Here is a 41,051-nt window from a genome sequence, read left to right as displayed (position 1 = left end):
CCTCCGCACGTCGCGTCGCAAAGGCTTCCTCGCTCTCGCCAGCCTGGCCATCCTTGTAGAAATGCGGCGAGCCCGCGTGCAGGATATTCGGCAATGGAAGATCGAAGGAACGGTGATTGTTCGGCAGACCCGTGAGGCTTGCGGAGGCGATCGTGACGCCGTGATAGGCGCGCATGCGGCTGATCACCTTCTTGCGCTGCGGCTGACCGAGCGCATTCGAGCGATAAGCGATCAGCTTCAGCACCGTATCGTTCGCTTCCGAGCCGGAGTTGGTGAAGAACACCTTGCTCATCGGCACCGGCGCGAGGGCGACGAGTTTCTCGGCGAGATCGATCGAGGGCCCGTGCGATTTCGCGGAGAACGTATGATAGAACGGCAGGGCCTGCATCTGCCGGTACGCAGCCTCGACCAGCCGCTTCTCGTTGAAGCCGAGCCCGACGCTCCACAGGCCGGCCATCGCCTCGAAATAGCGCCTGCCCGCGGCGTCGAAGACATAGGGCCCCTCGCCTCGCTCGATCACCAGCGGGCCATTCTGCTGATGGGTACGCGCGTTGGTATAGGGATGGAGCTGGAACGCGACATCCCGGGCTTCTTGCGAATTGGGCAGCATGGTCATCACATCATTCCTTCAGCCTTCGGCTCGCGCCGAAACGGAGCTCGTCTGTCGATGGCATCGTCACTTGGCTATTGCGGCACGGCACAACTTGCAACGTCAATTCGTCGGCAGCACAGCAGCGTTGCAGGAAAACAGGTAATGCGTCGGTTCAGGCAGCCCCGTCATCATCGCCACCATCCGAGTCGGCCTCGGCCGCCTCGCGCGCCTCGACGAGTGCCATCGAGAGCAGATAGACGGTCGTTGACAGCCCAAGTCGGCGCGCGGCTTCGAGGGCGCGCGACAGATCGCCGACCAAACCTTCCAGCTCTTGCCCCCGGGATAATGTCGTCAATCACCCTCGTCGCGGGCCGCGCCCGTCTATACCGCGATGGCGCCGGTCCTGTTGAGTTCGGCGCTGGCGCGAACAGTAGCAAAATTGCCGATCACATTCATCACCGACTGCTTATAGGTCGCCGCGTCGCCACGGCCCGGATGGCGACAGGCGACAGCGTCGCTGACAACCTGATAGCGATGGCTTCTGTGAAACCCGTCGACCACCGTCGCCAAGATCGTCTCGTCGAGGGAGAAACCGAGTAGCACGCAGCGGATGTTCCGAATGTTCGCGCTGTAGTCCGCGAACCGCGCGGAACTGTAGGCCGACGGCAGCGGATGCTCAAACGTCATCTCCCCTGGGCGCGGCTTCAGCTCACCAATCCAATCGGTCAGTTTGGATGCCGGATTGAACCAGGCGGCCTGCGCGATGCGCTTGAGGTGCATCACCGGCCAGAGATTGTCGCGCCACAGCGTCAACAACTCCAGGCAGCGCGAGGTCGTGGCGTCGCCATCGAGAATGACATGGCGACGCCCGGGAGTCAGATATTCGACCTGCAGATCGGCGCAAACCAGGATCGGCGGATCGTCGTCAATGAAGTCCGGCATTGGCTTGTTCGTAGCTGCACCAATTTCAGCGTTGAGCCATCGAGACGTTACGCAGCGGCGATGTCACCGCTCGTCCCGCCGAGGCGTCAAGCACCCCCGGCCGATCCCAATCGCCCTCGGGACGGATGATCACGTAAGGATCGCTGTCCAGCGTGATCGCGTCCGGCCCCGGCTCGATCTCGAGCACCATCTCGGTATAGGAAAAATCCGAGAAGGTGATCTTGCGATTGTGGCCGAGCGGCTTGGCACCGAAATGGGCCCAGAAGTCGACGAGCCGGTCCTGCGCCTGCCCATAGATTTTGCGGAAGCCTTTGCGCTTCACGTACTCGACGCTTGCCTGCACGAGCTTGAACGACACGCGCGAGCGCCGGTACTGATGCCGCACCGCGAGTCGCTCGACCTTGGCGAACTCGCCGAAGAAGCGAACCCGCAGGCAGCCGGCGGGCTCGTTGCCGATGAAGCCAATGAAATGCGCGGCGACCAAATCATTGCCATCGAACTCTTCCTCGAAAGGACAGTCCTGCTCTGCGAGATAGACCGCCGAGCGGATGGCAGTGACCAGCATGAGGTCGCTGGGATCGCGCGCGATGCGGACCGTGATGGCGCGCGAGTCAGGTTTGGCAAAAGGAATTCTAGTGCCGTGCATTTGCAAAACTCCCTACTTCGATCATTGCGCCCCGCCCGCGCATGGGCAGTCGATTCCATGGCCTCTCGTAACACCAGAGGTCGGGCTGGAAGCTCGCGATAGGCTCAAAACCCGTCGCTTTCATGATGTCGCGTCCGGCAGCCGTCGACGGCTGCGCGAAACAATCGGCGCTTCGTAACCGCGGCTGCCGCAGATGCGCGGCCGCTTTGCCGAGTCCGGCGATGCCGCGGCCGGTGGTCGCGATGGCCCAGATGTAGATGGCCGAGACCTCCTCGTCGCCACATGCAAGATGCCGGATGTCGGGTTCGGTCAGACAGATCTCGTCGAGCAGCAGTGCGTCATGGCCGCGCTCGTTGAGAAACAGGAACGCCATTCCACCCACCAGTACGCCGTTCCGGGTGAAGGTCAGAAGGCATTGGGAATCGAAGGTGAAATAGCGCGCGAGCTCCTGCTCGCCGATGCGCACGCCGGGGACTAACCGGTGCGCCATGCCGGCAAGCGCGGCAATTTCGGAAAATTGCGCACAGTGGACATCGATGTCTGGACTGAGCGGCAGCGCGTCAAATTCATGCCTCGCGGCAAACGAGCCTCTTTCCATACCCATCCCACCCCTCTAAGTTTCGCCCTGTCCCGTTAGGATGAGGAGCTTATCGGGTAAGGAACAGGTGTATGCAGCAACTATTGCACCGGGGTGCTGCGATGACGCAGCACCGCAGCGATGAGTCCCTGGATGCATCCTGGGACGATTTGAAGCTGTTTTTAGCTTGCGCGAAATATAAAAGTTTCCGCAACGCTGCCGAAGAGCTCGGCCTCACCTCGACGACGCTGATGCGTCGGATCGACCGGCTCGAAGAGAGCATCGGCTGCAAGCTGTTTCTGCGCGACCAGAGCGGATTGACGCTGAGCGACGAAGGCACGGCGATGATCTCCGATGTCACCTTGATGGAGCGTCACGCCTTCAATGTATTTCGCCGCGCCTCGCGTGGTTCGAGCGACGCGACAGGCACCGTGCGCGTCGCAGTGACGGAAGGGCCCGGCAATTTCTGGATCCTGCCGCGACTGATCGACTTCCAGAAGACCTATCGCAAGATCACCGTCGACCTGCGCTGCGCAATGGAGCAGGCCGATGTTGCGCGCCTGGAGTCCGACATCGCGATCCAGCTCGAGCCGCCGACCAATCCGGATCTGATCGTGGCCAAGCTTGGCCGGCTGCACATCTATCCCTTCGTCTCGAAGGGTTACGAGAGCCTGCACGGCGTGCCCGGCACACTTGCCGAGTTGCCGAACCACCGGATCATCAAGCAGAGCGCACCGCAGGTCGACGATACCGCCTATGCGCGCATCCTGGGGCTCAAGTCGCTCGAGGGCATCGTCGGGATCAAGACCAACTCATCGGTGGGCGTGCTCTACGCGGTGGAACGTGGCGCCGGCATCGGCTTCTTGCCGACGGTGTCGATCGCAATCGGCGCGCCGGTCGTCGCCGTCGATCTCGGCGTCAGCCACCACGCCGATCTCTGGCTCACCTATCACAAGGAATTCCGCGCCTCGGAGCGACACAAGATCGTGGTCGAGTGGCTGAAGAAGATCTTCGATCCGCGCACCTATCCCTGCTTCCGCGACGAATTCATCCACCCGAACGAGCTGGTGCCGATGATGGCAACGGCCCGGGAGAGCTTTGGCCTGACGGGCTATGTCGCGGCGGCGCCGACCTGATCGGCAGCGGCTACCATCTGTACTCGAAGCCGACCGTGCCCTGGTGCGACCGCAACTCGTTGCGGAACTTGCCGTCATAATTGAGGTAGAGGCGCGCGGTGTTGGTCAGGCTGAGCGAGGCCGACGCGCCGGTGTCGAGGCCGTAGCGGCTCTCGCCGATGCCGGGCACTACGAGGCTCTGCCTGCCCAGGCTGACCTGGATCGATCCCAGGTCCTGATAGAAATTGTCGACGAACTTGCCGTAGGCTGACAGGTCCAGAATCTTCTGGTCGAAGATAAAGTAGCGCCCCACCTCGGCGCCGAGCATGAGGCGCGCGCGCGCAAGCGCGGACGAGCCGACGGTCAGGGGAAAGAGGCTGCCCGTCTCCTGGAACGAAGCGCTGGTGGCGCGGACATATTCCAGCGCAGCTTTGGGGACGAAGCGGATCTGGTCCTGGGTCCAGTAGTAGCTGATCTCGGTCAGCGCGCCGTCGATGGCGGCGCTATAGCGCGCAGTCGCAAAGCCAAAGCCGCTGTCCCGGCTGGAATGGACGTTGCCGAAGCCATGGACGAGCGCAAAGGCCCAGGTCCAGGGCCCCTTGTCGACGGAGCCGTTGACGCCGAGTTGGGTCAGATCCAGCGTTGCCGATTGGAGCGCCAAGGGCACGTCGATGTCGGTGTGGCTCTGGTCGACGGAGAAGCCGAGATTGACTCCCGGCGCAAGCCGCGCGCCGAAGCCCGCGACCCCGCCAACGGTCGTGCGCTTGTCGCCGACGAAGTCGCCCTGCGCGTCGGTTCGCATCGAAATGCCGTAACCCTCGAACCAGGTCCGGTAGCGCGGCCCTTCCGCCGCCTCGGCAGCGCCGCCACCGCCGGGATTGGTTCGGGAGGTCCTGTCGAAGCCGTTCGAGGCCTGGTTGCCCAGTCGCTCCAGGAAACTAGAGCCGAGATTGAGCGTGGTGTTGCCCGCCGACTGGCCGTAGTTGATCGCGGTAGGTGTCGGTGATGGCGTCGGTGACGGCGTGGGCGTCGGGGTTGGCGTCGGCGTCGCTGTGGGCGTCGGCGTCGGTGTGGGCGACTGTGCATGTGCCGGCGCAGCCATGATCATCAGCGGGAGCGCAAAGGCGACCGCAATAGCGCTCGCGGCACGCCGGACAAAGTCCAACCGGCTCGTCCGTCTTGTCCCTGAGGGCTGCGAGAGGCAGCGCATGTCGACACAATTCCCGAAGCAAAATGGCAACGCGCAAAAATGCAACACGCATTGCAGTACCTGCGACGATTTGCGCTGAACCGGCATGAAGGGTCAATCGCCTGGGCAACACTGAATGGGATGATTGCCCCGCCCTGTGGTACCGCTGCCACAGGTCGCAAATTGTGCCATCGAACGTCGGTCGGGACTTTGAACTTTGCGCGCTGCTTGCGAGCAAGCGGTTTTCATGTTGCAATATCAGGCACAATCGGATTTGGCCGCTCGACTGTGCGTTTCGCGACATTGAGACTCAAGACTCGAACAGACTTCCGGAAGCCCGTTTGTGGCGTGGCACGCGCAAAGACGTCGCCGCGTCTTTTTTATGTCTAAAGGAGGAGACTGGCGATGCAAAAGGGCACCGTCAAATGGTTCAACCCGACAAAGGGCTATGGCTTCATCAAGCCGAACGGCGGCGACAAGGACGTGTTCGTCCACATTTCCGCGGTCGAGCGCGCTGGGCTGACCACCCTTAATGAAAATCAGGTGGTTGAATACGATCTCGTGGAGAATCGCGGCAAGACTTCCGCAGAGAACCTCAAGGTTCACTGACTTTCTGCTCACGATCGACACAGGCAAGCGTGAATTCCCCCGGCCCCGCCCGGGGGAATTCGTTTGTGGCTCAAGCCTGCATGGCGCTTCAGCTCACCACCGGCGAGATCAGGAAATTCTCCGAGCCACCGCTTCCCACCGTTTTGCAGACGTCGCCGTCGATCCGGACCTTGCCGGTTGCAAGCAGTCGCAGCGCTTCTGGATAGATGCGGTGCTCGACTTCGAGGATGCGCTCGGACAGCGTGTCCGGCGTGTCGTTGTCGCTGACGGGAACGGCGCCCTGCATCACGATCGGGCCGGCATCGGTCGCAGGGATCACGAAGTGCACCGTCGCGCCAGACAGTTTCACGCCGGCGCGCAAGGCCTGGCCGTGCGGGTCGAGGCCGGGGAATGACGGCAGCAGCGAGGGATGGATGTTGAGCATCCGCCCGTGCCAGCTTTGCGTGAACTCGGCCGTGAACAACCGCATGAAGCCGCCCAGACAAATCAGCTCGATGCCGTGCTGGTCGAGGGCGGCCTGCAGCGCCGCCTCAAACCCTGCGCGATTCTTGCCGAACGGCTTGCTCTCGATCACCAGCGTTTTCACGCCGCTCGCCCTCGCCTTTTCCAGGCCCAGCGCGTCGGCCTTGTTCGAGATGACGAGCGAGATCTCGGCCGGAAAATCCGGCATGGCGGCGGCCTTGATCAGCGCCGCCATGTTGGAGCCTCGGCCGGAGATCAGGATGGCGACGCGGCGCTTCATGGGTCTTACAGCGACAGATCGAGTTGGCCGTTATAGACGACGCGATGCTCGCCCTCGGCCGGGATCACGGTGCCGAGTTGCGCCACCGTCTCGCCGGCATCGGTGAATACCTGCATCACCTTGTCGACGGCATCCGGCTCGACGATCGCGATCATGCCGATGCCGCAGTTGAATGTGCGCAGCATTTCGAGCTCGGCCATGCCGCCTTGCGCCGCCAGCCATTTGAACACCGGCAGCACCGGCAAGCGGGCGAGATCGATGCCGACACCGAGATGTTTTGGCAGCACGCGCGGGATGTTGTCGGTGAAACCGCCACCGGTGATGTGGGCAAGGCCCTTCACCGCGCCGGTCTCGCGGATCGCACGCAGGCAGGATTTGACATAGAGCCGGGTCGGCGCGAGCAGCGCGCCCCCGAGCGTCATGACGGGCGCAAACGGCGCCTGGGCCTCGAAGCCGAGGCCGGACTGCTCGACGATCTTGCGCACCAGCGAGAAGCCGTTGGAATGCACCCCCGAGGAAACCAGCCCGATCACGGCATCGCCCGCGGCGATATCCTTGCGCGGCAGCAGCGTTCCGCGCTCGGCGGCACCGACTGCGAACCCGGCGAGATCATAGTCGCCGTCCTTGTAGAGGCCGGGCATCTCGGCGGTCTCGCCGCCGATCAATGCGCAGCCAGACTCGCGGCAGCCTTCGGCAACGCCCGCGACAATCGACGCAGCAGCCTCGGGGTCGAGCTTGCCGCAGGCGAAATAGTCGAGGAAGAACAGCGGCTCGGCCCCCTGCACCACCAGGTCGTTGACGCTCATCGCGACGAGGTCGATGCCGATCCCGCCATGCAGGCCGGTCTCGATGGCGATCTTGACCTTGGTGCCGACGCCGTCGGTGGCGGCGACCAGGACGGGGTCCTTGAACCCGGCTGCCTTGAGGTCGAACAGGCCGCCGAACCCCCCGATCTCGGCATCGGCGCCGGCACGTGCGGTCGCGCGCACCATCGGCTTGATCAGGTCGACCAAGCGATTGCCCGCATCGATGTCGACGCCTGAATCGGCGTAGGTAAGGCCGTTTTTGCGGTCGGTCATGCCCGATTTCCAGTGGATTTGCGGCTGGTTACGTCGAATTCGAGGGCCGCGCAATGGCTCGCAAGGGGCCTGAGGCTATACTATGTAGATATCAACCGGTTCAGCCTCCAAAGGGCCGGATTCGAGGTCACACCGGGTGCCGGGAAGCGCCGCGTGAGTATTCCGAACATCATCACTTTGGGCCGCATCATGCTGGTCCCAATCATCGTCTGGGCCATCGTGTCGAGCCAAATGGAGGTGGCGTTCGGTGTGTTCCTGATCGCTGGGATCAGCGACGCCGTCGACGGCTTCCTGGCCAAGCGCTTCAACATGACGAGTGAGCTCGGCGCCCTGCTCGACCCGCTCGCCGACAAGGCGCTTTTGGTCTCAATCTACATGGCGCTGGGGATCTGGGGTGCCATCCCGCGCTGGATCGTCATCCTGGTGGTCTCCCGCGACATCATGATCGTCGCCGCCGTGATCGTGTCCTGGCTGTTCGACAAGCCGGTGGCCATGAAACCCCTGATGGTGTCGAAGCTGAATACCGCAGCCCAGGTGGCATTCGCAGCCTTGGTCTTGGCCGCACTCGCCTTCGGCTTCAAGCCGGAGCCCTATGATATTATCCTGATGGGCCTCGTCACGGTCTTCACGCTCACCTCGGTGTCGCTCTATCTCGTCGAGTGGCTGCGGCACATGAGCACGATCGAAGCGAAATGAGCGCAGACCGGCCCCGCAAAAGGCCAACTCGCAACCGATAGGCTTTTGCGCCAAACCCCTTTGGCACAAGTTTTGGCCGGCCCGTCCGGCATGGAGCAAAGCAAGCGTGGCAGGCCGCGTTCATCCCCGACAACTGGCGTTTTCGCTTCCGCACGCGGAAAGCCTGAGCCGGGATAATTTTCTCGAAGGCCCGGCCAACGCCGCCGGGCTCGCGCTGATCGACGGCTGGCCCGAATGGCCAAACCGGATCATGTGGCTGGCCGGGCCCGAGGGCTCAGGCAAGAGCCATCTCGCCGCCATCTGGGCCGAAGAAGCCGGCGCCCGCTCCACCACTGCCAATGCATTGATCGCGGCCGCCGTGCCTGGAGCGCTCGCCACGGGAGCACTGGTCGTTGAGGACCTGAAAGCGCAGGACTTTGATGAGCGCGCGCTCTTCCATCTGTTGAACCTCGCGCGCGAGGAAGGAGCCTACGTCCTGCTCACCGGCCGCGAGTTACCGGCGGCGCTGGATATCGAGCTGCGCGACCTGCGCTCGCGCGTGCGCGCCGTGCCGGTGGTGTCGCTCCTGCCCCCGGACGACCAGCTTTTCCGCGGCCTGATCGTCAAGTTCTGCGCCGACCGCCAATTGAGCGTCGATGAGAGCGTGGTGAGTTATCTTGCGACCCGCCTGGAGCGCTCCTCCGCAGCCGCTCGGCGGGCCGTGGAGCTGCTCGACAGCGAAGCCCTGCGGCTCGGCCGGCCCGTGACCCGTGCACTAGCCGCCGAGCTGCTCCGCGACGCCTGACCTTTTCAGACCCTTTGCAAGCCCCGCCCGCTTGACGCGGCCGAGAAGCAGAACATCAATGTCATCGAAACGTCATCGCATTAACACATGCTCCCGCCGGTTTTGCGCGTAAGTCGCAAAGTAAGGCGAGACAAGATGGACCGACTTCTCATGGACTCCGCGCAAGCTGTTGAAATTAAAGAAAAAGAATCGGAATCGGCTGGCCTGCCGGCGATCGCCACGAGCCCCGAGCGATTCATCAATCGCGAGCTTTCCTGGCTGCACTTCAACCGCAGGGTCCTGGAGGAATCGGTCAACTCGCACCACCCGGTGCTGGAGCGGGTGCGATTCCTGTCGATTTCCGCGAATAACCTTGATGAGTTCTTCATGGTCCGCGTCGCCGGCATCAAGGCTCAGGTCCGCGAGGGCATCCCCGAGCGCAGCCCCGACGGCCTGACCCCGTCCGAGCAGCTGGCGCTGATCAACCGAACCGTCTCCCAGCTTGCGAGCGACCAGCAGGCGATCTGGCGCGACCTGCGCAGCACGCTTGCCGAGGTCGGCATTGTGCTCGTGGACGGCAAGGAAGTCACCAAGCCCGAACGAACCTGGCTGGAAGACTATTTTCTCCACAACGTCTTCCCGCTGCTCACGCCGCTGGCGATCGATCCCGCCCATCCCTTCCCGTTCATCCCAAGCCTCGGCTTCACCATCGCGCTCCAGCTCACGCGCGATGCCGACGGCAAGCAGATGAACGCGCTGATCCGCATGCCCGGCAAGATCGACCGCTTCATCAAATTGCCCGCTGAGGGCGTGACGCGGCTCATCCCTCTCGAGCAGGCCACCGCGCTCTTCATCAACCGTCTGTTCCCCGGCTACACCGTGCACGGCCAGGGCGCCTTCCGCATCATCCGCGACTCCGAAATGGAGATCGAGGAAGAGGCCGAAGACCTCGTGCGCGTGTTCGAGACGGCGCTGAAGCGCCGTCGCCGCGGATCGGTGATCCGGCTCGAGGTCGACGCCAAGACGCCGGAGCAGCTGCGCAGCTTCGTGCAGCACGCGCTCTCTGCGGCCGAAGACGAAGTATTCCTGGTCGACGGCGTGCTCGCCATGAACGAGCTGTCGCAACTCACCCGCCTCGATCGCCCCGACCTCGAATTCACCCCTTACGTGCCCCGTCATCCCGAACGCGTGCGCGAGCATGGCGGCGACATCTTCGCGGCGATCCGGCAGAAGGACCTCATCGTCCATCATCCCTACGAATCCTTCGATGTCGTCGTGCAGTTCCTCCAGCAAGCCACGCGCGACCCAGACGTCGTCGCGATCAAGCAGACGCTCTACCGCACCTCCAACAATTCGCCGATCGTGCGTGCATTGGCCGAGGCCGCCGAGGCGGGCAAGTCCGTCACCGCGCTGATCGAGCTCAAGGCGCGCTTCGACGAGGAAGCCAATATCCGCTGGGCACGCGACCTCGAGCGCGCCGGCGTGCAGGTCGTCTACGGCTTCCTCGAGTTGAAGACGCACGCGAAACTCTCGATGGTCGTGCGCCGCGAGGGCGGCAGCCTCACCACCTATGTTCACACCGGCACCGGCAACTACCATCCGGTGACCGCGCGCATCTACACCGATCTCTCCTACTTCACCTCGGACCCGACCATCGGCCGCGACGCTGCGCGCGTGTTCAACTTCATCACCGGCTACGCGGCGCCGAGCGATCTCGACAAGATGGCGGTATCGCCGCTGACGCTGCGCAAGCGCATCATCGAGCACATCCAGGGCGAGATCGAGTATGCACGGCACGGCAAGCCCGGCGCGGTGTGGATGAAGATGAACGCCCTGGTCGATCCCGATATCATCGACGCGCTCTATGAGGCATCTCAAGCCGGCGTCCAGGTGGAGCTCGTGGTGCGCGGCATCTGCTGCCTGCGGCCGGGTATCCCCGGCCTGTCGGAGAACATTCGCGTCAAGTCGATCATCGGGCGCTTCCTCGAGCACGGCCGCATCTACTGCTTCGGCATGGGCCAGGGCCTGCCGAGCGCGAAAGCGGCTGTGTATATCTCGTCAGCCGACATGATGCCGCGCAATCTCGACCGCCGTGTCGAGGTGCTGTGCCCGCTGCAAAATCCGACGGTACATCAGCAGGTTCTCGAACAGATCATGGTCGCGAATCTGAAGGACAATGAGCAGAGCTGGCAATTGTTGCCCGATGGATCGTCAACGCGTATGAAGGCCGCGAAGGGCGAGGAGCCTTTCAACGTGCACAACTACTTCATGACAAATCCGAGTCTGTCTGGCCGTGGAAAGTCGCTCAAGGAATCCTCGCCGCGGCGTCTCACGCGCCGGAACGAACGTCATCAGTCCTGACCGGGGATTGTTGCCGTGACGCGGCCGCGCAAACGTGGCGCAAGCGTCGCGGTGATCGATATCGGCTCCAACTCGGTTCGTCTCGTCGTCTACGAGGCACTGGCGCGGAGCCTCATTCCGATCTTCAACGAGAAGACGCTCTGCGGCCTCGGCCGCGAGGTGCAGAGCACGGGCCTGCTCGCGCCCGACGCGGTCGACAAGGCGCTGACCTCGCTGAAGCGATTTCGGGCGCTGTGTCGGGTGATGCAGGTCGGGCGCGTCTTTGCAATCGCGACCGCCGCGTGCCGTGATGCATCCAACGGCCCCGACTTCATCGCCAAGGCCGAGCGCATCTGCGCGGTGAAGATCGAGATCCTGTCGGGCCCGCGCGAGGCACGACTCTCGGCGCTCGGCGTCGTCTCCGGCATTCATCACCCCGACGGCATCGTCGGCGATCTCGGCGGCGGCTCGCTGGAGCTCGTCGAGGTCCACCGCAACAGCGTGCGCAGCGGCGTGACGCTGCCGCTCGGCGGGCTCGCCTTGCAGGATCTCGCGCATAAATCGTTGAAGCGCGCCGACCGCATCGTGCGCGAGGAACTCGACGCCGTGGCGCAGCTCAAGGCCGGGCGCGGCCGCACCTTCTATGCGGTTGGCGGCACATGGCGCGCACTCGCCCGCATCCACATCATCCAGAGCGGCTATCCGCTGCAGGTGATGCACGGCTATTCGATACCGGCCGCGGATGCGCTGGATTTCGCGCGGCGCCTGCGCCGCCTGGCTGCGTCCAACCTGCTCGCCGACATCGAACTGGTCGCCGACGCACGGCGGCCCCTCCTCGCCTATGCCGCGCTCGTGCTCGAGCACGTCATCCGCGTCGCACGGCCGAAGACGATCGTGTTCTCGACCTTCGGCGTGCGCGAAGGCCTGCTGCACGAGAAGCTGTCGGAAGCCGAACGCGCCAAGGACGGATTGATCTGCGCTGCAGAAGAGCTGAACCAGCTGATGTCGCGTTCGGCGCGCCATGCCCGCGAGCTCATCGAATGGACCGACCGCTTCGCGCGCGTGGTGAGGCTGCGCGAGACCGAGGAGGACCGCAGGCTGCGCCACACCGCGTGTCTGCTCTCGGACATCGGCTGGCGCGTCCATCCTGACCACCGCGGCGAGCAGACCCTGAGCCTCGTGGTCAACGGCAATTTCGGCGCAGTCAGCCACGAGGGCCGCGCCTTCGTCGGCCTGTCGGTGTTCTATCGCTACGCGGGCTTGAGCGAAGAGAACCAGCCGCCCCTGACCATGCAAGAGCTGCTCACGCCTGCGCATCTCGAGCGCACGCGGCTCCTGGGCGCCGCGTTCCGCGTTGCGCATCTGATCTCGGCGGCCCGGCCCGGCGTGCTGCCGGCTACCCATTTCCGCACCGAGGGCCGCAAGCTGATGCTGGTGTTCGAGCACCGTCTCGGTGATCTCGTCGCCGATCGCGTCGGCGGCCGATTCAAGCAGCTCGCCCGTCTGGTCGGCCGCTCGGGGTCGATCGTAAGGCGCTAGATTATTCCGCCGACACTTTGGCGTGGCGCTCGGAGGCCTCGAGCGCGGCAACATGCATGCTGCGCCGGCGCCAGATATAGCCGACGACCAGCACGACGATGACGCCGAGCACGCAGCTGAGATACTCGGCGCCCGCCCCGCCATGGGCAAATTGCGGCGGGATGCGCAAGCCTGCGAGCAGCGAATCCAGCGATGCGCCGAACGGACCGTCGGACAGCGCATGCAGCTTCGGCTCGACGCCCGGATCGGTCGCGATCACCTCGCCGGCGATCCAGCCGAGCAACGCCGCGCCGGCCCAGACCAGGATCGGCAGTTTTGACAGCAGCGCCATGATCAGCGCAGCGCCGGCGACGATCAGCGGCACGCTGACGGCAAGACCGAGCACCAGAAGCGGCACGCTGCCGTTTGCGGCAGCCGCGACCGCGATGACGTTGTCGAGACTCATGATGATGTCGGCGACAACGACGATCTGCACCGCCTGCCACAGATGCGAGGCCGAGGCGACGTCGTCCTCGTCCTCGCTTTCCGGCACCAAAAGCTTGGCGGCGATCACGATCAAAGCGAGACCGCCGACCAGCTTGAGGTATGGCAGCGCCATCAGGCTCGCGACGATGCCGGTGAACACGATGCGCAGCAGCACCGCCGCCCCCGCACCGAGCACCATGCCCCATAGCCGATGCCGCGGCTTCAGCCCACGGCATGCAAGCGCGATCACCAGCGCGTTGTCGCCGGAGAGCAGGATGTTGATCCAGATGATCTTGCCGACCGCGACCCAGAAGGCCGGTTCGGCCATTTCATTGCGGAACTGGGTGAAGAACGACCCGAGCGTGCCGGGGTCGAAGATCTGCCAGAGCCAGTTCACAATGCGTCCTTCCGATCAGCCGACGATCTCGTTGCCCGAGAAGAACTGGGCGATCTCGATCACGGCCGTTTCGGGGGCGTCGGAGCCATGCACCGAGTTCTCGCCGATCGACTTGGCGTAGAGCTTGCGGATAGTGCCGTCAGCCGCCTTCGACGGGTCGGTCGCGCCCATCGCCTCGCGGTACTTGGCGATCGCGCCCTCGCCTTCCAGCACCTGGACGACCACGGGGCCGGAGGTCATGAACTCGACGAGCTCGCCGAAGAACGGGCGGGCCTTGTGCACGGCATAGAAGGTCTCGGCCTGGCCCTTGGTCATGCGGATGCGCTTCTGGGCGACGATGCGCAGGCCGGCCTTCTCGATCACGGCGTTGACCGCACCGGTCAGGTTACGCTCGGTCGCGTCGGGCTTGATGATCGAGAAGGTGCGTTCAATCGCCATGGTTCTATCCTTGAGAAAGGGGGGTGATTTGGAGTTGCCGGGCTTATATCGGCGCTCTCGGCGAACGGCAAGCGACCGGCTAAAGGGCTTCACGGGCTGATCGCCGCGGGAGACCGAGCTGTGGAATTACAATTATTTCACCGAGATGAACCCAATCTGCAACCTCCGTTCAGGCCCCGGTTCAGGATCGCGGGCCTAAGGTCGGGGCCATCGAGACGCGTTCTGCCTTTCAAGAGGCGTTTCGGCGGCCATTCCATCGACGCGCAGGCCCGCGCCGGCAGTTTTGAGGAGATCACATGTTGAGGAAACTTTCGCTTGCTGCAGTCGCCGCGGTCGCGCTGGGTGCCGCGCTGGCTCCGACCTCTGCCTCCGCCCACTGGCATGGCGGCTGGGGTGGCTGGCATGGCGGCTGGCACGGTTACGGCTGGGGCGCACCGCGCTTCTATGTCGGCGGCCCCGTCTCCTACGGCTATGGCGGGTGCTATGTGCGCCAGCTGGTCCCGACCCCCTGGGGACCCCGCTGGCGGCTGGTGAACCGCTGCTACTGAGCCCGTCAGCACCTTCCAAGAGAACGAACCAAGAGAACGACCAGAAGAAGCCCCGGCGTCCCCCGCCGCCGGGGCTTTTGCCTTGGGTAGCACATCGCCGCTTTCATACAGTCTTTACTAGAATGGAAGGCGGCCCCCATGGGGGCCCGAAACTATTTCGCGGTCAGTGACTTGGTAAGGTGTCCTTGCTTCTTACGATGGAACCCGTGATGCCTCGGCAATCCGCCAATGACAGCGAACAGATGGACCGGCGGACCAGCCGATCGATCTGCGACGCCATCGGCGAACGGCTCCAGCAGAGCCTTCGGCCCGAGCCGCGGCTTCCGACATATCTCGAGCACCTCGTGAACGAGCTGCGCAAGCGGGATCGCGACGGCGATCCCAACAACTAGATCCCGAGAACTAGATCCCAGAATTAGGGGCAACAACGGGGTTGCGTTTGCCGCGCGCTGCGGTGACAAGGCCGCATGCTCACCATCACCGACCTTTCGATCCGCCTCGCCGGACGCCTCCTGATCGACCAGAGCTCCGTGCAGATCACGCCCGGTTCGCGCGTCGGTCTTGTCGGGCGCAATGGCACCGGCAAGTCGACACTGTTCAAGGTCATCCGCGGCGAGCTCGCCGCCGAGCATGGCGCGGTCGCGCTGCCGCCGCGCTGGCACATCGGCAGCCTCGCGCAGGAAGCGCCCGACGGCCCGGAAAGCCTGATCGAGGTCGTGCTCAAGGCCGATCTCGAGCGCGACGCGCTGCTGCGCGAGGCCGAAACCGCGCACGACCCGCATCGCATCGCGGAGATCCAGACCCGCCTCGTCGACATCGATGCGCATTCGGCCCCTGCCCGCGCGGCTGCGATCCTCTCGGGCCTCGGCTTCTCCGCCGCGAACCAGTTGCGCGCCTGCTCGGAGTTCTCCGGCGGTTGGCGGATGCGCGTGGCCCTCGCCGCGACGCTGTTTGCAGCGCCCGACCTGCTGCTGCTCGACGAGCCCACCAACTATCTCGACCTCGAAGGCACGCTGTGGCTGGAGGATCACCTCGCCCACTATCCGCGCACCGTGATCGTGATCAGCCACGACCGCGACCTGCTGGAAAGCTCGGTCGACCAGATCCTGCATCTGGACCGCGGCAAGCTCACTCTCTATCGCGGCACCTATTCGTCGTTCGAGGAGCAGCGCGCCGCCCGCGAACTGCTCGACGCAAAACAGGTCAAGCGCCAGGAGGCCGAGCGCGAGCGCCTGCAAGCCTTCGTCGACCGCTTCAAGGCCAAAGCCTCAAAGGCCCGCCAGGCCCAGTCGCGCGTCAAAATGCTGGAGCGGCTGAAGCCGATCACGGCCCTGGTGACACAGGACGTGCACGAGATCAGCTTCCCGCCGCCGGAGAAGACGCTGTCGCCGCCGATCATCGCCGTCGACAACGTCTCGGTCGGCTATGATCCGACGACACCCGTGCTGAGCCGCGTCACCTTGCGCATCGACAATGACGACCGCATCGCGCTGCTCGGCGCCAACGGCAACGGCAAGTCGACGCTGGTGAAACTGCTCGCAGGCAAGCTCGCGCCGTTCTCCGGCAGGGTCACGCGCGCCGACAAACTGTCGATCGCCTATTTCGCGCAGCACCAGCTCGACGAGCTGAACGAGGATGCGTCCGCCTACGACCATGTCCGCAAGCTGATGGGCGATGCGCCAGAGGCCAAGGTGCGGGCGCGCGCCGGCGCGATCGGCTTTTCCGGCAAGGCGGCCGACACCAAGGCCGGCAAGCTGTCGGGCGGCGAGAAGGCGCGGCTGCTGCTGGGCTTAGCGACCTTCTTCGGTCCCAACATGATCATCCTGGACGAGCCGACCAACCATCTCGACATCGACAGCCGCGCTGCGCTTGCGGAAGCGATCAACGACTTTCCCGGCGCCGTCATCATGGTCTCGCACGACCGCTATCTGATCGAGGCCTGCGCCGAGCGGCTCTGGCTGGTCGCCGACCGCACGGTGACCAACTACGACGGCGACCTCGACGACTACCGGCGTGTGGTGCTGTCGGCGGCAAGCGCGGACAATGACCCGCGCGAGCGCAGCGCGCCAGCCGAGAAACCGCAGCGCGCACGATCGGACAATCGCGGCCCTCTCAAGAAGCGCATCGCAGAGGCCGAGGCCGAGATTGCCCGCGTCAGCGAGATCATCGCCAAGATCGACACCGCACTCGCCCTGCCCGACATCTTCACCCGCGATCCCAAGCAGGCCGCACAGCTCTCCAAAGCACGCGCCAACGCCGCCGACGCGCTCGCGCGCGCCGAAGAGCAATGGCTCGAGGCAAGTGCGCAGTATGATGAGGCGGCGGGTTAGAGGCTGCCTGCGGGGGCTGCCGCGGCAGGCTCACATCAAAAACTGAAAAACAACCCCATGCAAAGTAGAGGTGCTATCATACCTTAAGGCGAACGCACTGAGCTTTGGCTACGCCGAAGGGCGGCAATCGCCGCTTCGGCGAAGCCGAGATGGGATTGTCCCAGTGCCCGTGCGCTAGTTTGCATCTTGCGCGGCGCGGTATGCAGCCTCCAGTTTCTGCACATCGTCCGGCGAGAGCTTCGGCTCATCGAGCGCGATGGTCAGCTTGTCGATCTTGCCGGTGAACGCAAACGGGACCTTGTAATCGTAATCATCCACCGGCGTGCCGGTGTCTGCCCCGATGTCAAACGTCTCGTCCCATTGCAGGATCAATGGCACTGTACGATCCATGGCCTGCGTCGCCACCACTTTGCCGTCGACTTTCAGTGCGCCCGTGCCGCCGCGGCCAAGGCCACTCATGTCGTTGAACGCGAGCGTCGCAAAACCCAGACCATCATACTTGAAATCGAACTCGATGGTGTGCTTGCCGGGCGACAGAGCGTCCGGGCTTTCCCAGCGGACCCGTTTGAGGTCAAGCAGATTCCAGACGAATACGGGCTTGCCCTTCAACAGGTACAGACCATACCCGCCGAAACGCCCACCGTTGGTTTGGATCATGCCCTCAGCCCCACCCTGCGGGACGTCGATATCGGCAGTGATGGTATAGGACGTGTTGAGCAGGCTCGGCGCGTCCCCATGGGGAATGCCGGTCACGGTCTCGCCCGAGTAGGTGAAGAGACGCCGGCCGGCCGCCGCGTTGGGTCGCGGAGCAACCAGGCGCGTTGCTACTGAGGCATCAAGCGGCAGCACCTGATACTTGGCAAACTCGGCAAACATCAGGTCGGTCATCTCGCGCACCTTGCCAGGATTGGCGGCGGCGACATCGGTCGATTGCGTCCAATCGTGCCGGACGTCATACAGCTCGAACTTGTAGGCGCTCGCGGGATCCAGGATTGCCTTTCCTACCAGTTCCCACGGTGCGCGAAGCGGAACGGCGCTGAGCATCCAGCCGTCATTGTACAGCCCCTGCACGCCGAACATCTCGAAATACTGGGTGTGATGCCGCGACGGCGCGTCTGCGTTGGCCTTGTCGAACGTGTAAGCCATACTCACGCCCTCGATCGGCTTCTGCGCGATGCCATCGACCATGACCGGCGCGGGAATGCCGGTCGCTTCCAGCAGCGTCGGCACGATGTCGATCACGTGACCGAACTGATTGCGGATGCCGCCCTTGTCAGTGATATGCCCCGGCCAGGAGATCGCCACGCCGTTGCGCGTGCCTCCAAAGAAGGATGGGATCTGTTTCGTCCACTTGAACGGGGTATCAAACGCCCAAGTCCAACCAACGGCCATGTGTGCATAGGTCTGGTCGGACCCCCAGACGTCGTACCATTTCATCTGATCGGCTACGGGCACTTGGACACCGTTGAACGACATGACCTCGCTCGGTGTGCCGAGGGGCGTTCCTTCGGCAGAAGCGCCGTTGTCGCCGCTGATGAAGATGATGAGCGTGTTGTCGAGCTTGCCCATGTCCTCCACGGCCTGGATGACGCGGCCGATTTCATGGTCGGTGTAAGCGAGATAGGCCCCATAGACGTCCGCTTGCCGGATGAAAAGCTTCTTCTCATCATCACCCAGCGCGTCCCACTTCTTGAGCAAATTGTCGGGCCACGGTGTCAGCTTGGCATCCTGCGGGATGACGCCGAGCCTCTTCTGGTTGGCAAAAATCTCGTCACGCAGCGCATTCCAGCCTTTATCGAAAAGGTGCATATCGCTGATTTTCTTGATCCACTCCGGCGTGGGCTGGTGTGGCGCGTGCGTGCCTCCTGGGCAGTAATAGACGAAGAATGGCAGGGACGGGTTGATATCATTCAACTGGGCTAGCCAGTGAATGGCATCATCCGCCATCGCGGTGGTCAGGTTCCAGCCTGGATGACCGACATTAGGGGAAATCGCGGTGGTGTTGCGGAACAGGTTTGGCTGCCACTGGCTGGTATCGCCACCGACGAAGCCATAGAAATACTCAAAACCCATGCCGCTCGGCCATTGGTCAAATGGACCCGCTTGGCTCGCGGTCCAGTCGGGCGTGTTGTGGTTCTTGCCGAACCACGACGTGCGATAACCGTTTTCCTGGAGTATCCGGCCGATCGTCGAAGTATCCTTCTTGATGATGCTGTCGTAGCCGGGGAAACCGGTGGACTGCTCCGTGACCACGCCGAAGCCGGCTGAGTGATGGTTGCGACCTGTGATGAGCGCCGCGCGCGTTGGCGAGCACAGTGCCGTTGTGTGAACGTTGGTGTAACGCAGCCCGTTGGCGGCGACGCGGTCGAGCGTCGGCGTCGGAATAACACCGCCGAAGGTCGACGGCGCTCCAAAGCCAACGTCATCGGTCAGGATCAAGAGAACGTTCGGCGCGCCCTTGGGTGGCACTACACGCGCGGGCCACGCTGGTTTCGATTGCGCCGCGTTGAGACCGATCTCGCCTTCGAACCGCTGTGGCGGTGGCGGAAGGTAGCGACCGTCGATCGTTGTGGTGGCAGCGGGCGAACCTGCAGTATCCGGGGTCTGTTGCGCTGCGGCCGGCACAGTCGTGAACACGCACACTATCGCGGTCGAGAGTAACAGCGCCGATATTTTCATGACCATCTCCCTTGCTGCTACGCCTGCATCAGGGATGCAGATGGCGCTATCGCAACTGCTCTACCTTGGCTGCCATGTCGGGATATCGCGCGATCCTGTAGGTCGCGTTTTGGCATTTCAGAACCCATACCTCATGATCCGGGCCTGACCGCTTGGCGTCTCGCGTGGCGCGGAGCGCCCTGTCGCAAGCCATCCCTTGGCTGCGGATTTGGGCAGCAAGCATGTCCTTGGGCGTCTCGCCAGCGGCCCAGGCCGCGGATAGCCAACGCTCACCGCCCGACAGCACGCCGACGACGACAAGGAAAGTTAGGAATAGCAGATATCGAGACTTACTCACGACACGCCTCCCGTCCCATAAGACGCCGCCTTTGATGGCATTATCGAAGGCTTGAGTTCTCGGAATCGGATCCACCGCCTGGGCGTAAAAGGCTGGAACTTGGACACTGGTGACAGCGTGTCTCACGTTAGCTTTGATCTAGATCAATGGTGATCCGCGTGCGGTCGAAGTGTAAAAGCGTCCAACGAATCGCGGGGCGCGCTCGTCAGCAAAGTCGGTTGAGCGGATAAGACGTCATGCGAGCTCACGGAGCAATGCCTCGGCTCTTTTCAGGTCGAGCGTTTCGAAGCCTCGCTAAACAACCATAAGCTGGAGCGAGCACTTCGCGAGCGGCATCCTGCTGACCTTGATCGCGCAAGAGCGTCGCGAAGCTCGTTGCAGCACGCAATTCCCACGACTTTGCCCGTTGCTCTCGCGCGACGACGCGTGCCCTATCGAAATGTGCTTTCGCCTTCATCGGGACGGTCTGAGAGCGCCAGATTTCCGACTCAAGAGGTCATGAGCTCATCTGCACGCGCGGCACGCGGCACTTTTGACTTAGATCAAATGCGACGAGGAAGACCGCTAAGTCCCTCCTTGGCCGCGACAAATTGGTGTGTGGCACGAACTGCACATCTCAACGCCCGCGGTAGTCGATAGTTTTCCTGGATCGACGAAAGCCAAGGTTTCTCGATGTGCTGGGCCAAGATTCTCGGTCTCTCGCGCCTGCGTGCCTCAATGAGGCGCCACAGAACGACGAGACTCCTCTTGTGCGGCTTGCTGGGCCTTGGATCGCCAAGCCACGCGGACGAGGCGGCGAAGCACATTCTGATCCTGCATTCGTACAATTATACATTTCCAGCTACGTCCATGGCTTCGGATGGAGCGCGAGGCCGTCTTCTGGAGCGTTCGCCGCAGAAGATCGAGCTCGACGCCGAATATCTCGACCTCGCACGTTTTGCCGAGCCGGGTCACGAGTCCCTGATGGCCGACTTTCTTCGGGACAGATACATACAGCGGCGGCCCGACGTCGTGATGCTCATCGGCGGCGATGCCCTCCCCTTCGTCATAAAGCACCGGGACGATTTCGCTCCTCATGTTCCCGTTGTTTTTCTCGGCGTCTCGCAGCAGGGCTACTCCGCTGCAAAGCCGCCGTCTGACGTGACCGGCCACATTGTCGACCTCGACGCGAATCTGAATGGGACCATCGCTCTGGCCGAGCGTCTCCAACCGGACGCGCGTCGCCTCTTCATCATCGCAGGAAGCGGGCTTGTCGACCGCCGATGGCAACCGATCGCTCGAAGGGTAGTCGAGGCGCGAGATCACAAGGTTGAGACAACCTATCTGTTCGATCTACGCTACGATGAAGTCATCGCCAAGGTCGCCCAGATCCCTGGCGACGCGATCGTCATTCTCCTTTCGATGTTTCGCGACGGCGGCGGGAGGGCACTGATGCCATCCGAGGTCGCCGCCCAGCTCATCAAGTCTTCGTCGGCCCCGATTTATGCACCCTATCCCTATCCGGTGAGAGGCTTTGTCGGCGGGTTCAGCGAGAGCTACGAAGCAATGGGCCGCACCGCTGGCGACATCGCGCTCGAAATTCTTGCGGGCAAGGCCCCGGACACGATTCCCCCACGAACCAGCGCCGAAGCGGCCTATCGCGTGGACTATCAGGCCATGCAGCGTTGGGGCCTGAGCGAAAGCAATCTTCCGCCGGGCTCGGTGGTTCTCTTCAAGGAACCCGGCGTTTGGGAGCTCTATCATCGCTACATCATCGGAGCCGGCTCCCTCATCGTCCTCCAGTCGCTCCTCATAGCCGCCCTCATCGTGCAGCGGTCGCGTCGCTGGGCGGCGGAGCAGGACAATCGCTCGAAGGAGAACGCGCTGCGAACCAGCTACGAGCAGCTGCGGTACCTTGCCGGCCGGCTGATTCATGCGCAAGACGAAGAGCGTCGGCGAATTGCACGAGAATTGCACGATGATGTCGGCCAGCGCGTCGCCTCACTGTCAATCGGATTGAGCAGTCTGAGACGCCACCTCCCGAGCTCGCAAGAGCCGACCAAAGCCGAACTGACACGGCTACAGCGGCTGACAGTCGATCTGGCGGAAGATATGCGCGACCTCTCGCATGGTCTGCATCAAGGCGTGCTCGAACATGCCGGCTTGCCAGAAGCGTTGCGCGAACGCTGCGAAGAGATCGCCCGTGGCTCGAACACATCCATCGATCTCGATGTAGCCGAAGGCTGCACAGAGGTAAGGGACGACGTCAAGCTGTGCTTGTACAGGGTTGCGCAGGAAGCACTGCGCAACATCGCGAAGCATGCCCATGCCCGTACCGGGCGTATTTCGGTCGCCCGCGAGGACGGTCAAATCGTGATGAAGATTGCCGACGACGGGGACGGTTTCGACGCTGACGCCTCCGGCAGCCAGTGCGGTCTCGGGCTCCTGAGCATGCGCGAGCGTGTGAGGATGCTGGGCGGCACGTTCGAGATCAAGTCGGCACCGAAGGCAGGCACCGTTGCCACCATTTGCATTCCAGCCGGAGGATCGCATTGAAACCGCGCGTGATTCTCGCAGACGACCATGTGATGGTCGCGGAAGGGCTGGGCCGGTTGGTCAGCGAAGTCGCCGACCTCGTTGCGCAAGTCGGAGACGGAAAACAGCTCGTCGAGGCCGTGCGGCGATTGAAACCCGACATCGTCGTGTCCGATGTCACCATGCCAGTCATGAGCGGACTGGAGGCTCTTCGCCAGCTCAAGGCAGGAGGGTCGCAGACCCGCTTCATTTTCCTGACGGTTCATACCGAACCGCAGCTCGCGACGCAGGCGATACGCGACGGCGCATGCGGTTACCTTCTCAAGGCAGCCGCCGGAGAGGAATTGCTCGACGCGATCCGAGCGGTGATGGCCGACCGTATCTATCTGACGCCACACATCACCAAGGACGTGCTGCAGACGATGTCACGCTCCGCCGATGGCGGTGGGCTCTCGCTCTCCTCACGCCAGCTGGAAGTGCTGCGGCTGATCGCGCAGGGCAAGCGCATGAAAGAAATCGCGGCCCAGCTTGGGATTTCCGTGAGGACAGTGGAAGATCACAAGAGCCAGCTGCTTGCCGCACTCGGCGTCAAGAGCACCGCCGATTTGGTAAGATTTGCCATCAAACAAAGGCTCATTCCCGAGTGAGATGACCGGGAAATCCGGATCGACCACCCCGTGATTTCCACATCCCCCGCCTCGGCTTTCCCCGATGTGTCCGTCTGACTGAACGCGTAGCCTCGCGCGCACTCAAGCCGATTGCCACAAGCCGAGACGAACATGCGGCAAGTACGTGTCATCTTGGCAGAGGATCATCCCGACATGGCTCGACACCTGCAAGCTTTGCTCGATTTTCGATATGCCATCGACATCGTTCCAAACGGGCAGGCCCTGATCGCGGCCGTGAAGCTCGATATTCCCGATCTCATCATCAGCGATGTCGCAATGCCGGGCATCAGCGGATTGGCAGCGGCGCGCCGCATTCTGGAGCTGCATCCGCAGATTCCAATCATTTTCGCGACCGTTCTGGATGAGCCGGCCATCATCAGGCGAGCGCTCGCCGAAGGCGCGCGCGGCTACGTCGTGAAATCCGATGCGGGCGACGAGTTGGCCGATGCGGTCGAAACGGTTCTCGCAGGCGGCCAATACATTTCGTCTTCGGCGCGTGCCGTGCTTGGCGGCGGGCTGAAAAGTGACTGAGAGCAAAAGACATCCAAGCCGACAAAAGAGGGCTGCCGATAAGGCGGTGGAGCAGACCGAGAGGCACGGCGAATGATCAATCCCCTTTTGCAGGGGGCGCGACTCCGTGGTCTCGCGGGGATGACCGCGCACGAACCCCGTTGCCCGTCACCGGAGCCGGCACTTCGAGATGCGAGCACAACGCCGATGCTGACGACTGACCACAAGGGCATGATCTTTATGCCGGGTGGCACGTACAGGATGGGTTCGAACCGGCACTATCCGGAGGAAGCTCCTGTGCACCGCGTCGCAATCGATCCGTTCTGGATCGATTGTACGCCGGTTACGAATCGTCAGTTCAAGGCGTTTGCTGAAGCGACGGGCCACGTCACGTTTGCTGAAATCCCGACCGATCCGAAGGACTATCCGGGCGCATTGCCCCATATGCTCTATGCCGGCTCGCTGGTTTTTGTGCCTCCCCCGCGACCGGTTGACCTCCACGACTGGAGCCAATGGTGGACCTTCATGAAAGGTGCCGATTGGCGCCACCCTTACGGTCCGAAGAGCAGTATCGCCAATCTCGACGATCATCCTGTGGTGCACGTCGCCTACTCCGATGCGCTCGCTTATGCGCAATGGGCCGGCAAAGACCTACCAACGGAGGCTGAATGGGAATTCGCTGCGCGAGGGGGCCTGGATGGCGCGGAGTTCGCCTGGGGCGACGAGCTCACGCCGGGGGGCAAGCACATGGCCAACACCTGGCAGGGCAGCTTCCCGCATCAGAACCGCTGCGATGATGGCTTCGCATTCACCTCGCCGGTGATCGCTTTCCCGCCCAACGCCTATGGCCTCTACGACATGATCGGCAATGTCTGGGAGTGGACCGGCGACTGGTACACACCAAGGCACGAAGCCGATGCGCCGAAGGCCTGTTGCATTCCAGAGAACCCACGCGGTGGGTGTCAACAGCAGAGCTACGATCCCTGCCAGCCCAATATCAAGATTCCACGGAAGGTGTTGAAAGGCGGCTCGCACTTGTGCGCGCCGAACTACTGCCGCCGCTATCGCCCGGCCGCTCGCCACGCTGAGCCGGTCGATACCTCCACGACCCATGTCGGATTTCGTTGTGTCATCCGCGAAAGGAGCGAAGCATGAGTGCGAATAGCGATCAAGACGCAATCAAAATGAAGGATGCCCCCCTGAATCGACGCCGCATTCTGCTGGGTAGCACCGCGCTTGCAGCGACCTCCGCGCTTGCAGCTGCCGGGCGGATCCAGGTGGGCGAGGCACAAGCGCAACAACCCGCCCCGTCCGGACAGCGGCCGAATATCCTCATCATCTGGGGTGACGATGTCGGATTAGCCAACGTCAGCGCCTATTCGTTCGGCCTGATGGGATATAGGACGCCGAACATCGACCGTATCGCCCATGAAGGCTTGATGTTCACCGACTACTACGCCGAACAGAGCTGCACCGCGGGACGCGCATCGTTTATCACGGGCCAGTCCGGTCTGCGCACCGGAATGACCAAGGTTGGCCTGCCCGGCGCAGCCCTCGGCCTGCGTTCCGAGGATATCACCATTGCCGTGGCGCTCAAACCGATGGGCTACGCCACCGGCCAGTTTGGCAAGAACCACCTCGGCGATCGCAACGAATTCCTGCCAACGATGCACGGCTTCGATGAATTCTTCGGCAACCTCTATCATCTCAACGCCGAAGAAGAGCCCGAGCGCGAGGACTATCCGAAGGACCCCTCGTTCAAGGCCAAATTCGGGCCGCGCGGCGTGCTCAAATGCAAGGCCACCGATCGCGACGACCCAACCATCGATCCGCGGTTCGGCAAGGTCGGCACGCAGACCATCGAGGACACTGGCCCGCTTTCCAAGAAACGAATGGAAACGGTCGACGACGAGACGACCAACGCCGCGATCGACTTCATCAAGCGGCAGGTACAGGCCAACAAACCGTTCTTCTGCTGGTGGAATGCCACGCGCATGCATCTCTACACGCATGTGCGGCCGGAATACAGGGGACGCAGCGGTCTGAGTGAATACATCGACGGTATGCTCGAACACGACGGGGACGTCGGGAGCCTGCTCAACACACTGGACGATCTCGGCATCGCCAACAATACCATCGTGATCTATGGGACGGACAACGGCGTACACATGAACTCGTGGCCCGACGGCGGGATGACGCCGTTCCGCAGTGAGAAGAACACCAATTGGGAAGGCGCCTACCGCGTTCCTGCGATGATCCGCTGGCCAGGCCGCATCAAGCCGGGACAGGTCAGCAACGAAATCTTCGCCGCACTCGACTGGTTCCCGACGTTGCTAGCCGCGGCCGGCGAGCCTGACATAAAGAGCAAGTTGCTGACCGGCTACGGCTCGATGGGCAAGACGTTCAAGGTCCATCTCGACGGCTACAATCAGTTGCCATTCCTCACTGGCCAGCAGGACAAATCCGAGCGCAAGGAGTTCTTCTATATCAACGACGACGCCGAGCTCGTGGCGATACGCTATCAGAACTGGAAGGTCGTGTTCTGCGAACAGAAGACGCCCGGTACCCTCGATCTTTGGGGAGAACCTTTTGTCTGCCGGCGGTTGCCCAAGCTGTTCAACTTGCGAACGGATCCCTACGAGCGCGCGGATATCACCTCAAATACCTACTACGACTGGACGATGCAGCGGGCATTCCTGTTTGTCCCGGCGCAAGCGTTCGTGGCGCAGTTTGTCGCGACATTCAAAGACTTCCCGCCACGGCAAAAGCCGTCAAGCTTCAGCGTCGATCAGATCATGAGTCAGTTGGAGAGTGCGCACGGCGGTTGAAAGCCGCAAAACAGAGCGCCGACCCGCGTTAGGCCGGCCGGCGCTCCCACGGGAATCCGGTCGACGGGAGATCGCCATGACCGCCAGCGTGCAGCAAGCGACCCGGCGCAGCACGCAGCAGCGGCCTACACCAGAAATGGATGCGAGCTCCTGGCCATCAGCGAGAGCAAGCTCAAGCGGAAGCTCGAGGAAGCTGATCCCTTGCTCCGATACTGGGGCGACTATCTGCAGCGTTCTTTCCCGGTACCTAAGGGAGAGCCGGCCGCTTCTGATAGCCACCGCAAATCATCAGGTAATCCGCGAAAATCAAGACTTCATCGGCCGCGGGTCGAGGTTCAACCGCCTCACCGATGCTCAATGCGCCGATTCCATCGAAGCCATTGCAGAGTACCGCGCGCATGTATTCCTCCGCCTTCCGCGGTCCAGCCTCCGGCAGCCGCGGCTCTCTATGTCCTTCCAAGCTGTACCTGCCGATCAACGACGATCCAGATGGCACGGCCGACTGCGAGCAGGTTCTCCTCTTCACCGAACAGCGCAGCTTCGGCGATGAGACGGCGCCCCTCGCTGCCAATTTTCCAGGACGTCACCACGCATCGCTCGCCCGGACGTGGTCGGCCGTCGATGCGCACGGAAAGGCGCCCGAGCAGAATCGGCAAGACGCCGAAGTTCCCGGTTTCGGAGTCGCACTGGGATACGTAGCCGGTCGGACAATCCAGTGCAGACCACACGAACTCGGGCGCAACCAGGCCATCGGCGGCGGTGAGAGAAGCGTCGGGCGTCCAGGGTACAGCAAAGGCCCCGCCGCCGTCTTGTCGGGCCAGTGGTCCGGCGAAAAGCCTCAGCCCGTCGCCCGGCGCCCGGTCGGGCCCGCAAACGAAGCACATCGGCAGAAAATGCTCGTGCGGCTTGACCGGAGTTCGTTTCTCAGCCTCTACCGCCTCGGCGTAGGTCGCCCTCTCAAGGCGGCTGACGTCCAGCGTTACGGCCCGGCCGATCGCTATTGTCGCTGTGCCCTGGCGAAGCTCCCATGCCCCCGTCTCGACCTCAACACAATCAAGCTTTGTCTCCAAGGGCGGTGGAGCGCGCAATGTTACTTCCGCGGCACCGGCGATTTGGCGCGCCAGCATCCCACAGACATAGCCGCCGTTGCCGGAATTCGGCGGACCACGAAAGCGACGCGGGATCGTCATCGTCTGCATGGCATCCCCACTTTCCCGGACCGCGCCCTCCCCCTCGGACACAGGCTATTATCCCAGACGTAGGTCCATGAAGGCCGGCCGAAGGTTCAAATCTCCCCGGTTGTCCATCCCATGACCGGCGTCGGTTCGTCTACGACCTGCCGGGGAGCGTTGCTTGCCCCGCTATCAGAAATCGAACATGCGGAGCTGTTGCTTGCTGACCTGGTCGGCCGGGTCGATCGACTGCGCCTTGCGGAAATCGGCGATTGCATCAGTGCGGCGCTGCTGCGCTTCATAGGTGAGGCCGCGATTGTCGTAGGCTTCGACATAGGACGGATTGAGCTGGATCGCCTGCGTGTAATCCGCAATCGCCTGGTTGCGGTCGCCCTTTACGACATAGGCTTTGCCGCGGGAGTTGAAAGCGTTGAAGTCTTTCGGGTTGATCGCGATCGCCCGGTCATAATCGGCGATCGCGTCACCGATCTTGCGCAGCCCCACATTGGCATTGCCGCGATTCCAATACGCCACGCCGTTCCTTGGATTGATGCTGATGGACTGATTATAGGCGGCGATCGCACGGCCATATTGTTTCAAGCCTTCGTAGGCGACGCCGAGACAATTGTACCCGCCGGAATTGTTGGGTTCGCGCTTGATGACCTCGCTGCAATCCGGAACGGCCAGATCGTATTGGAAATTGTTGCTGTAGGCGACGCCACGCGAGCTGTACAGCCAGACCAGATTTGGATCGAGCTTGATGGCCTCGCCGTAGTCCGCGATCGCGGGCTCCCATCCACCTTTTTTCGTGATCAACCTCTTCCTGAAGAGCGCTTGACCCCGTTGGCCCAAATCAAAGGCGGATTTCGGATCGATGGTCACCGCCTTGGTGAGATCGGCGACGGCCTGGTCGAATTCGCCCTTTTCCGTCCAGGCCATGCCGCGACGGGCATAGGCCCACGCCTCTTTGGGATCGAGCCTGATCGCCTCGGCGTGGTCAGCCAGCGCCGCGTCGTAGTCGTGCAGACCGTAATAGGCGACGCCACGATCGTTGTAGGCCCTGCCATATTTCGGATCGATCTTGATCGCCGCGGTGCAATCCGCGATGGCCGCGTCGTGGTCCTCTTTGCTCTCGTGAGCCTCGCATCGGTGCGCAAAGGCCCAGGCGTCCTTCGGGCTGAGCTTGATGGCCTCGCCGTAGTCGGCGATCGCGCGGTCGTAGTCCTTCCTGTTGAACGAGCCGCGCCCCCGATTCTTGAACGCCCTGACGCGTTCGGCCACCGGCTCGCTCATATCGTCGATGACGCGGCTGCATGCCGCGCCTCCGACATCGGGCTTGTCGGCGCTGGCGGCGCACCCGTCCCGATCGACCGGCGTAGCGGCCCGCGCCGGCATGGCGAGCAGGAGCGCCACGCAAAGGAGCAGTCCACCTGATCCGCGCGCTGCCATGCTGTTCTCCTCCGCCAGGCGCTCCGGCGCGAACGTCTGACGTGACTTTATCCCCAACGGCAGGCCATTTGCCATCGGCAACCGATGTCCGCTGTGGGCCCCACGAAATGGGACGCCTATCGCGCGGTGCGACCAAGCTGGTCCACCACGGCCAGCCATAGTGCTACGGTCTCTGCTGACGCATTCCGATCGACCGCTTCGGGACGAACCGCTGTATGTACCATCACGAGCTTGGTCCCGGGGTCCACAAAGATCATCTGGCCGCGGATGCCGAGCAACACGAACCGGCGTTCGCCGCCGGGCAGTAGCCAGACCTGATAGCCATAGCCGTAGTACTTCGTGGCCACACCAGGTGCGAGATGCACGTCGGTTGAACTCACCGTCGTCGCATCGATCAGCCATTGGTGTGGAATGATCTCGCGCCCATTCCACACGCCGTCATGCGCCAGCAGGCGTCCAAAACGGGCGTAGTCGCGCAACACGGCGTTAAAGCAGCAAAAGGTCACCTCTTGGCCGGTACCGTCAATCGCCCACGAGGCATCGGCTTCGGTGCCGATCCGCTGCCATATCTTCTGACTGAGGTAATCTGCGACTGGAGTGCCGGTCACCGAGCGCAAGATGAGGCCAAGGATTTCGGTCTCGGAACTGGCATAGTGCCATCGCGTATCAGGCGGCGCGATGCGGGTATTGTACTGCGCGATGCTGACCACGGGGGCCTTGCCGGGCCGGCCGAACAGATCGCGCCCGAGGCGCGCAATATCGTCCTGCCCATCGTACCGCTCTTCGAAGCTGACACCAGAGGACATGTGTAACAGCGCACGGATCGGCGTCTTACCGTACTCAGTACCTGCGAGTGCGGTGACATAGGTCGCGACGTCGTCGTCGATCGACTTGATGACACCGTCGGCCACAGCGATGCCGATCAGCATCGCAGTAATGGTTTTCGCCATCGACTGGGAGAGAAAGCGATCGCGGTCCGATCGCGCGTATTGATAATGTTCGTACAGAATAGTGTCGTCCCTGGCGATCAGCAGTCCGGTCGTCGGCTGCCGGGCAAGATAATCCGCGATCGTGCGGCGCTCGCCGTCGAAACTGTAGTCAATCTCGGGCTCGGTGGCGCGCTGAAACGGCCAGGATGTGGCTGCACGCGCAACGACGCGCGCCGGTGTCAGTTCGTCAAAATGGCTATAGGTCGCCACGAGATGCCGCATCTCTGCGCCAGTCGACAATGTGCCAAGGGGATATCCCTCATCAGCGCCGTAAGCGGCCGCATCATGACCGGTGTTCGACAAGACCGGTCCGGCGGCGGCGCGCTTGGCGCCTTCTTGCGCACTTGTGATGCCGAAGGTCGTGAGCATAACCACCGCGGTGATCGAAATCAGCCCTGTTGCCCTGTTCATCGCCGCCTCCGCGTGTTGCGCTGCATCAGCGCAGCTCTTCCATCAAGAGCACGACTTCGCAGATGGGTCAAAATGCGGCCTGCCGGAGAGAACCGCGTTTTCGCGTTGGTGGACCCATCAGCCCATGCTGCCCGGTATGAAACAGCGGACACGGGGATGGCCGTCGATGTAGTGCTTCCAGACCATCGTCCGTCCGGCGAGGTTGGGTTGCGTGATGAGAGCGCCGTCTGGCACCAGAACCCATTCGCCATCAATGCGAACGCGATATCGTCCGTGATCGGACCCCCAATCCGGCTCGGAGACCACGTAGGCGTCGGAGTCCTCGCAGCACTTCCCGAATTCGCTTTCCAGGCTCTCGAACCAAGGTTTCAGCGGGGATTTCGCGTAGCGGCCGTCGTCTCGCGCAAGCGCCGCGGTGATAAGCAGCAGCAGACAGATCGGAACAGTCGCCCGCCTCATCGCCAGCATGTCTTCGCCTCCGCGATCTTGTCTCGGCTCAATGGAAGACTCATCGAGCGGCCTTGAAGTGCTGGTCGATCTCCCAAGCGTTCAGTCAGCGGTACAAAGCCCCGCGCCAGTTGCCCCTATCGGCAAGCCAGGTGGCGCCAAGCCAACGGTGGCCGGTTCTCGAATACCAACCGTGGCCTGAGCCAATTTGGGGGATTTCGAGCGCGACGTGAGAACCGCAATCTGGTGAGGAGAAGCGGGCATACCAGCGAACATGAGCTGCGACGTGGCTGGGCTCTCCTCAACATGGGCCGCCCCCAATACCGCTACCTGGTGCGGGGAGATCGGGAAGCCCATGAGTTCGAAAGTCGGACGGTCCAAGTTGCACGCGCCCGCTTTGTTGGTCCAAGTGCCTCCGATGGAGACGACGGCAATTGTGATTACAAATAGATTTCTCATGATGACATCCCTCCTGGATGGCAGAGATATTTGCACCACGACTTCCAAATTGACCTGGTTCAATTCGCCAGCACTTCATAAGGCCGCGAGCGCAGCATCCGATAGACCGTCAACCGGGCAAACGGCGGACTCCATGCGAGGTCCTGGGAAATTTGCCCGACGCCGAACCAAACAGTACCGAGCGGCAGCTGGATGCTGTAATCTGCCGAAATTGCTACGGGCCCCTCGCCATGCGGAAGATGAGGATTCTTCGGCGCCGGCCGGTCATCGATCTCAAGTGGTCGCTATTGAGGCAAGTAGCGGCTGTTGCGCTACTCTGTTTTCTTGGCGGAGCGGCGATCTCCGTCTACCGAGCAGCAGAGGAGACGTCGAAGGCCAATCGGGCTGTAGCCGATGCTGTTGGCAGGTTCGTCGAAATGCCGCTTGCGTTCTTCCATGGCGACGTGCGGACGTTCTTCGGAAGGCGCTTTGATCTGCAAGTCCGCTTTCGTCAGCTGGATGGCTTTCTCGACCAGGTGATGAGCCCCGGTCAGTGCGTGCGGCTGCATGAAGCCGGCAAGGATGTCGTCTCCAGCTGTCTGGGTTTCCGCAGTCAGGTGGACGAGGCGCCTGCCTGGTTTTCGGCCATCTATCGGTGGGCAGTCGGCAGTCGCATGACCTACGAGCGTCCCATCGGATACCAAAGTCTTGTCTTTGGCTCGGTCGTCGTCAGCACGAACCCGTCAGCCGTGACGGCGCGCGCCTGGTCCGAGATCTCGCGGATGCTCGGCCTCTCCGCAGCGACAATCGGCGCACTTGGCATCCTGGTGTATTTCGTCGTCGAGCGCGCGCTGCGGCCGACGAGAGATGTCGTCAGCGGCCTCAACAGATTAGCTGCGGGCGATCTGAAGTGCCGCCTCCCGCCCTTCCGTCTTGCCGAGTTGCAGAGCATAAGCAGCGTCTTCAACGACCTCGCGAACACCCTGGAAGTCGCGACCTCGGAGCGCGCCGAGCTTGCGCGACGTCTGGTGGAAGCGCGGGAGCAGGAAAGGCGTCACCTCGCAAGGGTACTTCATGACGAGCTGGCCCAGAGCCTCAGTGCCATGAGTGCGACGGCAGCTTCGATCAAGTTCACAGCCACGACCGATTGTCCACCTCTTGTTGCCGAAGCTCAGGCCCTGACGGAAACCGCCGGCAATATCATGAAGGGGCTTCGCAGGACCGTGCAGGAGTTGAGACTGCAGGAGATCGACGACGTCGGCCTGCTCACGAGCCTCGAGGGATTAATCGGCGATCACAATCGCCGCGGTTGCGGGAAGACCCGATTTTTTCTTGAAACGCACGGGGACCTCGATGCGCTCCCCCCGGCGATTACCGTTCACGTCTTTTATATCGTTCAGGAAGGTCTCACAAACGCGGCGAAACACGCGCAGGCGGCCAACGTGCGTGCCGTGGTGCGCATCGATCTTGCCCGAGGTGGTACGCCACCGTCTGGCGCCGGCTCGGTCGAGGCAACGGTTGAAGACGATGGTGCTGGATTAGTGCCTGAGATCAGGAAAGAGACTGGTTTTGGCCTCGGGCTGATCGGGATTCGCGAGAGAACACTCGCGCTGGGTGGGCAGATGAAAGTCATGTCGAGGCCAGAGAAGGGCCTCATCCTTAGTGCCATCATTCCTGTTACCGATATCCGGGGGACAGCATCATGACGCCGCGAAGCATCAGCGTCCTGCTTGTCGATGACCACGCGGTTGTGCGTGAGGGATACCGTCGGCTTCTCGAGAAGCACGAAGGCATTACCGTCGTTGCCGAGGCCGCCGATGCGGCGGCAGCCTATCAAGCCTATAAGAGCAAAAGTCCCGATGTCGTGGTGATGGACGTGTCGCTGCCAGGTCGCGGCGGTATTGATGCCATTCGCCAGATACGTCAGTGGGACCCAGCAGCCCGCCTGCTCGTTTTCACCATGCATTTGAGCGCGACATTCGCTCTCCAGGCCTTCAGGGCCGGTGCGAAGGGCTTCGTTACAAAGAGCAGCCCGCCCGAGTTGCTCGTTAGCGCGGTACGTGACGCGGCTGCCGGCCGCGTTGCAATCTGCCCCGAAATCAGTGAAGCTCTTGCGAGGAACAGCTTGCAGGATGATGCAAGTGCCATTGATAGTTTGTCGCCACGTGAATTCGAAATCCTGCGCATGTTGCTCGCCGGCCGGTCGGGCGAGGACATTGCCGCCGCATTCAATCTCAGTCCGAAGACCGTCTCGAACTACCATTATGCCATCAAGTCGAAGCTCAGCGTTTCTTCCGATGTTGAGCTCGTGCTTTTTGGGCTGCGAAGCGGATTGATAACGCGAGTTGAGGAACGCGAGCACGAGGACAATTTCCGGTCTGCCTGACAGCCGATGGCATTCGGTCCCTGGATGGCCGCTCCCAGGCTCATCCGACTGATGAGAGACGCCACGCAAGATCCGTAAATGCCCCCTTTTCCGGAAGTCTCCAAGCTGGAGAAGCAGTCGCGCACTGAAGGTTGGCTATGCCCGTGCGGACCGCACCCGGCGCGGCCCCCGTCCCGGAGACGCTCCCGGCTAAATTGCACCGATGACAATGTTTAGATTGATCCGAGACATCTCTCGGATCAATGTGGTGACATTAATTCGATCGCGCGCTGCAACCAGCGCTTGGCGGTGGCCCGATGGCGCGACTCTCATAGAGACCAGCACATGGATCTGACGGTCACCACAGTCCTCATCGCGTTTGCCGGCGTGTTCCTGATCTGCTTCATGAAGGGCGCGTTCGGCGGCGGGTTTTCCATCGTGGGCATTCCGCTGTTGTCGTTCGTGATGGACCCGGTCACGGCCGGAGGCCTGCTCGCGCCGCTGTTCATCGCGATGGATCTGTTCGCGCTCCGCTACTGGAAACCCTCGACCTGGTCGAAGCCGGACCTCGCGCTTCTGCTGCCCGGCCTCGTGACAGGCATCGGTCTAGGCTATCTGCTATTCCGGGTATTGGACCATCGTGCCGTCGCGATCGTGATGGCGGTCGTCACTTTGGTCTTCGTCGGCCTATGGCTTTTGAGTGCATCGAAGGTGACGGTGCAACCGCGCTCGTCGCCGAAGGCGGTTGCTGCCGGTCTCGCCTCGGGCGTCACCACCATGGTCGCGCATTCCGGCGGTCCGCCGCTTGCGATGTATCTGCTGCCGCTCGGCCTCAGCAAGGAAGTCTACGCCGGGACGACGAGCCTCTTCTTTACAGTTGGCAACGCGACCAAGGCGGTGCCGTGGTTGCTCCTGGTAAGGCCGAGCGGCAACGTCTGGATCGTGATGGCAGCATGCCTGCTCGCCATTCCCAGTGGCGTCTGGCTTGGCTGGCGCCTCCACGGGAAGCTGGACCAGCAACAAATCTACCGGGCTTGCTACGGATTGCTGGTCGTCACGGCATTGAAGCTGCTCTGGGATGGAGTGTCCGGTTACCTCGCGTAGATCGAGAGCGGACATTCCGTATCCCGACAGGACCGTTCTCAGGGCCTTAAAGTCGCGCGAGCGCAAGTCAAGCTGTCATAGCCGTGCTTGGGACGACTCGACGGCTGTGCACTTGGTCGCAACGACCTTGACGACCAAACCGGCAGTCTCGTGCCGCATTTGCGCTATGGACGCTCCGTTCCGGCGCACCTCAAAGGCCTCATCGTCCTGGTAGACCTCATAGATCAGAAGTCTCGACGCGTCGTCGCGGGGCAGCACTACTTCGAACTGCAGCGTGCCGGGTTCATCTTCGAGGCATCGCGCGCGATGGGCCATTAACAGCGGGACGACCTGATCCCGCTTTCCCGGCGCGACTTCGATACTTCCCATAATCACAAGCTTGACCATGACAATCTCCTTCCCTCGCGCCTGAGCGAGATGCGTTGGTGATTCAATGTCGCAACGCCGCTCGCTCGATCTGATGTGTGTGGGCGCGCCACGCGCTCCGAAGTTTTCAAGTTGCCTTGCGAAGAGGCCGGAACGCGTCGCGGACCTCCCGGCTGAAGATCTCCGGCTGCTCCCACGCCGCAAAATGACCGCCGGCGTCGGCCTGATGGAAGTAGATCAGCTTGGGATAGGCCTTCTCGGCCCAACTCCGGGGCGCCACGAAGCTCTCACCGGGAAATGCCGTCACGGCGGCCGGGATCGGGACGTTGGCAGGCAAATAGAGATTTGCCTTGTTTTCCCAGTAGAGCCGGGCAGAGGAAATCGCCGTGTTGGTCACCCAGTACAGCGTGATGTTGTCGAGCACGTCGTCGCGGGTCAGCGCGCCCGCGGAGTGCCCGTTGACGGCGCGCCCGAGCACCGCCGATTGCATCGCCGAGGCCGGCTGGGCAAAGCCGTCGCCGTGGTCGAGCAGCCAGGCTGCAAGGCCAGCCGGCGAATCCGTCAAGGCTGCCAGCGTTTGCGGACGCGTCCCCATGATCTGCGCGTAGGCGCGCCGCTTCGTGAATTGGATCCTGAGCTGGTCGAAGGCGCGCTTCTCATCCGGAGCAAGATTCTCCGGAGCGGGATCGCCCGCTGCAACCGCCTTGAAGATCTCGGGCGGAACGACGCCGGGCAGGTTGACGTGGATGCCGAGCAATTCCGGCGCTCCCAGCTTTGCCATTTCATTGGAGACGGGCGAGCCCCAGTCACCGCCCTGCGCGACGAACTTCTTGTAGCCGAGCCGCTTCATCAGCACGACCCAGGTGCGCGCGATGCGCTGCGGATCCCAGCCGGTCGCGGTCGGCTTGCCGGAGAACCCGTAGCCCGGCATCGAAGGGATCACCAGATGGAAAGCGTCCTCCACGGAGCCGCCATGCGCGGTCGGATCGGTCAAGGGATCGATGATCTTCATCTGCTCGATGACCGAGCCAGGCCAGCCATGCGTCACGATCATCGGCAACGCGTTTTCGTGCCTCGAGCGGACGTGAATGAAGTGGATATCGAGTCCGTCGATCTCGGTGATGAATTGCGGCAGGGCATTGAGCCGCGCTTCGACCTTCCGCCAGTCGTAATCGGTTTGCCAGTAGCGGACGAGGTCCTGCAGCATAGCGAGCGGCACGCCCTGGGAGTCGTCGGCGACCGTCTCCTTCTCGGGCCACCGGGTCGCCGCAAGGCGACGGCGCAGGTCGACGAGATCGGCTTCGGGAATGTCGACGTGGAACGGACGGATCTCGTCGTTGGTTGCGGCCGGCGCCGGACGTATCGCAAACAGGTTGACGGCGCCTGCAGCGGCAAGTCCAGCGGCAGCTCCGACGAGCAGCTTGCGCCTCTCATGATCGATAGTCTCACGGTTTGGCTGCACTGCGGCGATTGCATTTGGCTTCCGAGATTGCGTGGTCACTTGACGATCTCCTCACTATGGGACGCGGCCGGCAAAGCCGCGATCGCTTCGGTGGTTGTCAGGATCGAATGGGCGTAGGTCGGACCGTTCAGTTCGTGCGCGGCATGCATCATGTCGTGGGTAAAAGCGGCCGTAGCGTCGCGCACCAGCGTGACGTGATAACCGAGCTCCATGGCGTAGCGAGCGGTGGACTCGATGCAGGTATTGGCAAGCAGCCCGACTACGATCACGTGCGTGATGCCCTTCTGCTTCAGCAACAAGTCGAGATCGGTATTAGCGAAGCCGCTTTGTCCCCAGTGCTCATGAGCGACGAGGTCTCCTGGCTTCGGCGCAAAGTCGGGATGCCATTCGCCACCCCACTCCCCGCGCGCGAAGCTGTGGCGATGCATGATCGACCGCTGACTCGGATTGGGATGATCCCAGGCCTCATAGTCGCCCGGCTCCCACCGTCGGTGCGGGACGATGACGACCTGAACGCCTGCCGCACGTACGGCGCCATCCAGCCGGCGAAGGTTGTCGAGAAGCCCAACCTCATCGGCGATCGGCTTGATGCGCGGGTACACCTTGCCGCCCTCGGACAAGAAATCATTGTAGGGATCGACGAAAAGCAGAGCGGTTCTCCCGCGTGGATAGACGGTCTCGGTCACTGTCGCCTCCTCGGGCCGCCCTGCGGCCGGTTGCATCGGGTTCAGTCAGGCAGCTTTTGGCCGGTCTGCTCCCGCATGACGTACTCGGCGTACCAGTCCGGCCAGTTCGCATCGGGGCCGCCTGCCCGCTTCTCATGTTCGCCATGAGCGACGGCTGCGCGACGGAGGGCTGCGGCGAGATCGGCTGGCGAGGCAAACGTCGCGCGATCTTCGCTGACGCGACCCGCCAGCCGCTGCGTGACCTGCTGGAGCAGCCAGACATTTCCGTCCGGATCGTTGAATGTCGCCAACGAGCCGTAGCTGGGGCGATCCGGATCGGGACCCGGGATGCGACCTTGCGGTCCACGGTGAAACACTTCGCTCACGTCGATGCCGCGAGCGATCAGTTCGGCGCGGGCCACCTCGATGTCGTTCACGATGAGAAAGCGGGGTAGCGCCGGTCCGGTGCCGAGATGGATCGAGGCCGGCGAGCCCGGAGGCGTGAATTGCACAGCCCGAGATCCGTCCGCCCTGACGAAATCGGCGTCGAGCCTCCAACCCAGATTTTCATAGAAGCGCTTGGCGCGGTCGACGTCTGAAACGGGAATGACCGTGACTTCCAGCTTCATGTCGACCTTGCCCGGTTTCGCGTCCTTGCTTGCGGTGGTCATGGTTCGCTCCTTCGTTGACGAACCGGGCGCCAATGGCCGCCCGTTGTATTTGAACCGACCTCGCCCCATATTTGCTATGAAAGTCATAGGCACAAGCGCGATGAAGAAAACGTGATGAAGACGATGAATGACAACACTGCTGACCAAACACTCTGCCCCGTGGCACGCGCCGCGACAGTCGTAGGCGATCGCTGGACGGTGTTGATCCTACGCGAGCTGTTCATGCGGATGCACCGCTTCGAGGAGATCCAGGCGCAGACGGGTGCAACACCGCAAATGATTGCGGCGCGACTGAAGAAGCTGGAGGTGGACGGGCTGGTGAGGCGGCGTGTCTACAACAAGCGGCCGCTACGCCACGAGTATCAACTCACGAAGAAAGGCGAGGCCTTCTATCCCGTGATCCTGGCGTTACGCGCCTGGGGAGAGACCTGGTGCAAGTCGCCGAAGGAAACCCGCGCAGTGAACTATACGCACCTCACCTGTGGCAAGCCGGCGGGCCTAGGTCCGGCCTGCGAATCCTGCGGCAAACCACTTCATCGCGAGGATCTGGTCGCCGAGCGGGCTCTCAAATACCAACGAGAGCGCGAGGCACGGTGGGAAGCTTTCAAGGCGAACCGCTAGATATTCCAGTACCCGTGCGAGGGCGTTGCGGTGCCGGATCGGTGAGGCCCGCCAGGCGGATCGCCTCCAGCTCATCCGCGTCGAAAAGTTTTGCGTCGAACAGGTTCCAGAACTCTTCCGAAACGCCTTGGCCAAAGACCAGCACATCATCGGTGTTGATCGAGACGAGAACGCCAGCGTCAAACAACGTTCGGATCGGATGAGCAGCCAGCGACTCGACCCTTCCAAGCATGACGTTCGATGTCGGGCAGATATTCAGGCGAATCTTGTTGTCCGCAAGGAAACGCATGACTTGAGCAGAATTTGCCGCTGCAATGCCATGTTGGACTTCATCAAGCTCAAGCTGCTCAACCGCGCGCCACACCGAGTCAGCGTCGCCCCATTCCCCAACATGCGCCTTCAGTCTTAGACCTCTTTCCTTGGCCATGCGGTAAAGAGGGTTGAACGCTTCGATAGGCTGAGCGAGTTCGTCTCCCGACAGATCAATCGTTTTGTAGACGCCGAGCTCCAGGAATGGCTCGAGCCATTTGATCAAGCTCGCTACGCTGCAATGTCGAGACATCCCGAGTTGCGGAATCCATTCGATCTCAGGAGCCACGCGCGCATGGATGCCGATAAGCTCGCGGGTCAGCTTTTCTGCGCACCCGTCGAACAAAGTGATAGCCCAGACGTCCTCACCGATCTCCAGCCGCGAAACGCCATCATATTGCGCCTGGACGAGCGTCGCCTCGAAGGCCGTCAGGCGCCCCCTCGGACCGTCGAACATCGGACCGATATGCCCGCTGACCCATTGATGCATTTCAGCCATCGAACCGAGCGGCCTGTCGAGCGGCGCTACGTCGTGTCCCGTCATGCGAGCGATCCATGCTCGATTGCCGCCACCAAAAGCATGGTTGTGCAAGTCGCTCTTCGGAAATGACCGGAGCGCTTCCAAATCGCCGGTCGTCAGCGCCTCTTGAAACGACGTCATGTCACGCGATCACGAGCGCCATCGAGAGCACGTTTTCATAGCGCCTTTACGCCACCCCACACTCATCCTGCCTTCTCTTGGTTCATCCCATGCATCATTCCGCCGATGGTGCTTCCCACGATAATGGCCACGACTACAGGCCAACCAGCAGCCGCCATGAGGATCGCGCCGACGCGCATATCCCCATCCGGCCGATTATATCCATCTATGGCGGCGAAGACGAACACCGCGATCAGGCAGCCAACTGAGTATCGCTTGAACCATTTCACGTCGAAATGCCTTCGCTTCCGGGCATTCGTCTCCTCAAACTCCATCCTGGTTCATCATGTCGGCATCCCGGCTTTCCCGCTTAAAGCGCGGCGCCTCAATTTGAGTGCACCGCAATTTTTTCTGCGTGATTCTGGTAGCCCTGGGGTCAAGCGCTGCGTTGAACCCCATCCGGGCCCGCTACGTCAAATATCCGTGTTTTTCAGGGAATGACCCGTCGATACTCTGGGGCTGAGCAGATGAAATTTTGGACGACCGCGGCGTGGCTGATCCTGATCGGCATCACAGTGAGTGCGTGCGCGTTTGAGCCCGACAACAAGCCGGCTTACGGCCAAGCGAACGGCAAGAAGTCCGATCGATGATAATTGAAAGGCCCGGCGGTTCCTGCCTGCCGATCTCATTCCCGATCAGCCACGCAAGAAGGCCAGAGCGCACTTGACCTTTGGTCCCACGCACGTGGCAAACCGTCGACCTGCTTATCAGCCTCAGGATTCAGAGCGCAAAGACACTGGCGTCAACGCTACATCCGATCTTCAGTTTCGTCATTGCTCTCGAGCTTGTTGCGCAATGCCGTGATGAAGCGGTGAACCGTCTGCAGGTCCTTCACCGAAAGTCCTTCCGAAAGGTCGTTGATCCACGGGGCCTGCAAAGCCATCGCGGCGTCGAAAGTGCGCCTTCCCTTGTCAGTCAGGACCACAAGTTGCGCGCGCCGGTGGTGGGGATTGGCCTCGAACGCCAAAAGCCCCTCCGCGTGAAGGTCGTTGACGATCCGCTGCACGTTTTGCCGATTGGCACCGAGGTCGCGGGCGAGCCATGCGACCGGCTGCGCTCGCTCTGCGTGCACGATGGCGCCGAGAATCTGCCAGCGGGCACTCGTGAGCCCGAGCCTGGCAACCAACCGGTCACCTGCAGTCAGGACCAGGCTATTCAGCCGGAATAGGTCAAGCATGAGGTTGCTCAGGGCATCGCCGGCAGTCGTTCGTTGGGATTTCAGCATCCGTCACCATAAATCTTTATTGACATCATAATGTCAAATAGGCACTCTAGATATAATACCACATTGACATCATGCAACCAACATAACGGAGGCCTTCATGTCCCACCTACGCCC

The 41,051-nt window shown here is 62.3% G+C and carries 43 protein-coding genes; 19 read left to right on the top strand and 24 right to left on the bottom strand.

Annotated elements, in window-relative coordinates; genetic code table 11:
- The 5 genes from Q3C01_RS38765 to Q3C01_RS38745 form a co-directional block, all read right to left on the bottom strand.
- The coding region (locus Q3C01_RS38765; protein WP_458150571.1) for an aminotransferase class III-fold pyridoxal phosphate-dependent enzyme at positions 1-616 on the bottom strand (616 nt) is incomplete at its 3' end.
- Positions 617-764: 148 nt separating this feature from the next.
- Positions 765-947 carry a hypothetical protein gene (locus Q3C01_RS38760; RefSeq protein ID WP_458150570.1) on the bottom strand — a complete coding sequence of 61 codons (183 nt, stop codon included), beginning with the start codon at positions 945-947 and terminating at the stop codon, positions 765-767.
- A gap of 26 nt (positions 948-973) precedes the next feature.
- Positions 974-1,534 carry an isochorismatase family protein gene (locus tag Q3C01_RS38755; protein WP_458150569.1) on the bottom strand — a complete coding sequence of 187 codons (561 nt, stop codon included), beginning with the start codon at positions 1,532-1,534 and terminating at the stop codon, positions 974-976.
- A 25-nt stretch (positions 1,535-1,559) separates the two neighbouring features.
- Entirely contained in the window at positions 1,560-2,180 is a 621-nt protein-coding gene (locus tag Q3C01_RS38750; protein ID WP_458150568.1) for a GNAT family N-acetyltransferase, read from the bottom strand.
- A complete protein-coding gene (locus Q3C01_RS38745) occupies positions 2,167-2,784 on the bottom strand; it encodes a hypothetical protein (protein ID WP_458150567.1) in 618 nt (205 codons plus the stop codon). The genes Q3C01_RS38750 and Q3C01_RS38745 overlap by 14 nt, the downstream gene beginning before the upstream one ends.
- Positions 2,785-2,849: 65 nt before the next feature.
- On the opposite strand from Q3C01_RS38745, the gene Q3C01_RS38740 reads away from it, so the two are divergent.
- Positions 2,850-3,893, top strand: a complete 1,044-nt coding sequence (locus Q3C01_RS38740; protein ID WP_458150566.1) for a LysR family transcriptional regulator — start codon at positions 2,850-2,852, stop codon at positions 3,891-3,893.
- A 10-nt stretch (positions 3,894-3,903) separates the two neighbouring features.
- On the opposite strand, the gene Q3C01_RS38735 is transcribed toward Q3C01_RS38740, so the two are convergent.
- Positions 3,904-5,082 (bottom strand): autotransporter outer membrane beta-barrel domain-containing protein, encoded by a 1,179-nt coding sequence (locus tag Q3C01_RS38735; RefSeq protein ID WP_458150565.1) that lies wholly within the window; start codon positions 5,080-5,082, stop codon positions 3,904-3,906.
- A gap of 384 nt (positions 5,083-5,466) precedes the next feature.
- Here Q3C01_RS38735 and Q3C01_RS38730 point away from each other — a divergent pair, with 384 nt between their 5' ends.
- On the top strand, positions 5,467-5,670 hold the full coding sequence (locus Q3C01_RS38730) for a cold-shock protein (protein WP_283042530.1): 204 nt from the start codon (positions 5,467-5,469) through the stop codon (positions 5,668-5,670).
- Between the two features lie 88 nt (positions 5,671-5,758).
- Here Q3C01_RS38730 and purN read toward each other — a convergent pair whose 3' ends face one another.
- Positions 5,759-6,412, bottom strand: a complete 654-nt coding sequence (gene purN, locus Q3C01_RS38725; RefSeq protein WP_458150564.1) for a phosphoribosylglycinamide formyltransferase — start codon at positions 6,410-6,412, stop codon at positions 5,759-5,761.
- Between the two features lie 5 nt (positions 6,413-6,417).
- Positions 6,418-7,491, bottom strand: coding sequence for a phosphoribosylformylglycinamidine cyclo-ligase (gene purM / locus Q3C01_RS38720; RefSeq protein ID WP_458150563.1), 1,074 nt, complete (start codon positions 7,489-7,491; stop codon positions 6,418-6,420).
- A gap of 153 nt (positions 7,492-7,644) precedes the next feature.
- Here purM and Q3C01_RS38715 point away from each other — a divergent pair, with 153 nt between their 5' ends.
- From Q3C01_RS38715 to ppx, 4 genes are all read left to right on the top strand, one after another.
- Positions 7,645-8,187, top strand: a complete 543-nt coding sequence (locus tag Q3C01_RS38715) for a CDP-alcohol phosphatidyltransferase family protein (RefSeq protein WP_458150562.1) — start codon at positions 7,645-7,647, stop codon at positions 8,185-8,187.
- A 106-nt stretch (positions 8,188-8,293) separates the two neighbouring features.
- Entirely contained in the window at positions 8,294-8,971 is a 678-nt protein-coding gene (locus Q3C01_RS38710; RefSeq protein WP_458150561.1) for a P-loop NTPase family protein, read from the top strand.
- Positions 8,972-9,121: 150 nt separating this feature from the next.
- A complete protein-coding gene (locus Q3C01_RS38705; protein WP_458150574.1) occupies positions 9,122-11,311 on the top strand; it encodes an RNA degradosome polyphosphate kinase in 2,190 nt (729 codons plus the stop codon).
- Between the two features lie 15 nt (positions 11,312-11,326).
- A complete protein-coding gene (ppx, locus tag Q3C01_RS38700) occupies positions 11,327-12,829 on the top strand; it encodes an exopolyphosphatase (protein WP_458150560.1) in 1,503 nt (500 codons plus the stop codon).
- Between the two features lies 1 nt (position 12,830).
- On the opposite strand, the gene Q3C01_RS38695 is transcribed toward ppx, so the two are convergent.
- On the bottom strand, positions 12,831-13,691 hold the full coding sequence (locus tag Q3C01_RS38695; RefSeq protein ID WP_458150559.1) for a TerC family protein: 861 nt from the start codon (positions 13,689-13,691) through the stop codon (positions 12,831-12,833).
- 15 nt (positions 13,692-13,706) lie between these two features.
- Positions 13,707-14,129 carry a nucleoside-diphosphate kinase gene (ndk, locus tag Q3C01_RS38690; RefSeq protein WP_027522612.1) on the bottom strand — a complete coding sequence of 141 codons (423 nt, stop codon included), beginning with the start codon at positions 14,127-14,129 and terminating at the stop codon, positions 13,707-13,709.
- 296 nt (positions 14,130-14,425) lie between these two features.
- On the opposite strand from ndk, the gene Q3C01_RS38685 reads away from it, so the two are divergent.
- The 3 genes from Q3C01_RS38685 (at position 14,426) to Q3C01_RS38675 (ending at position 17,007) form a co-directional block, all read left to right on the top strand.
- Positions 14,426-14,677, top strand: coding sequence for a sulfur globule protein precursor (locus tag Q3C01_RS38685; RefSeq protein ID WP_458150558.1), 252 nt, complete (start codon positions 14,426-14,428; stop codon positions 14,675-14,677).
- A gap of 209 nt (positions 14,678-14,886) precedes the next feature.
- Positions 14,887-15,069, top strand: coding sequence for a hypothetical protein (locus Q3C01_RS38680; RefSeq protein WP_458150557.1), 183 nt, complete (start codon positions 14,887-14,889; stop codon positions 15,067-15,069).
- A 75-nt stretch (positions 15,070-15,144) separates the two neighbouring features.
- Positions 15,145-17,007 carry an ABC-F family ATP-binding cassette domain-containing protein gene (locus Q3C01_RS38675; RefSeq protein WP_458150556.1) on the top strand — a complete coding sequence of 621 codons (1,863 nt, stop codon included), beginning with the start codon at positions 15,145-15,147 and terminating at the stop codon, positions 17,005-17,007.
- A gap of 174 nt (positions 17,008-17,181) precedes the next feature.
- On the opposite strand, the gene Q3C01_RS38670 is transcribed toward Q3C01_RS38675, so the two are convergent.
- Both Q3C01_RS38670 and Q3C01_RS38665 read right to left on the bottom strand, forming a co-directional pair.
- Positions 17,182-19,686: an arylsulfatase gene (locus tag Q3C01_RS38670; RefSeq protein WP_458150555.1), complete on the bottom strand. Its 2,505-nt coding sequence runs from the start codon at positions 19,684-19,686 to the stop codon at positions 17,182-17,184.
- 46 nt (positions 19,687-19,732) lie between these two features.
- On the bottom strand, positions 19,733-20,023 hold the full coding sequence (locus tag Q3C01_RS38665) for a hypothetical protein (protein ID WP_458150554.1): 291 nt from the start codon (positions 20,021-20,023) through the stop codon (positions 19,733-19,735).
- A gap of 963 nt (positions 20,024-20,986) precedes the next feature.
- On the opposite strand from Q3C01_RS38665, the gene Q3C01_RS38660 reads away from it, so the two are divergent.
- The 5 genes from Q3C01_RS38660 (at position 20,987) to Q3C01_RS38640 (ending at position 26,543) form a co-directional block, all read left to right on the top strand.
- Positions 20,987-22,558: a sensor histidine kinase gene (locus Q3C01_RS38660; protein ID WP_458150553.1), complete on the top strand. Its 1,572-nt coding sequence runs from the start codon at positions 20,987-20,989 to the stop codon at positions 22,556-22,558.
- Positions 22,559-22,566: 8 nt separating this feature from the next.
- The gene (locus Q3C01_RS38655) at positions 22,567-23,184 is read left to right on the top strand and encodes a response regulator transcription factor (protein WP_458150573.1); all 618 of its coding nucleotides are present in this window, start codon (positions 22,567-22,569) and stop codon (positions 23,182-23,184) included.
- A gap of 132 nt (positions 23,185-23,316) precedes the next feature.
- The gene (locus tag Q3C01_RS38650; protein WP_458150552.1) at positions 23,317-23,736 is read left to right on the top strand and encodes a response regulator; all 420 of its coding nucleotides are present in this window, start codon (positions 23,317-23,319) and stop codon (positions 23,734-23,736) included.
- Between the two features lie 186 nt (positions 23,737-23,922).
- The gene (locus tag Q3C01_RS38645; RefSeq protein ID WP_458150551.1) at positions 23,923-24,870 is read left to right on the top strand and encodes a formylglycine-generating enzyme family protein; all 948 of its coding nucleotides are present in this window, start codon (positions 23,923-23,925) and stop codon (positions 24,868-24,870) included.
- 29 nt (positions 24,871-24,899) lie between these two features.
- Positions 24,900-26,543, top strand: coding sequence for an arylsulfatase (locus tag Q3C01_RS38640; RefSeq protein WP_458150550.1), 1,644 nt, complete (start codon positions 24,900-24,902; stop codon positions 26,541-26,543).
- 247 nt (positions 26,544-26,790) lie between these two features.
- Here the strand turns inward: Q3C01_RS38640 and Q3C01_RS38635 are convergent, their stop codons facing one another.
- The 5 genes from Q3C01_RS38635 to Q3C01_RS38615 all read right to left on the bottom strand — a co-directional run bounded on the left by Q3C01_RS38635 (position 26,791) and on the right by Q3C01_RS38615 (position 31,032).
- The gene (locus Q3C01_RS38635; RefSeq protein ID WP_458150549.1) at positions 26,791-26,943 is read right to left on the bottom strand and encodes a hypothetical protein; all 153 of its coding nucleotides are present in this window, start codon (positions 26,941-26,943) and stop codon (positions 26,791-26,793) included.
- Positions 26,944-26,989: 46 nt separating this feature from the next.
- Positions 26,990-27,742 carry a hotdog family protein gene (locus Q3C01_RS38630; protein ID WP_458150548.1) on the bottom strand — a complete coding sequence of 251 codons (753 nt, stop codon included), beginning with the start codon at positions 27,740-27,742 and terminating at the stop codon, positions 26,990-26,992.
- A gap of 165 nt (positions 27,743-27,907) precedes the next feature.
- On the bottom strand, positions 27,908-29,164 hold the full coding sequence (locus Q3C01_RS38625) for a tetratricopeptide repeat protein (RefSeq protein WP_458150547.1): 1,257 nt from the start codon (positions 29,162-29,164) through the stop codon (positions 27,908-27,910).
- 116 nt (positions 29,165-29,280) lie between these two features.
- Positions 29,281-30,564, bottom strand: coding sequence for a serine hydrolase domain-containing protein (locus Q3C01_RS38620; protein ID WP_458150546.1), 1,284 nt, complete (start codon positions 30,562-30,564; stop codon positions 29,281-29,283).
- A 117-nt stretch (positions 30,565-30,681) separates the two neighbouring features.
- Positions 30,682-31,032: a hypothetical protein gene (locus Q3C01_RS38615; RefSeq protein ID WP_458150545.1), complete on the bottom strand. Its 351-nt coding sequence runs from the start codon at positions 31,030-31,032 to the stop codon at positions 30,682-30,684.
- A gap of 668 nt (positions 31,033-31,700) precedes the next feature.
- Between Q3C01_RS38615 and Q3C01_RS38610 the strand changes: the two genes are divergently transcribed.
- The 3 genes from Q3C01_RS38610 to Q3C01_RS38600 all read left to right on the top strand — a co-directional run bounded on the left by Q3C01_RS38610 (position 31,701) and on the right by Q3C01_RS38600 (position 34,918).
- Positions 31,701-33,155 (top strand): sensor histidine kinase, encoded by a 1,455-nt coding sequence (locus Q3C01_RS38610; RefSeq protein ID WP_458150544.1) that lies wholly within the window; start codon positions 31,701-31,703, stop codon positions 33,153-33,155.
- Positions 33,152-33,835, top strand: a complete 684-nt coding sequence (locus Q3C01_RS38605; protein WP_458150543.1) for a response regulator — start codon at positions 33,152-33,154, stop codon at positions 33,833-33,835. The genes Q3C01_RS38610 and Q3C01_RS38605 overlap by 4 nt, the downstream gene beginning before the upstream one ends.
- A 324-nt stretch (positions 33,836-34,159) precedes the next feature.
- On the top strand, positions 34,160-34,918 hold the full coding sequence (locus Q3C01_RS38600) for a sulfite exporter TauE/SafE family protein (RefSeq protein WP_458150542.1): 759 nt from the start codon (positions 34,160-34,162) through the stop codon (positions 34,916-34,918).
- A 75-nt stretch (positions 34,919-34,993) separates the two neighbouring features.
- Here Q3C01_RS38600 and Q3C01_RS38595 read toward each other — a convergent pair whose 3' ends face one another.
- The 4 genes from Q3C01_RS38595 to Q3C01_RS38580 form a co-directional block, all read right to left on the bottom strand.
- Positions 34,994-35,305, bottom strand: a complete 312-nt coding sequence (locus tag Q3C01_RS38595; protein WP_458150541.1) for a putative quinol monooxygenase — start codon at positions 35,303-35,305, stop codon at positions 34,994-34,996.
- Between the two features lie 106 nt (positions 35,306-35,411).
- Positions 35,412-36,785 (bottom strand): epoxide hydrolase family protein, encoded by a 1,374-nt coding sequence (locus Q3C01_RS38590; RefSeq protein ID WP_458150540.1) that lies wholly within the window; start codon positions 36,783-36,785, stop codon positions 35,412-35,414.
- Positions 36,782-37,432, bottom strand: coding sequence for a cysteine hydrolase family protein (locus Q3C01_RS38585; protein ID WP_458150539.1), 651 nt, complete (start codon positions 37,430-37,432; stop codon positions 36,782-36,784). The genes Q3C01_RS38590 and Q3C01_RS38585 overlap by 4 nt, the downstream gene beginning before the upstream one ends.
- Before the next feature lie 41 nt (positions 37,433-37,473).
- Complete coding sequence (locus Q3C01_RS38580) at positions 37,474-38,082, bottom strand: VOC family protein (protein ID WP_458150538.1); 609 nt, start codon at positions 38,080-38,082, stop codon at positions 37,474-37,476.
- A gap of 114 nt (positions 38,083-38,196) precedes the next feature.
- On the opposite strand from Q3C01_RS38580, the gene Q3C01_RS38575 reads away from it, so the two are divergent.
- On the top strand, positions 38,197-38,703 hold the full coding sequence (locus Q3C01_RS38575) for a winged helix-turn-helix transcriptional regulator (RefSeq protein ID WP_458150572.1): 507 nt from the start codon (positions 38,197-38,199) through the stop codon (positions 38,701-38,703).
- Here Q3C01_RS38575 and Q3C01_RS38570 read toward each other — a convergent pair.
- Together Q3C01_RS38570 and Q3C01_RS38565 are read right to left on the bottom strand one after the other, a co-directional pair.
- The gene (locus Q3C01_RS38570) at positions 38,687-39,673 is read right to left on the bottom strand and encodes an amidohydrolase family protein (RefSeq protein ID WP_458150537.1); all 987 of its coding nucleotides are present in this window, start codon (positions 39,671-39,673) and stop codon (positions 38,687-38,689) included. The two genes, Q3C01_RS38575 and Q3C01_RS38570, sit on opposite strands and share 17 nt — an antisense overlap.
- A gap of 62 nt (positions 39,674-39,735) precedes the next feature.
- On the bottom strand, positions 39,736-39,987 hold the full coding sequence (locus tag Q3C01_RS38565; RefSeq protein WP_458150536.1) for a hypothetical protein: 252 nt from the start codon (positions 39,985-39,987) through the stop codon (positions 39,736-39,738).
- A 192-nt stretch (positions 39,988-40,179) separates the two neighbouring features.
- Between Q3C01_RS38565 and Q3C01_RS38560 the strand changes: the two genes are divergently transcribed.
- Entirely contained in the window at positions 40,180-40,302 is a 123-nt protein-coding gene (locus Q3C01_RS38560; RefSeq protein ID WP_458150535.1) for a hypothetical protein, read from the top strand.
- 158 nt (positions 40,303-40,460) lie between these two features.
- On the opposite strand, the gene Q3C01_RS38555 is transcribed toward Q3C01_RS38560, so the two are convergent.
- A complete protein-coding gene (locus Q3C01_RS38555) occupies positions 40,461-40,937 on the bottom strand; it encodes a MarR family winged helix-turn-helix transcriptional regulator (protein WP_458150534.1) in 477 nt (158 codons plus the stop codon).
- Positions 40,938-41,051 lie beyond the last annotated feature (114 nt).

It is taken from the genome of Bradyrhizobium sp. UFLA05-109, assembly GCF_054185165.1.
Note: the sequence above shows the minus strand (reverse complement) of the source record. Positions and strands in the feature narration are given on the sequence as shown.

Excerpts from the sequence above, each read along its gene's own strand:
- Q3C01_RS38755 (WP_458150569.1), bottom strand. The coding sequence starts at position 1,534 with ATGCCGGACTTCATTGACGACGATCCGCCGATCCTGGTTTGCGCCGAT.
- Q3C01_RS38750 (WP_458150568.1), bottom strand. The coding sequence starts at position 2,180 with ATGCACGGCACTAGAATTCCTTTTGCCAAACCTGACTCGCGCGCCATC.
- Q3C01_RS38745 (WP_458150567.1), bottom strand. The coding sequence starts at position 2,784 with ATGGGTATGGAAAGAGGCTCGTTTGCCGCGAGGCATGAATTTGACGCG.
- Q3C01_RS38740 (WP_458150566.1), top strand. The coding sequence starts at position 2,850 with ATGCAGCAACTATTGCACCGGGGTGCTGCGATGACGCAGCACCGCAGC.
- Q3C01_RS38735 (WP_458150565.1), bottom strand. The coding sequence starts at position 5,082 with ATGCGCTGCCTCTCGCAGCCCTCAGGGACAAGACGGACGAGCCGGTTG.
- Q3C01_RS38730 (WP_283042530.1), top strand. The coding sequence starts at position 5,467 with ATGCAAAAGGGCACCGTCAAATGGTTCAACCCGACAAAGGGCTATGGC.
- purN (WP_458150564.1), bottom strand. The coding sequence starts at position 6,412 with ATGAAGCGCCGCGTCGCCATCCTGATCTCCGGCCGAGGCTCCAACATG.
- purM (WP_458150563.1), bottom strand. The coding sequence starts at position 7,491 with ATGACCGACCGCAAAAACGGCCTTACCTACGCCGATTCAGGCGTCGAC.
- Q3C01_RS38705 (WP_458150574.1), top strand. The coding sequence starts at position 9,122 with ATGGACTCCGCGCAAGCTGTTGAAATTAAAGAAAAAGAATCGGAATCG.
- ndk (WP_027522612.1), bottom strand. The coding sequence starts at position 14,129 with ATGGCGATTGAACGCACCTTCTCGATCATCAAGCCCGACGCGACCGAG.
- Q3C01_RS38685 (WP_458150558.1), top strand. The coding sequence starts at position 14,426 with ATGTTGAGGAAACTTTCGCTTGCTGCAGTCGCCGCGGTCGCGCTGGGT.
- Q3C01_RS38680 (WP_458150557.1), top strand. The coding sequence starts at position 14,887 with ATGCCTCGGCAATCCGCCAATGACAGCGAACAGATGGACCGGCGGACC.
- Q3C01_RS38675 (WP_458150556.1), top strand. The coding sequence starts at position 15,145 with ATGCTCACCATCACCGACCTTTCGATCCGCCTCGCCGGACGCCTCCTG.
- Q3C01_RS38670 (WP_458150555.1), bottom strand. The coding sequence starts at position 19,686 with ATGAAAATATCGGCGCTGTTACTCTCGACCGCGATAGTGTGCGTGTTC.
- Q3C01_RS38660 (WP_458150553.1), top strand. The coding sequence starts at position 20,987 with ATGGCCGACTTTCTTCGGGACAGATACATACAGCGGCGGCCCGACGTC.
- Q3C01_RS38650 (WP_458150552.1), top strand. The coding sequence starts at position 23,317 with ATGCGGCAAGTACGTGTCATCTTGGCAGAGGATCATCCCGACATGGCT.
- Q3C01_RS38645 (WP_458150551.1), top strand. The coding sequence starts at position 23,923 with ATGCTGACGACTGACCACAAGGGCATGATCTTTATGCCGGGTGGCACG.
- Q3C01_RS38640 (WP_458150550.1), top strand. The coding sequence starts at position 24,900 with ATGAAGGATGCCCCCCTGAATCGACGCCGCATTCTGCTGGGTAGCACC.
- Q3C01_RS38635 (WP_458150549.1), bottom strand. The coding sequence starts at position 26,943 with ATGCGCGCGGTACTCTGCAATGGCTTCGATGGAATCGGCGCATTGAGC.
- Q3C01_RS38630 (WP_458150548.1), bottom strand. The coding sequence starts at position 27,742 with ATGCAGACGATGACGATCCCGCGTCGCTTTCGTGGTCCGCCGAATTCC.
- Q3C01_RS38625 (WP_458150547.1), bottom strand. The coding sequence starts at position 29,164 with ATGGCAGCGCGCGGATCAGGTGGACTGCTCCTTTGCGTGGCGCTCCTG.
- Q3C01_RS38620 (WP_458150546.1), bottom strand. The coding sequence starts at position 30,564 with ATGAACAGGGCAACAGGGCTGATTTCGATCACCGCGGTGGTTATGCTC.
- Q3C01_RS38615 (WP_458150545.1), bottom strand. The coding sequence starts at position 31,032 with ATGCTGGCGATGAGGCGGGCGACTGTTCCGATCTGTCTGCTGCTGCTT.
- Q3C01_RS38610 (WP_458150544.1), top strand. The coding sequence starts at position 31,701 with ATGCGGAAGATGAGGATTCTTCGGCGCCGGCCGGTCATCGATCTCAAG.
- Q3C01_RS38605 (WP_458150543.1), top strand. The coding sequence starts at position 33,152 with ATGACGCCGCGAAGCATCAGCGTCCTGCTTGTCGATGACCACGCGGTT.
- Q3C01_RS38600 (WP_458150542.1), top strand. The coding sequence starts at position 34,160 with ATGGATCTGACGGTCACCACAGTCCTCATCGCGTTTGCCGGCGTGTTC.
- Q3C01_RS38595 (WP_458150541.1), bottom strand. The coding sequence starts at position 35,305 with ATGGTCAAGCTTGTGATTATGGGAAGTATCGAAGTCGCGCCGGGAAAG.
- Q3C01_RS38580 (WP_458150538.1), bottom strand. The coding sequence starts at position 38,082 with ATGACCACCGCAAGCAAGGACGCGAAACCGGGCAAGGTCGACATGAAG.
- Q3C01_RS38575 (WP_458150572.1), top strand. The coding sequence starts at position 38,197 with ATGAAGACGATGAATGACAACACTGCTGACCAAACACTCTGCCCCGTG.
- Q3C01_RS38570 (WP_458150537.1), bottom strand. The coding sequence starts at position 39,673 with ATGACGTCGTTTCAAGAGGCGCTGACGACCGGCGATTTGGAAGCGCTC.
- Q3C01_RS38565 (WP_458150536.1), bottom strand. The coding sequence starts at position 39,987 with ATGGAGTTTGAGGAGACGAATGCCCGGAAGCGAAGGCATTTCGACGTG.
- Q3C01_RS38560 (WP_458150535.1), top strand. The coding sequence starts at position 40,180 with ATGAAATTTTGGACGACCGCGGCGTGGCTGATCCTGATCGGCATCACA.
- Q3C01_RS38555 (WP_458150534.1), bottom strand. The coding sequence starts at position 40,937 with ATGCTGAAATCCCAACGAACGACTGCCGGCGATGCCCTGAGCAACCTC.